Raw genomic sequence first — 56444 nt, 5'->3', positions numbered from 1 at the left:
CGACGCCGCCGGGTGCCCGGTGGTGCGCGTGCCGCTCGGCGTCGACCTGGCCACCTTCCGACCGCACCCGCGCGAGCCGGTCGCGGGACTGCGGCTGGTCCACGCCGGCCGCCTCTCGCGGGAGAAGAGCCCGCACCTCGCCGTCGCCACGGCCGTCGAGCTGCACCGGCGCGGCGTACCCCTGCGCCTGGACGTCTTCGGAGTCGGACCCCACCTCGACGAGCTGGTCGACCTCGCTGGCGACGCACCGGTCCGCTTCCGGGGGTACGTCGACTCGCGCGCCCTCCTGAGCCGCGCCCTCGCCCGGGCCGACGTGGCGCTCAGCGTCTGCCCGGGCGAGACGTTCGGCCTCGCCGTCCTCGAGGCGCTGGCCTCCGGGACGCCCGTGGTGACCGCCGACCGGGGCGGCGCACGGGAGCTCGTGGACGCCGGGTCCGGAGCCTGGGCCGAGCCGCGCGCGGAGGCCCTCGCCGACGCCGTGCTCGAGGTCGCCGGGCGTCCCGTCGCCGCCCGTCGTGCCGCGGCCCGGCGACGCGCGGAGCGCTATCCCTGGTCGACGACCGTGGCGTCGATGCTCGACGTCCACTCGCCGGTCGCCAGGCCCGCCAGGCGCTCGCGGGCCCGCCGGGTGACCAGCAGCAGCCCCGCCGCCGCGGCCACCACCAGCGAGCCGATCACGATCGCCAGGTAGGCGCCGTGCAGCGAGGAGTCCATCGGCGCCACGAGCCCCGACACGAGTGACAGCGCCACCAGCGCGACCGTCGCGCGCCGACCCAGTCGCTGCACCGCGACGAACGGCACCACCCACAGGAAGTACCAGAGGTGCACGACCGGGCTGAGGGCGACGGTCGCCGCCATGACCACTGCGAGGGCGCGCACCGACTGACGCGGATGCCCGGTGGGCAGCCGGAGCAGCACGACGGCAGCGACCCCGACGATGCCCACCTGGCCGAGCAGCCGGACCACTCCGAGGAACGTGCCGTCGGCCGTGCCGAGCCCGCCGAGCCGGGCGACCACGTCGAGCCACCCCCCGACGAGGGTGGGCAGGGACAGCGGCGTGTTGACCGTGCCCGGTACCGTCAGCGCGCCCAGCCAGCCGATGCCGAGCCCCCAGACCACGCCCGGCAGGACGAGCGCCGCGGTCGCCACGGCTGCCACGCGCAGCGTGTGACGAACCCGGGCCGCGGCCCCCGCCGCCACGGGCAGCGTCAGCAGCACCACGGCGACGCACGCCAGGCCGCCGGGCAGCTTCACGCCGGCGGCGAGTCCGCCGAGGACGGCGCCGGCCACCCAGCCGTGCTCACGTGCGGCGACCAGCGCTGCGGCCATCAGGCCGGCCATCAGGAGGTCGTTGTGGAGCCCGGCCACACCGTTGGCGACCATCAGCGGCGACGCGAGCACGAGGCACGAGGCCAGCGCCGGGTTGGCGCCGCACCAGTGGGCGAGCCGGGGCACCGACCAGGCGAGCAGCACCAGGCCGACCAGAGCGATCACCCGGTGCGCGACCACCAGCAGCCAGGGGTCGGAGGTCAGGCCCGCCGCCACGTCACCGCCGATCAGCGGGACCGGCCCGTACGGCGCGGGGGTCGCCATCCACCGGGCGTCCACGCCCTCGACGATCGGCCCGGGGACCGACCGGGGCCCGACCAGGCTCCAGGGTCCGTGCTCGTAGGGCGAGAAGCCGCGGTGCGCGAGCGTGCCCTGGGCGGCGTACGACCAGCCGTCGCGGGAGAAGAGTGGTGGCGCGAGCAGGAGCGGGAGCGCCCACGCGACCGTCGCGCCGCGGACCCTGGCGAGCAGTGCCGGCTGCTCGTCGGCGTCGGCGCGGGCGCAGGCTCCGCACAGGTGCAGCCAGGCCGAGGCGAGCAGGCCGAGGCCGGCGAGCACCACGACCAGACCGGACATCCGGCCGATGGCCGTGCTCCGCAGGATCGCCAGCACGTCCAGACCGGCCACGGGCGCGCTCGGCGGGAGGGTCGCGACGACCAGCCCGCCGAGCAGGACGAGCACGCTGCCGACGAGTCCGCGGGCCACCACGGGGGCGACGCTAGGCCGCCGTCGCGACCCCGGCGCGACGCGCGCGTGAACGACTGGCCAACCACTGCTCGTCCCTCGGCGCGAGCCCTAGGCTGTCCGCCGTGAGACAGCTCGGCCAGTACGCCGCCCCGCGGCACGCCATCGCCCACCTCTCCGACCCGCACCTCATCGGCGGCGGCCGGCTGCACTACGGGGTGATCGACAACGTCGCCCACCTGCGCGCCGCCCTCGACCGCCTCGCCGCGGTCCGTCCCGTGCCGCAGGCCCTCGTCTTCACCGGCGACCTCGCCGACCAGGCCGAGCCCGAGGCCTACGCGACGCTGCGCTCGATCGTGGAGCCGGTGGCCGCCGCGATGGGCGCGATCGTGGTGTGGACGATGGGCAATCACGACGAGCGCAGCCCCTACGCCCGCGGCCTCTTCGACTCCGACGACGACGGCTTCCAGGACCGCGTGCACGAGGTCGACGGGCTGCGCATCGTCGCCCTCGACACCAGCGTGCCGGGCTACCACCACGGCACGCTCGAGCCCGAGCAGCTGGACTGGCTCGCCGACGTGCTCGCCACCCCGGCGGAGCACGGCACCCTGCTGGCGATGCACCACCCACCGCTCCCGCTGCCGATGCTGCGCGCGGCCGAGCTGATCGAGCTGCACGACCAGCAGTCGCTGGCCGACGTGATCACCGGCACCGACGTGCGCGGCATCCTGGCCGGTCACCTGCACCTCTCGACGTGGTCGACCTTCGCCGGCGTGCCCGTCTCGGTGGCCTCGGCGAGCTGCTACACCAGCGACCCGGCACCGGTCGACCGCTTCGTCTCGGGCGTCGACGCCGGGCAGGCGTTCACCATGGTCCACACCTACGACGACCGGCTGGTGCACACCCTCGTCCCGCTCGAGCGCGGCACGGAGGTCAGCCACGTCGGCTCCGACATCGCCGGGGCCCTCGAGACCGTCCCGCTGGAGCAGGCGTTCGAGCTGGCCTCGTCGAAGACCTCGCAGTTCAACAACTAGCGCCACCGACGAGGACCCACCCATGCGACTCCTGCTGATGCGCCACGGCCAGACGCACGCCAACGTCTCGGGCGAGCTCGACACCGCCCACCCGGGGCTGGACCTGACCGACCTCGGACGCGCCCAGGCCGCGGCCGCCGCGCGCGTGCTGGCCGACGAGCCGATCGACGCCGTCTACGTCTCGAGCCGGGTGCGGACCCACCAGACCGCCAGGCCCACGGCGGACGACCGCGGCCTCGGCGTCGTACAGCTCGACGGACTCGAGGAGATCCAGGCCGGCGACTTCGAGATGCGCAACGACCACGACGCCGTCGCGGGCTACATCGGCAGCGTCGCGACCTGGCTCGAGGGCGACCTCACTCACCGCATGCCCGGCGGGGAGACCGGCGAGGAGTTCCTCGCCCGCTACGACCGCGCGGTCCGCGAGATCGTCGCGGCGGGCCACGACGCGGCCCTGGTCGTCAGCCACGGCGCCGCGCTCCGCACCTGGATCTCCACCCGGATGGTCCCCCACCCCGACGCCCCGCCGTCGACCCAGCCCCTGCACAACACCGCGCTGGTCGTGCTGGACGGCGACTTCGAGGCCGGCTGGGAGATGGTCTCGTGGCAGGGCCACCCCGTCGGCGGCGAGCTGCTCGAGGACCCGACCGCCGAGGACCCCACGGGCGACCTCGACTCCGACGGGGACGGCGAGATCGGCTGACCAGCCCGCGTGATCCCCGGCTGACCGGGGATCACTGGAGGAGGTCAGACGCCCTCGGTGCCGATGCCCGGGTGCACGAAGGGCTGCCCGGCCCTCATCTGCGCGATCGAGCCCGGGTGGACGCGCGCGAGGTGGGCGATCCCGCGGCGGCGGTAGCGCAGGATCTGCACGACGCCGAAGGTCCAGAAGAGGTACTGCACCGACAGGGCGAGCTTGAAGTCGCCGAGCGTGTAGGCGTCCATGCCGCCCGGCTCGACGAGGTCGAGCACCACCCCGATCAGCGCCATGGTCAGCAGCGAGGCGGTGAAGCCGCCGACGTTGACCAGGCCGTTCGCGCGTCCGGCCTCGTGCGGCGGGGTGAACGACCGCGCCAGGTCGAAGGCCACCATCGACGCCGGGCCGCCGCTGGCCGTGGCGAAGGTCATCACCACGACCAGCCACACCGGTGCCGGTCCGGGCCACAGCAGCACGGCGGTCCAGGGCACGACCATCGCGAGGACCACGCCGATGACGATGAACGAGCGGTAGTAGGGAAGGCGTCCGACGAGCCGAGCCAGTCCCAGCCCGCTCACCACGGCCCACGCCGTCATCGCCATCAGCAGGGTGCTGGCCGAGGCCGTGCTCCAGCCGAGTCCGCGCACGAGGAAGGGGTAGCCCCACAGCAGCGCGAACACCGTCGCGGAGAACTGGGAGGTGAAGTGGGACCACATGCCCAGACGTGTGCCGGGGTTGCCCCACACCGTCCGCACCGACTGGGCGAGCGCGCGCAGCTTGATGGCGACGACGTCGTCGCGGCGGTAGGGCGAGTCCTTGACGAGCGCGAGGACCGCGACGAGCAGCACCACGCCGACGCTCGACGTCACGGCGAAGGTGGAGGTCCAGCCGAGCTCGTGCAGGAGGTACGACAGCGGGCCGGCGGCGGCGATCGCGCCGAGCTGCCCGGACAGGCCGGTGAGCTGGGTGACCATCGGTGCCTGCCGGACCAGGAACCACGCAGTGACCAGGCGGATCACGCTGACGAAGACCATCGCGTCCCCCGCGCCTACCACCGCTCGGGCCGCGACGGCGGCCGGGAAGGACGCGGAGAAGGCGAATGCGAGCTGGCCCGCTGTCATCAGCACCAGGCCGGCGAGCAGCATGGTGCGCGAGCCGTAGCGATCGAGCAGCACGCCCACCGGCACCTGCATGCCGGCGTAGACGACGAGCTGGAGCACCGTGAAGGTGGCCAGGCTGGTCGCGTTGATGTGGAAGCGGTCGGCGGCGATGATCCCGGCGACGCCGAGCGAGCTGCGGTGGAAGACCGCGAGGACGTAGACCGCGAGCGCGACGATCCAGATCACCCACGCCCGGCGCCTGCCGATGTCGTGGATCTGCTCGGCACTCACTCGGCGGCCGCTCCGGCCTGCCGGGCCAGCGCCGCGGTGAGCTCGTCGCGGTCGGGCGGGTCCGCGCCGGGACGGGAGACGGTGACCGCGGCGCCCGCCGCCGCGGTGCGCACGGCCGTGTGCACGTCGTCGTCGGACAGCGCCTCGAGCGCCTCGGCACTCCCCGCACCGCCGACGCCGAGGCCGAGGAGGGCGTCGAGGAGCACGGCGCTGAACGTGTCGCCGGCACCGACGGTGTCCGCGACCGCCACCGGGACGCCGGCGACCTCGAGCACGCTGCCCCCACGTCGTACGGCGACCGCGCCGTCGCCGCCGCGCGTGACGACCACGAGACCCGGTCCGGCCGCCGCCCAGCGGGTGGCGGTCTCCACGGGGTCGTGGCCGGGGTGCAGCCAGAGCAGGTCCTCGTCGCTGACCTTCACCACGTGCGAGAGCGCGACGAGCTCCTCGACGCGCGCCGCCGGTGCGGCCCGGTCCGGGGTGATCGCCGGCCGGGCGTTGGGGTCGAGGGAGACGAGGGCGGAGTCGCGGTGCCGGTGCACCGTGTCGCGCACGGCGTCGGCGCCCGGCGCCAGCACGGTCGCGATGGAGCCGACGTGCAGCACCTCGCACTCCTCGTGCGGCACCTCGTGCAGCTCCCAGTCGAGGTCGAAGACGTAGCTCGCGGCACCCGACTCGTCGAGGGTGACGGCCGCGCTCGAGGTGCGTCCGCTGCCGGTGCGCTGGGCGAGCACCCGGACGTTGCTGGCCTCGAGCCACTGCCGGACCATCGCGCCCCGCTGGTCGTCCCCGAGCAGGGTCACCAGGCGTACGTCGTGCTGCAGCCGGCCGAGCGTGATCGCCACGTTGGCCGGGCTGCCCCCGGGCAGGTCACGCGGCTGCCCGTCCGGGTCGGGGACGACGTCGACGAGGGCCTCGCCGACGACGAGGACACGGGGGGCGGGTTCGGTCACGGCGCCCATCATGCTCCTGTCCCGCCGCGGGCCGACACGGCCACCGCCGTCGCAAGACTGGGTGCCAGCGGCAGGCGCGGCAGGAGGGTGGCCTGCACCGCGTGGTAGAGGTCGGGCTTGCCCGGCCACACCGATGCCTGCGGCCGGTTCGACGGGTCCAGCTCGTGGCGCCACGAGCCTCGCTCGAGGTCGCGGACGTACGCGTCGACGTAGGCCCACCACTCGGCGTACCGGTCGGCGTAGGACGTCTCACCGGTGCGCCGGTGCAGGGCAGCGGCAGCGGCGATGCCCTCGGCGACGACCCAGTGGAACCGGTCGCGCACCACCGGGGCACCGGTCCAGTCGGTGGTGTAGACGAAGCCGGGGGCGCCGTCGGCGGCCCAGCCGTCGGCGACGGCGCGGTCGAAGAGCACGCGCGAGGTCGGCAGCAGGCCGGAGGGCGCCCGGTCACCCAGGGTCGCCTCGACGTGCAGCAGCAGGCGCGACCACTCGAGGCCGTGGCCCGGGGTCGCACCGAAGGGCTTGAACGGGTCGTCGGGGCGGTCGCGGTTGAGGTCGAGGTCGACCGACCAGTCGGCTCCGAAGTGCTCGGGGAGCCGGCCGTCGTGGCCTGCGGCGAGCTCGACGGCGAAGGCGGCGAGAGCGGCCGCCCGGTCGTGCCAGACCCGCTCGCCCGTCACGTCGCCGACCGCGAGGAGCGCCTCCAGCGAGTGCATGGTGGCGTTGAGCCCGCGGTAGGGCGTCGGGGCGCTCCACGTGCGGTCCCACTCGTCGTACACCCGACCGGTCGCGTCGTCGAAGAAGCGGCGCGCGAACACGTCGGTCGCCTCCGCCAGCAGCTCACGCGCGCCGGAGAGTCCGGCGACCACCGCGGTGGACGCGGCCAGCATCACGAACGCATGGTCGTAGCAGGCCTTGCCCGTCCCCTCCACGGGTACGCCGTCGGCGTCGACGGCGTGGAACCAGCCGCCGTGCTCGTCGTCGTGCAGCGTCGTCCGCAGGCCGTCGATCGCGGCGGTGGCGACGACCTCGGAGCCCTCGACCCCGAGCAGGGTGCCGAGGCCGAAGACGTGGACGGTCCGGCTGGTGATCCACGTGTGGACGGGGCGCGACAGGTCCGGCGCCCCGTCGTCGTCCAGCCAGGCCGCACCTCCGGACGGGTGCGCGGTGCGACGGCCGAACCGGAGCAGGCGACGGCACTCCGCGTCGAGCCACTCCTCGTCCGGGCCCTGGGCGCTCAGCTCGCTCACCCGGGCAGTCAAGCAGGGCGACCCCGGACGCACGAGACCCCCGCACGTCTGCGCGGGGGTCTCGCGACTGGACTCGTCCAGTGGCAGGTAGAGGATTCGAACCTCTGTAGGCAATGCCGGCTGATTTACAGTCAGCTCCCTTTGGCCGCTCGGGCAACCTGCCGGGCCGTGCGGAACAATAGCAAGGCACGGACATCACCACGAATCGCCGGGGCGCCCATCAGGAGCCCCCACTAGGAGGCACACATGGCTGACTCGAGCTTCGACATCGTGAGCAAGCTGGACCGCCAGGAGGTCGACAACGCCCTGAGCCAGGCCGCCCGCGAGATCGCCACGCGCTTCGACTTCAAGGGCACCGGAGCCAGCATCGAGTGGAAGGGCGAGGCGGCGATCGAGATCACCGCCTCCGCCGACGACCGCGCCAGCGCGGTGCTCAGCGTCTTCCAGGACAAGCTGATCAAGCGCAACCAGAGCCTGAAGATCCTCGACACCTCGGAGCCGCGCCAGTCCGGCCAGGTCTCCAAGATCGACATCGCGCTCAAGGAGGGCATCACCTCCGAGGACGCCAAGAAGATCTCCAAGCTGATCCGCGACGAGGGCCCCAAGGGCGTCAAGGCGCAGGTCCAGGGCGACGAGCTGCGGGTGTCGTCGAAGAAGCGCGACGACCTCCAGGCCGTCCAGCAGCTGGTGAAGTCGCAGGACTACGACTTCGCCGTGCAGTTCACCAACTACCGCTGACGGCCGCGGGCGGGTCGGTCAGCTCGCCAGCACCGTGCGGAGGAAGTGCACGGCCGCCACGGGGTCGTGCGGCAGGTGGTGGGCCCGCAGCTGCTCGGCCACGCCCTGGGTCGCGCCGCGCCCGGCCACGAAGACCGGGTGCTCGACCGCCAGGCGGCTGATCGCAGCCGCCTCGGCGGTCAGCGCGGTGTCGCGGGTCGCCGCGATCACGACCGCGTCGGCGTTGGACGCGCGGGCGGCCGCGACGATCGCAGGCATGGGGGTGTCGGCGCCGAGGAACCTGGTGCGCGCGCCGTTCTCCCCGAGGAGCAGCGAGAAGCACAGCAGCACCAGGTCGTGCCGCTCCCCCGGCGGGCAGGCCAGCAGCACGACCGGACCCCCGGTGGCGTCGGCGCTGCGCGGGCGGCCGGTGTAGGCCCACAGCCAACGGCGCAGCAGGTTGCTCACGAAGTGCTCGTGCGCGACCGAGAGGCGCCCCTCCTCCCACCGGTCGCCGAGCTCGGCGAGGAACGGCAGCACGACCTGCATGATGGCTTCGCTGAGGTCGCGCTCCCAGAGCAGCCCCGCGAGGGTGTCGTCGGCGACCTCACCGTCGAAGGTCTCCACCGCGGCCCAGAGCCGTTCGGTGGAGGCCTTCACTTCCTCCGTCACCGTGATCACAGGTGAACGCTAGTGCGTTGCGACAACCTGCGGCAGCGACCTGGGGGTGGGGCCGTGATCAGCCGGCGAACCGCATCGACGGCACGACGGCCGCACCCGGCGCCGCGGTGACCCACACCGTGCTGCCCTCGCGGAGGTCGAGGGAGCGCGCCTCGGCCCGCGACAGCACCACGTGGACGTCGTCGCCGGCGACGGTGAGCACGTTGAGACGTACCTCGAAGCCCACCTTGAGCAGGCGCGAGATGGTGCCCTCGGTCGAGCCGGCGAGGATCGGGGTGGTCGAGACGTCCACGTCGTGCGGGCGGAGCGAGACGCCGGCGATCTGCGTCACGTCGCCGAGGAACGACATCACGAAGTCGTTGGCCGGCGTCTCGTAGAGCTCGTCGGGGGTGCCGACCTGCTCGACGCGGCCCTCGTTGATCACCACGATCTCGTCGGCGACCTCCATCGCCTCCTCCTGGTCGTGGGTCACGAACACCGTGGTGACCGGCACCTCGTCGTGGAGGCGGCGCAGCCAGTCGCGCAGCTCCTTGCGGACCTTCGCGTCGAGCGCGCCGAACGGCTCGTCGAGCAGCAGCACGCTGGGCTCCACCGCGAGGGCGCGGGCGAGCGCCATGCGCTGCCGCTGGCCGCCGGAGAGCTGGGCGGGGAGGCGGTGGCCGAACTGGGACAGGTGCACGAGCTTGAGCAGCTCCTCGACGCGGGCCGCCACCTGCTCCTTGGGCTTCTTGCGGATCTCGAGGCCGAAGGCGACGTTCTTGGCGACCGTCATGTGCTTGAAGACGGCGTAGTGCTGGAACACGAAGCCGACGTTGCGCTTCTGGGCCGGAAGGCCGGTGGCGTCGACGCCCTCGATCGAGACGGTTCCGGTGTCGGCGGTCTCCAGGCCGGCAATCACCCGCAGCAGGGTCGACTTGCCACCGCCGGACGGGCCGAGCAGCGCGGTGAGCTGGCCCGTGGGGAGCGAGACGGTGACGTCGTCGAGGGCCACGAAGTCGCCCCACGTCTTCGTGACGTTGTTGATCTCGATGCTCATTCGGGGCCCCCGGCGAAGCGCGAGCGAAGCGAGTGGTGTGTTGGGGTGAATCTCATGCGTGCGACTCCTTGGGTCGGAGGAGGGAGACCACGACGATGCAGATCACCGCGATGGCCGCCAGGATGAAGGCCGTGCTGTAGGCAGCGGCCTGCTCGAAGTTCTGGTACTTCTGCTCGACGACGAGCGTCGCCGTCTGGGTCTCGCCGGTGAAGTTGCCCGAGACGATCTTGACCGCCCCGAACTCACCGAGCGAGCGGGCGAGGGACAGCACGACGCCGTAGACCACGGCCCACTTGATCGAGGGCAGCGTGATCCGCCAGAAGGTCTGGCGACCCGTGGCGCCGAGGCTGCGGGCGGCCTGCTCCTGGTCGTCGCCGAGCTCGGTGAGCACCGGGACCACCTCGCGGATGACGAGCGGCAGGGCCACGAAGCAGGTGGCCATGATCATGCCGGGCGAGCTGAAGATGACCTGGAGACCGGCCGACTCCAGCGTCGGGCCGAACCAGCCGGTGCGGCCGTTGTAGACCAGCAGCAGCGCCAGGCCGACCACGACCGGGGAGACCGACATCGGTAGGTCGACGAGCGCGGAGAGCACCCGCTTCCCGGGGAACTCGTGCCGCACCAGGAGCAGCGAGATCGTGACGCCGAAGACCAGGTTGATCACCACGGCCCAGAGAGCGATCTCCGCGGTCAGCAGGAGGGCGCGCTGGACGTACTGGTCCTGCAAGGTCTCGGTGAAGGTCGTGAGGCCGTCGTCGAAGGTGTGCTCGGCGACCAGCGAGACCGGCCAGGCGACCAGGAAGAAGACGTAGCCGACGGCCACGGCCCGCAGGGCCCAGCGGACGGGGAGGGGCGGCTCAACCACGTCGGCTCACCCGCCTCTGCAGCAGGTCGAGGGCGACGATGACGACCAGGGCGACGAACAGCATGATCGACGCCAGCGCGGCCGCGGCCGCGGTGTTGCCGCCCTCGATGAACGAGAGCACGCGCACGGAGACCACCTCGGTCCTGAAGGGGAGGTTGCCCGAGAGCAGCACCAGCGAGCCGTACTCGGAGATCGCCCGGGCGAAGGAGAGTGCCGCACCGGCGGCGATCGCCGGGACCAGGCTCGGCAGGATCACCCGACGGAACGTGGTGAGGCCGGTGGCGCCCAAGGAGGCGGCCGCCTCCTCCACGTCGGTGTCGAGCTCCTCCAGGACCGGCTGGACGGTGCGGACGATGAAGGGGAGCGTGACGAACGCCAGGGCGAGCGTGACCGCCCGCTCGGTGTTGGCCCAGTGCAGGCCCAGCGGGCTGTTCGGCCCGTAGAGACTGAGCAGCACCAGGCCGGCCACGATCGTGGGCAGCGCGAACGGGATGTCGATGACGACGTCGAGCGCGCGCTTGCCGAAGAACCGGTCCCGGACCAGCACCCAGGCGATGACGGTGCCGATCACGATGTTGACCAGCGTGACGACGACCGACTGCCCGACGGTGAGCCGGATCGCGGCCCAGGCCTGCGGGCTGGTGAGGGTGCTGGCGTAGGCGTCCCAGCCGCCACCGGCTGCGGTCACGACCAGTGCCGAGAGCGGGATCAGCACGAGCAGGCTGAACCAGGTGACGGCGATCCCGAGGCTGAGCCCGGAGGTGCGGGTCAGCGTGTGGCCCGGCGACCTCCGGCGCAGCCGGCGGACGGGCGTGACCGCAGCGGTGGCGGAGCTCATCCGAGGGTGCCCGTCTCTTCCTGGAGCCGGGTGATGATGCCGTCGTTCTCGTCGAAGAACTTCGAGTTCGCCTCGCCCCAGCCACCGAAGTCGTCGTCGATGGTGAGCAGCGTGCCCGGGGTCGGGAACGGGTCGGACGGGTCGTTCGCGCCCTCGACCTCGGGCAGGGTCACGCCGTCGACGACCGGGCGGAAGCCGAAGGTGGCGTAGTCGGCCTGGGCGTCCGGCGTGAGCTGGAAGTCGAGGAAGGCCTGCGCCGTGTCGGACGAGTCGGTCGTGACCGCGGCCGGGTTCTCGATCAGCAGGGTGTCGTCGGGGACGACGTAGTCGAAGGCCTCACCGTTGGCGCGGGCCAGGATCGCCTCGTTCTCGTAGGAGATGAGCACGTCGCCGTTGCCCTCGGAGAACGCGGTGGTCGCCTCGCGGCCCGAGCTCGGGAGCGAGATCGTGTTGCCGAGGAACTTCTCGACGAACTCGGTGGCGTCCTTCTCGGAGCCGCCGGCCTGGATGGCGTGGCCCCAGGCGCCGAGGATGTTCCACTTCGCCGAGCCGGACGAGGCCGGGTTGGGCGTGATGATCTCGACGCCCGGCTTGATCAGGTCGTCCCAGCCCCGGATGTCCTTCGGGTTGCCCTCGCGGACGACGAAGGAGACCACCGAGGACGTGACGATGCCCTGCGTGTCGGTGTTGTCCTTCCAGCCCTCGTCGACCAGGCCGGCGTCGACGAGACGCTGGATGTCGGGCTCGAGGGAGAAGTGGACGACGTCGGCGTCGAGGCCTCCCTCGACCGCGCGGGACTGGTCACCCGAGGCGCCGTACGACGTCTTGAAGGTGACGTCCTTGCCTGCGTCGGTGCCCTCGAAGTCCTCGAAGACGGGCTTGTTGGCGGCTTCGAGCACCGAGTAGCCGACGACGCTCAGCGTGTTCGCGTCGGAGTCGCTCGAGCCACCGGCGGCGGAGCAGGCGGACAGGGCCAGTCCGGAGACCAGAGCGGCCGCGAGGGCGGCGCGTGAACGGTTCTGCATGAGGGGTACTCGACTTTCTTGATCGGTGAGCAATGTCGAGAAAGATACATGACTTTATTGATCACAAGGACATTGGTCCGCGTGTCGTGCCGCACACCCGCCCCCGGGCACGGCAACGGGCGGACCGCCTTCCCGAGAGGCGGCGAGTGCGGGGTGCTAGTTCTTGAGCCCGTTGTCGACGGCGGTGATCAGCTCACCGTTGGACGTGTCTCCCGACAGCTCCCAGAAGAAGGCCCCGGCCAGGCCCTGCTGCTTGGCGTAGGCCATCTTGGCCCCGATCGTCTGCGGGGTGTCGTAGCTCCACCACTGGTCGCCGCACTTCGCGTACGCCGTGCCGCCGACCGTGCCGGTGGCCGGGCAGCGCTGCTTGAGCACCTTGTAGTCCTCGATGCCCTGCTCATAGGTGCCCGGCGCCGGGCCCGTTGCGGACCCGCCCGGCGCGGACTGGCTGACCCCGGCCCAGCCGCGACCGTAGAAGCCGATGCCCAGGAGGAGCTTGGACGACGGGATGCCCAGCGACCTGAGCTTGGCGATCGCGGTGCTCGAGTCGAAGCCCTGCGTCGGGATGCCGGCGTACGACGTCAGCGGCGAGTGCGGGGCCGTCGGGCCCTGGGCCGCGAAGGCGCCGAAGTAGTCGTAGGTCATGGGCATGTACCAGTTGACGTACTGCGCGGCCTCGCCGTATCCGCCCTTCTCGATCTTGCCGCCGCTGGTCCCGTCGGCAGTGATCGCGGCGGTGACCAGGTCGTTGCCGAAGGCGGTGCGCAGCGCCTGCATCAGCCGCGGGAAGGCCTGGGTGCCGCTGGCGTCGCAGGACAGGCCACAGGCGTTGGGGTACTCCCAGTCGATGTCGATGCCGTCGAAGACGTCTGCCCAGCGCGGGTCCTCGACGAGGGCGCGGCACGACTGCGCGAACGCGGTCGGGTCCTGCGCCGCCTGGGTGAAGCCGCCGGACCAGGTCCAGCCGCCGAACGACCAGATGACCTTGAGGTGCGGGTACTTCGCCTTGAGCTTGCGGAGCTGGTTGAAGTTGCCGCGCAGGCTCTGGTCCCAGGTGTCGGCCACGCCGTCGACGCTCTGCGCGGCGGTGTAGGCCTTGTCGTGGTCGGCGTAGGAGTCACCCACCGTGCAGCGGCCGTTCTGGACGTTGCCGAAGGCATAGAGGATGTGGGTCAGCCTGGCGGCCGAGCCGTTGGTGACAAGGTCCTTGGCGTGGAAGTTGCGGGCGTACGTCGCCCAGTTGGTGAAGTAGCCGATGACCTTCTTGCCGCTCGGGTCGGGCGGCGTGGTGGTCGGGGGCGGGGTCGTCGGCGGGGTCGTCGTGGGCGGGGTGGTGGGCGGCGTGGTCGGGCCGTCACAGGCGCCGAGGTCGACCCAGACACCCCACTCCCCCGTCGTCCCGGGCACCTCGCCCTGGGTCCACCACTTCGCGCGGTAGGTGTGGCCCTGGTGGGTCACCTGGTCGCCGTTGGTGTAGATCGCGGTCCGGCTCCAGGTCGGCGCCGTGCAGGACGCCGCGGCGGCGGCCGACGTCCCGCCGGTGCCGACGAACGCGATCGGCACGAGCGCGGCCGCGGCGACGACGGCGACGACCGCTCCGACAGCCCGCCTCAACGGCCCCGTCGTAGGCCTGGACCTTGTCGTGGACTTCCCCTTGGTCTTCATCTGATCCTCCCGAGTGGATGCGGACGCAGGCGCGCCCGTGCCTCGAAACTAGGGAGCCTGTGACGTGCACCACAAGAGGTTGGTTAGATCGCCTTACTAATTACCTCGCCGTAATACGTACGGTCCCCTAACAAAAGGGCAGGTCACCCCACCGATGGGCCGGATCCCGCGTGGCTGCGCCCTCCTCGCCCGTCGTCCCGCATGCTGGGACGACGCGGCGGCAGCGATCGGGGTGGACGTTCGCATGACCCGCGTCACAGCCGCCGTGGGGAGCGCGTCCCACGGGTCAGGCAGGGCTCGTCTGCGCGTGTCCGGCGGCTATCGTTGCCGCTTGTGGTAGCACCCGAGAAACAGGTCAAGCAGCTCGACCGCGTCATCATCCGGTTCGCCGGCGACTCCGGCGACGGCATGCAGCTCACCGGCGACCGGTTCACGCAGGAGACGGCCGTCTTCGGCAACGACCTGGTGACCCTGCCGAACTTCCCCGCCGAGATCCGCGCCCCTCAGGGGACGCTGCCCGGAGTCTCGTCCTTCCAGGTGCACTTCGCCGACCACGACATCCTCACCGCGGGCGACGCCCCCGACGTGCTCGTCGCGATGAACCCCGCCGCGCTGCGCGCCAACCTCGGCGACCTGACCCCCGGCGCGACGATCATCGTGGACACCCACGACTTCACCGCGCGCAACCTCACCAAGGCCGGCTACCAGGCCAACCCGCTCGAGGACGAGAGCCTGGCCGACTTCGTGGTGCACACCGTCGACCTGACGGGCATGACGGTCGAGGCGGTCAAGGAGTTCGGCCTCTCCCGCAAGGACGCCTCGCGCGCGAAGAACATGTTCGCGCTGGGCCTCCTGTCGTGGATGTACGGCCGCCCGACCGAGACGACCGTCGACTTCGTCTCCAAGCGCTTCGCCAAGGTCCCCGCGATCCGCGACGCCAACATCACCGCCTTCAAGTCCGGCTGGTACTTCGGCGAGACCACCGAGGCGTTCGCGGTCCGCTACGAGATCAAGCCGGCCACCATGCCGTCCGGCACCTACCGCAACATCACCGGCAACCTCGCCCTGTCCTACGGCCTCATCGCCGGCGGCGTGCAGGCCGGGCTGCCAGTCTTCCTGGGGTCCTACCCGATCACCCCGGCCTCCGACATCCTCCACGAGCTCTCGAAGCACAAGGGCTTCGGCGTGACGACGTTCCAGGCCGAGGACGAGATCGCGGGCGTGGGTGCCGCCATCGGCGCATCCTTCGCCGGCCAGCTGGGCGTCACCACCACGTCCGGCCCGGGCGTCTCCCTCAAGTCGGAGGCGATCGGCCTCGCGATCATGACCGAGCTGCCGCTCGTCGTCGTCGACGTGCAGCGTGGCGGGCCGTCGACCGGCCTGCCCACCAAGACCGAGCAGGCCGACCTGCTCCAGGCGATGTTCGGCCGCAACGGCGAGGCACCGCTCCCGATCGTCGCGCCGCGCTCCCCCGGCGACTGCTTCGACGCGGCCGTCGAGGCCGTGCGCATCGCCATCACCTACCGCACGCCGGTCATGCTGCTCTCCGACGGCTACCTCGCCAACGGCTCCGAGCCGTGGCGGATCCCGTCCCTCGACGAGCTGCCGGCGATCGACCCGGCGTTCGCCACCGAGACCAACCACGGCGAGGGCGACGACGCCGAGTTCTGGCCCTACCTGCGCGACGAGGCCACCTTGGCGCGCCCGTGGGCGATCCCGGGCACCCCGGGCCTCGAGCACCGCCTCGGCGGGCTCGAGAAGGGCGACGGCCACGGCAACATCTCCTACGACCCGGCCAACCACGACTTCATGGTCCGCACCCGCCAGGCCAAGGTCGACCGCGTCGCCGACTCGCTGCCGCCGCTCGAGGTCGACGACCCCAGCGGCGAGGCCAAGGTGCTCGTCCTCGGCTGGGGCTCGACCTACGGCCCCATCGGCGCCGGCGTACGCCGGGTGCGCAAGGCCGGCTACCACGTCGCGCAGGCACACCTTCGGCACCTCAACCCGTTCCCCAAGGACCTGGGCGAGGTGCTCAAGCGCTACGACAAGGTGCTGGTGCCCGAGATGAACCTCGGCCAGCTCTCCCTGCTGCTCCGCGCCGAGTACCTCGTCGACGTCGTCGGCTACAACGAGGTGCGCGGCCTCCCGCTCAAGGCCACCCAGCTGGCCCACGTGATCGCCGACCTCGTCGGCCAGGCCGAGGACACCACCGTGGAGCTCGGCATCTGGGGCCAGCCGTCCCAGAAGGAGGATGTGTGATGACCACCCAGCCACTGACCGAGCTAGGAATCCCGTCGTTCCGCTCCGGCACGGAGAGCGTGCCCGCCACCGACGAGCCCCAGACCGGCAAGGACTTCACCTCCGACCAGGAGGTGCGCTGGTGCCCCGGCTGCGGTGACTACGCCGTGCTCAAGGCCGTGCAGTCCTTCCTGCCCGACCTCGGGCTGCGGCGCGAGAACATCGTGTTCATCTCCGGGATCGGCTGCTCCTCGCGCTTCCCCTACTACCTCGACACCTACGGCATGCACTCGATCCACGGCCGTGCGCCGACGATCGCGACCGGCATCGCCACGGCCCGCGAGGACCTCTCGGTGTGGGTGGTCACCGGTGACGGCGACGCGCTGTCGATCGGCGGCAACCACCTCATCCACGCGCTGCGCCGCAACGTCAACATGACGATCCTGCTGTTCAACAACCGGATCTACGGCCTCACCAAGGGCCAGTACTCCCCGACCTCGGAGACGGGCAAGGTCACCAAGTCCACCCCGATGGGCTCGCTGGACCACCCGTTCAACCCGGTGTCGCTGGCCCTGGGCGCGGAGGGCACCTTCGTGGCGCGCACCATCGACTCCGACCGCAAGCACCTCACCTCGGTGCTGGCGGCGGCCGCCGCCCACCGCGGCACGTCCCTGGTGGAGATCTACCAGAACTGCCCGATCTTCAACGACGGGGCGTTCGACGCGATCAAGTCGCCTGAGACCAAGGCCGACGCGATCATCCCGCTCGTCCAGGGCGAGCCGATCACCTTCGGTGTGGACGGCGCCAAGGCGCTGGTGCACGACGAGGCGACGGGCGGCGTGAAGGTGGTCGAGACGGCCGACGTGGACGCGGCTGACATCTTGGTCCACGACGCGCACAACCCCGAGCCGACGACGGCGTTCGCGATCTCGCGGCTCACCGACTCCGGCTACCTCAACACCTCGCCGATCGGCATCTTCCGGCAGGTCGAGCGCACGACGTACGACGACGCGGCTCGCCAGCAGGTGGCGGTGGCCACCGGTGACGCCTCCGGAAATGACGACACCGCCGACCGCGCTGCCCGACTGGCTGCGCTGATCAGCGGTGGCGACACCTGGACCGTCGGCTGACGACCGGCTGACCTCGGGGTCAGCGGTCGCCCTGCGGGCTCAGTCGAAGTACAGGGTCCAGACGGTGCCCTTGGTGTTGCCGTAGCCGTTGGAGTGGTCGACCTTGGAGCGCCACTTCCAGCGGCCCTTCTCGGGGGCGAAGATGCGGGTCTTGAAGACGCCGTTGTCGTTGGTCTTGACCTTCTTCACGGTCTTCCACTTGCAGGAGCCGCACGCCTTCTTGAGGATCTTCACCTTCTGGTTGGCGTAGGGAAGGACGGTGCCGTCGACCTGGGGCTCGGTGACGACGCCCTTGAGCTTGAAGGCGTTGTAGCTGACCTGGTGGTCGCGGGGCGGCTCCTCGTCGATGATGCGCTTGACCGACGACCCGGCGCTGGCGCTGACGCTCAGCGCGCCGGTGACGAGCAGAGCAGTGACGAGTGCTGCCAGGACGGCGCGGAACATCCGCATGTGGAACTCCCCCTCGAGATTCATCGATCAGTTCTGACCGTGGTCCCGGCGTCGGGACCAGGCCCATCGTAGGCGACGACCCACCCCTAGACTTCGCGAGTGCCAGATAGCCGTCGTGGACTGATCCTGGGCGCCCTGGCCTACGTCCTCTGGGGCACCTTCCCGCTCTACTGGCGACTGCTCGAGCCGGCCGGAGCCGTCGAGATCCTCGCCCACCGCATCGTCTGGTCCCTCGTGACCATGGTGCTGGTGCTCGTGCTGTGGCGCCGCGTGGGCCAGCTGCAGGCACTGCTGCGCAACCGCCGCCGGCTCCTGCTCATCAGCGCCGCAGCCGTGGTCATCACCTTCAACTGGGGTGGCTACATCTGGGGCGTCAACAACGGTCGCGTGGTCGAGACCTCGCTCGGCTACTTCATCAACCCGCTCGTCACCGTCCTCATGGGCGTGCTCGTCCTCGGCGAGCGGCTGCGCCGACTGCAGTGGGTGGCGATGGGCATCGCCCTCGTCGCCGTGGTGGTGCTCACCGCCGACTACGGACGGCCCCCCTGGATCGCGCTCCTGCTGGCCTTCTCCTTCGGCACCTACGGCCTGCTCAAGAAGCAGGCGGGGGTCGGCGCGGTGGAGAGCATCACGTTCGAGACCATGCTGCTGGCGCCGGTCGCCGGGGCCTACGTCCTGTGGCTGGTCGCGACCGGCGAGTCCACGTTCGGCACCGAGGGCGTCGGGCACGCGCTGCTCTTCACGACCACCGGCATCGTCACCGCCGTCCCCCTGATGCTCTTCGGCGCGGCCGCGATCCGGGTCTCGATGGTCTCCCTCGGCCTGCTCCAGTACCTCGCGCCGACGATCCAGTTCGCCCTCGGCATCGCCGTCTTCCACGAGGACATGCCCGCGAGCCGCTGGATCGGCTTCGGCCTCGTCTGGGTCGCCCTTGCCCTCTTCACGGTCGAGGCGCTCAACCACCGCCGCCGCCAGCTGCGCCTCGTGGCCCACGCCAGCGCCGCCTGACCCCGCCCTCCCGGGTAGTCCCCTACGTTCTGAACGCCGACGCCGGGTAGTCCCCTACGTTCTGGACGTCAGGCCGCGTCGCCCGTGCGGTGCGCCAGGAGTCGCGCGCGCTGCTGGGTGGAGAGTGCGCGGCGGTCGGCCACCGTCTCGGTCGGAACCCACCACGACGGCTGGTCGAGGGTCCACGGTCGGACGGAAGGCCCGACGCGACGCGCCTCTTCGCGGGCGTCGTACAGCATCTCGGCCAGGGCGCCGCGGTCCTGCATGTTGGCCTCGACGACCGTGATCATGGTGATGCCGTGCGCCTCGAGCAACGTGGTGCGCTGCCGGTCCAGGTCGGCACGGGGCCGCCCGTCATGGACATGGCCGTTGTACTCGATGGCGAGCCCCGTCTCCACGTCCAGGAGGTCACAGGTCGCCAGGTGCTGCCCGAACCTGTCGAAGATCGCCGCGTTGCACAAGGGCCGGTCGAGGCCGGCGTCCAGCACCCACACCAGCCGCAATGCGGTCTCCTGCCACGACCACGAGTTCTCGTCCATGTGCTCGACCGCGGCGCGCACCTTGTCGACACCCGTCTGCGGCAGCATCGCAGCCGCCCACCGCTCGAGCTCGGCGCGCGACACCAGGTCGGAGTACGCCGCCATGTCGGCGATCGCCACGGCCCGGCGTGCGTCGGAGGCGTGGCGCAGCTCCCAGGCGAGCGCCCAGAGGAGCGACGTGACCGCGAGGCCGTCGACGACCTCGAGGTCGCCCATGCCGAGCGTCTCCGACGTGACCTGGATCCCGCTCTGTGGGCGGATGCGCGAGCTCCCGATCGCCAGAGGAACGGGCACCGGGGTGCCGTCCGGACCGCGACCGTGGAACCACGTCCCGCCGGACCACGCCAGCGCGGCCCAGCCGGTCACGCCGCCGTACGCCGGGAGCACCGCGCCGGCTTCCACGATGCGCTGGTCCACGGTCGGCTCGACATGGGCGGGGACGTACAACCCCCGGCTCGTACGACGCCACGAACCGTCGCGCGTCTGCCGCCCTTTCGGACCGCGGCGACCTGTCGGGTCGCGGCGTACGGGCCAGACCAGCCCCGGGCGGGTGGGGAGCGCATGCGTCCGGTCTCTGTCCATCCACGCAGGCTGGACTCAGAGAGCGCGTCGTGCCGCCCGCTCTCCACATACGTGGCGTCCACGGGCGCGGAAGCGCCGCTGTGGACGCTCTCTGGTCCGTCCAGAACGTAGGGGACTACCCCGCGTCTCGGTGCAGAACGTAGGGGACTACCCCGCGTCTCGGTGCAGAACGTAGGGGACTACCCCGCGTCTCGGTGCAGAACGTAGGGGACTACCGCCAGGGGTCAGGCGGAGCGGGTGGCGACGATGTCGGCGAAGGACTCCAGGGCCGTGCGGACCGGGCCGGGATCGAGGACCTCGAGGAGCTTCTTGGCCTGGGTGGCCTGGCCGAGGACGTAGTCGCGGGCCCGGTCCATGGCCGGGTGGCGCCGCAACAGCTCGAGGGCCTCGGCGTGGAGGTCGTCGTCGGTGAGCGGGCGGCCGAGGAGCTCGAGCAGGCGGGCGTCGGCCGGGTCGGTCGAGGCCTGAGCCATCAGGACCGGGAGCGTGGGCACGCCCTCGCGCAGGTCGGTGCCCGGGGTCTTGCCCGAGGTGTCGGACTCCGAGGCGATGTCGAGGATGTCGTCGGAGAGCTGGAAGGCCGAGCCGACGATCTCGCCGTAGGCGCGCAGCGCCTCCACGACCTCGGGCCGCGCGCCACCGAACATCGCGCCGTAGCGGGCCGAGGTGGCGATCAGCGAGCCGGTCTTGCCGGCGACGACCTCGAGGTAGTGCTGGAGCGGGTCGTCCCCCGCCTCCGGCGTCACGGTCTCGAGGATCTGGCCCTCGACGAGGCGCGTGAAGGTCTGCGCCTGGATCTTGACCGCCTCGGGCCCGAGGTCGGCGGTCAGCTCGGAGGAGCGGCCGAACAGGAAGTCGCCGGTGAGGATCGCGACGTGGTTGTCCCAGCGGGCGTTGGCCGTGTCGGCCCCGCGCCGCAGCGCGGCCTCGTCCATGACGTCGTCGTGGTAGAGCGAGGCCACGTGGGTGAGCTCCACGACGCAGGCCGCGGTGTGCACCTCCTCGGCCTCCGGGTGGGTGCCGGTCTCCGCCGCCAGCAGCACCAGCAGCGGGCGGAACCGCTTGCCACCGGCTGCCATGAGGTGCGCCGCGGCGCGCGAGACGTAGGGCGTACGTCCCTGGCAGTGGCCGACCAGCAGCTCCTCCACGCGCGCCAACCGCTCGACGAGCCGAGCCTCGAGCTCGGGGTCGACGACAGGCAGGGCCAGGGACGAAGCGTCGCTCACCTGATGAATTCTCCAGCAACCGCCGCCAGGTCGAGCACCGGGCCCGGCAGCACGCCGAGGACCAGCGTCACGGCCGCGCCGACGGCGATCGTCGTGGCCGTCAGGACGGACGGGTACGCGACGCTCGGGCCGTCGCCGACCGGCTCGTCGAAGTACATGACCTTGATGACCCGGACGTAGAGGTAGGCAGCGATGATGCTCGCCAGGACCGCGGCCACCACGACCGGCCAGGCGCCCGCCGCGAGCGCGACCGAGAAGACCGCCAGCTTGCCGACGAAGCCGGACGTGAGCGGGATGCCCGCCATCGCCAGGAGGAAGAAGGCGAACACGGCCGCCACCACGGGCGACTCCTTGCCGAGCCCGGCCCAGCGGTCGATGGCGGTGGTCTCGCCACCGCTGTCGCGCACCAGGCTGACCACGGCGAAGGCGCCGATCGTGGCGAAGCCGTAGGTGGTGAGGTAGAAGAGCACCGCCTGCAGCGAGGAGATCTCGCCGACCGCGAGGTCGTTGGACGCCTGCAGGCCGAGGACGCCGGTGAGGATGAAGCCGGTGTGGGCGACCGAGGAGTACGCCAGCAGGCGCTTGATGTCGGTCTGGGTGATCGCCAGCGCTGCCCCGACGAACATCGAGAGGACGGCGATGATCCACAACATCGGCTGCCAGGACCAGCGGTCGGCGCCGAGGGCGACGTAGAACAGGCGCATGATCGCGCCGAACGCGGCGACCTTGGTGCCGGCGGCCATGAACGCGGTGACCGGAGTGGGCGCGCCCTGGTAGACGTCGGGGGTCCAGGCCTGGAAGGGCACCGCGCCGACCTTGAACAGCAGGCCCACCGAGAGCAGGCCGGTGCCGATCAGCAGCATGGTGGAGCTGCCGACGTCGTTGCGCACGGCCTCGTTGATCGCGGCGAAGTCCATCGAGCCGGCGAAGCCGTAGAGCAGCGCCGCGCCGTAGAGGAAGAAGCCGGACGAGAACGCGCCGAGCAGGAAGTACTTCAGCGCCGCCTCCTGGCTCAGCAGGCGGCGACGGCGCGCGAGCCCGCTCAGCAGGTAGAGCGGGAGCGAGAGGACCTCGAGGCCGACGAACATGGTCAGCAGGTCGTTGGCGGCCGGGAAGAGCATCATGCCGAAGACCGCGAACATCATCAGCGGGTAGACCTCGGTGTGCTCGCGGTTGGCCGCGATGGACGCGGTCTCCGCGTCGGTCCCGGGCACCGCGGCGGCCTGCCCGGCGAACGCCGAGACGCCGCCGTCGAGGTGGCGCTCCGCGAAGAGCAGCACGCCGGCGATGGCCAGCGCGAGCACGAGGCCCCAGATGAACAGGCTGGGCCCGTCGACGGCGATCGTGCCGCCGACCGCCAGGATGCCGCGCGCGGCCCCGTCGTCGTACGACTTCACGTCCTGGGCGACCAGGACCACACCGACCAGGGCGGCCACGAGGCCACCGAGGGCCAGCACCACCTGGGCGGTGTAGCGCACCGCCCGGGGGGCGAACGCCTCGACGACGACGCCGAGGCAGGCCACGCCGAAGACGGCGAGGAGCGGCCAGAGCTCGAAGTACTCGACGCTGGGCTTCACGAACTCGGTCACTGGTGACCAGCCTCCTTGGCCTCCTGGCCGATGCCCACACCCACGAGGGTGTCGTGGACGACGGGATTGATGACGTCGAGCAGCGGCGACGGGAAGAAGCCGAACAGCACGAGTGCGAGCGCCAGCGGCGCGATGATGCCGACCTCACGACGGTCGAGGTCGGCCACCGGGACCACACCCGTCCGGTCGGGGCCGGTCATGGTGCGCTGGTACATCCAGAGCGCGTAGAACGCGGCCAGGACGATGGCCAGGACCGCGACCGAGCCGACCAGCCAGTGGTGGTCGAACGCGGCGACGATGACCATCAGCTCGGAGACGAACGGCGACAGGCCGGGCAGGCCGCAGGCCGCCAGTCCGGCGACGAGGAAGAAGCCCGCCAGGACCGGCGCGGTCTTCTCGACACCGCCCATCGCGCGGATCGACGCCGTCCCGGTGCGGTTGATGAGGAACCCGGCGACCAGGAACATCAGCGCGGTCGCGATGCCGTGGTTGACCATGTAGAGGATCGCCCCGGTGCCACCGGTGGGGCTGAACACGAAGATGCCCAGCACGATGAAGCCGAAGTGGGACAGCGAGGTCAGACCGATCAGGCGCAGCACGTCGTCCTGGCCGATCGCGACGAGCGCGCCGTAGATGATCGAGATCAGCGCGAGCACCACCACGACCGGCGTCGCCCACTGCGAGGCGTCGGGCAGCAGGCCGAGGCAGAACCGCAGCATGCCGAAGGTGCCGATCTTGTCGAGGATGCAGACCAGCAGCACGGACGTGCCGGTGGTCGCCTTCTCGGTCGTGTCGGCCAGCCAGGTGTGCACCGGGAACATCGGCGCCTTGATCGCGAAGGCGATGAAGAAGCCGAGGAACAGCCAGCGCTGGGTGATCGGGTCGATGTCGATCGCGGCCAGGTCGCTGAGCAGGAAGCTCGGCGTGCCGGCGTCGGCGGAGACGACGTAGAGGCCGATCACCGACGCGAGCATCACCAGTCCACCGGCGAGCTGGTAGATCAGGAACTTGGTGGCCGCGCGCCCTCGACCGGCGCGACCGAAGCCACCGATGAGGAAGTACGCAGGGATGAGCGTGGCCTCGAACACGACGTAGAACAGCAGCACGTCGGTCGCGGTGAAGACCGCCAGCGACATCGCCTCGAGCGCCAGCGTCCAGGCGAAGAACGCACGGGCTCCGCCGTTGCCCACGGCCTCGGACTCACGCCAGCCGGCCAGCAGCACGATCGGCACGAGCACGACCGTGAGCAGCACCATCAGCAGGCCCAGCCCGTCGACGCCGAGGGCGTAGTGGACGCCCAGGGACTCGATCCAGGTGTGGGTCTCGGTGAGCTGCATGCCGTCGCCGGCGTCGTACTGCGTCGCGGCGACCACGCCGGCGACCAGGGTCGCCCCGGAGAAGCCGAGGCCGACGGTGCGGGCGAGGCCGCCGGGCACGAAGGCCGTGACGAGCGCGCCGACCAGCGGCAGCAGGATCAGGACAGACAAGATCATCCGAGGTTCACCGCCAGGAGAGCGAGGACGACCAGCAGGGCGCCACCGAGGAGGGACAGGGCGTAGGAGCGGACGAAGCCGTTCTGGAGGCGGCGCATCACGTTGGACAACCCGCCGACAGCGGCGGAGCCGCCCTCGACGACCCCGTCGACGCCGACGCGGTCGAAGGTGGTCAGGCCGCCGACGAGCGAGGCGCCGGGACGCACCACGACGGCGTCGTTGATGGCGTCGCCGTAGAGGTCGGCGCGGGCCGCCCGCGTCGCGAACGACACGTCACGCGGGGCTTCGCGCGGGACGTCGCGCTTGCCGACCAGGAACCAGGCAGCCGCGATGCCGATGGCGACGACGCCGACGATGAGCAGGGTGATCACGAGCGCCGGCAGCGGCGGCTCGTGGTGCTCGGCGTGACCGGTGACCGGCTCCAGCCAGTTCACGATCCAGTCACCGAGCAGCAGCACGCCACCGAGGACCGACAGCGCGGCGAGGACGACGAGCGGGACGGTCATCACCTTGGGCGACTCGTGCGGGTGCACGTCGGCCTCCCAGCGCTTCTCGGTGAAGAACGTCATCAGCATCAGGCGCGTCATGTAGAACGCGGTGATGCCGGCGCCGAGCATGGCCAGCAGGCCGACGAGGAGGTTGTCGGCGAGCGCGGTCTCGATGATGCGGTCCTTGGACCAGAAGCCGGAGAAGCCGGGGAACCCGATGATCGCGAGGTAGCCCATCGCGAAGGTCAGGAAGGTGACCGGCATGGCCTTGTTGAGCGCGCCGTAGTGGCGCATGTCGACGTCGTCGTCCATGCCGTGCATGACCGAGCCGGCGCCCAGGAACATGTTGGCCTTGAAGAAGCCGTGCGTGAGCAGGTGGAAGATCGCGAACGGGTAGCCGACCGGGCCGAGGCCGGCAGCGAGCATCATGTAGCCGATCTGGCTCATCGTGGAACCGGCCAGCGCCTTCTTGATGTCGTCCTTGGCGCAGCCGAGGATCGCGCCCCACAGCAGCGTGACCGTGGCGACGACCACGACGGCGGTCTGCGCGATCGGCGCGAGCTCGAAGATGAAGTTCGCGCGCACGACGAGGTAGACGCCGGCGGTGACCATGGTGGCCGCGTGGATGAGGGCCGAGACCGGGGTCGGGCCCTCCATCGCGTCGAGCAGCCACGCCTGGAGCGGGACCTGGGCGGACTTGCCGCAGGCACCGAGCAGCAGCAGCAGGCCGAGCGCGGTGAGCGTGTCCTGCGAGGCGTCGCCGGCGTGCTCGCTGACACCGGCGAAGTCCGTGGTGCCGAAGGTCGCGAACATCAGGGCGATCGCCAGCGAGAGGCCGATGTCGCCGACGCGGTTGATGACGAACGCCTTCTTGGCCGCGGCGGCCGCGGACGGCTTGTGCTGCCAGAAGCCGATCAGCAGGTACGACGCCAGGCCGACGCCCTCCCAGCCGAGGAACAGGCCCACGAAGTTGGCCGAGAGGATCAGCGTGAGCATCGCGGCGACGAAGAGGTTGAGGTAGCCGAAGAACCGGCGGCGCCGGGGGTCGTGCTCCATGTAGCCGATGGCGTAGACGTGGATCAGGGAGCCGACACCGGTGATCAGCAGCAGGAACAGCGCGGCGAGCTGGTCGTAGAGCAGGTCCATGCCGACGCTCAGCGACCCGGTCTCGAACCAGGTGTAGAGGTGCTGGCCGACCTGGCGCTCCTCCTCACCCCGCCCGAGCAGGGCGAGGAACAGGACCAGGCTCAGCACGAACGACGCGACCGCCGCGGCGGTGCCGACGAGGTGGCCGCGCCGGTCGAAGGTCTCCCGGACGGAGGCCGGCAGGAACGGCGCCACGGCGAGGAGCAGGACCGCGCCGAGCAGCGGCAGGCCGATGACCAGCCACAGCAGGTCGAAGACCCCGCCGGCAGCGGTGTCGGGCGCGACCACGGGCGCGTGGGCACCGCCCTCCGCCGTGGGGAGTCCCGCGAGGAGGACTGAGTGGGACAACAGGTTCACGAGCTCTCCCTCAGTACTTCAGCAGGCTGGCGTCGTCGACCGAGGCCGAGCGTCGGGTGCGGAAGATGGTCATGATGATCGCGAGTCCGATGACGACCTCGGCCGCAGCCACCACCATCACGAAGAAGGCGGTGATCTGGCCGTCGAGGTTGCCGTGCTGGCGCGCGAACGCGACGAACGCGAGGTTGCAGGCGTTGAGCATCAGCTCGACGCACATGAACACCACGATGGCGTTGCGGCGGGTGAGCACACCCACGCAGCCGATCGTGAACAGGATCGCCGAGAGGACGACGTACTGGGTCACTTCTCGTCCTCCTCGGTGGACGCAGGCGTGCCGGCCTTGCCGGACGTCTCGGGCATGGTGGCGGGGTCGCTGTGCCCGTCGAGGCCGCCGAGCTGACGACGTACGTCGTCGATGTCGTCGGCCATCGCAGGGGCGGAGCGCACGGTGCCACGGGCGGCGAGCACCCGCGAGACCGACGACTCGGCGGCGGTGCCGTCGGGCAGCAGTGCCGGGGTGTCGACCGCGTTGTGGCGGGCGTAGACGCCCGGCGACGGCAGCGGGCCGAGGTGCTTGCCGTGGTCGGCGTAGTCGCGCAGGCGCTGGGCGGCGAGGTCGGCCTGGGTCGCCTTCGGCGTGAGCCGCTCGCGGTGGGCGAGCACCATCGCGCCGAGCGCCGCGGTGATCAGCAGCGCGCTGGTGGCCTCGAAGGCGAAGACGTACTTGCTGAACAGGATGTTGGCGATGGCCGGGACGTTGCCGCCCTCGTTGGCCGCGTCGAGACCGACGACGGTGCCGAGGGTGACCTGACCGAGGCCGACCACCAGGACCGCGCCGAACACCAGGCCGAGCACGACCGCCATGGCCCGCTGGCCGCGGATCGTCTCCACGACCGAGTCGGAGGCATCGACTCCGATCAACATCATCACGAAGAGGAACAGCATCAAGATGGCGCCGGTGTAGACGATGATCTGCACGGCGAAGAGGAACGGCGCGTCCAGCACGGCGTAGAGGAACGCCAGGCTGATCATCACCACCGCGAGCAGCAGGGCGGCGTGCACTGCCTTGCGCACGAACAGGATGCCGAGCGCGGCGGCCACCATGATCGGGGCGAGGAGCCAGAACGTCATCGAGTCGTCCCCCTGTAGTAGTCGCCCTCGTCGTCGCCGAGCCGCATCGGGTGCGGCGGCTGCTCCATGCCGGGCAGCAGCGGCGCGAGGAGGTCGGACTTCTCGTAGATCAGGTCGGCACGGTTGTTGTCGGCCAGCTCGTACTCGTTGGTCATCGTCAGCGCGCGCGTCGGGCAGGCCTCGATGCAGAGCCCGCACAGGATGCAGCGCAGGTAGTTGATCTGGTAGACGCGGCCGTAGCGCTCGCCGGGGCTGAAGCGCTGGCTGTTGCCCTCGGCGTCCGGGGCGTCACTGTTCGACGCACCCTCGACGTAGATCGCGTCGGCCGGGCAGGCCCATGCGCACAGCTCGCAGCCGATGCACTTCTCCAGACCGTCGGGCCAGCGGTTGAGCTGGTGCCGGCCGTGGAAGCGGGGCGCCGTCGGGAGCTTCTCGAAGGGGTACTGCTCGGTGACGACCTTCTTGAACATCGTCCGGAAGGTGACCCCGAACCCGGCGATGGGGTCCCAGAGGCTCTCCTTGATGCCCCTCGAGTCCTTGGCGGAATCCTTCTGGGACTCACTCATGGTGCTGGTTCTCCTCCGCTGCAGCGGTGACGGTGGTGCGGCCCCCCGGCGAGTGGGCGAACGACAGTGGCGCTGCGCCACCGCGTACGGCGCCGCCGGCAGGCATCGGCGGGACGGGGAAGCCGCCCGCGAACGCGTCGTGCGGCTCGTCGGTCGCCCCGGCCCCGGTGTCGTCGCCCTTGCCCTTGGTGTCGCCGACGAACATGAGCGCGACGGTGAGCACCAGCAGGACCGCGATGGCAGCGACGAGGTAGGTGCGGTTGATGTCGCCCTCGAGCGAGATCACCCGGATGGTGGCGACGGCCACGATCCAGGCCAGCGAGACCGGGATCAGGACCTTCCAGCCGAGCGCCATGAACTGGTCGTAGCGCATGCGCGGAAGCGAGCCTCGCAGCCAGACGAACAGGAAGACGAAGATGAAGACCTTGCCGAAGAACCACAGGAGCGGCCAGTAGCCGCTGTTGGCGCCGTCCCAGACGTTCTCGATGCCCCACGGGGCGGCCCAGCCGCCGAGGAAGAGCGTGGTCGCGATCGCGGACACGGTGGCCAGGTTGATGTACTCGGCGAGGAAGAACAGGGCGAACTTCAGGCTGGAGTACTCGGTGTGGAAGCCGCCGACCAGCTCACCCTCGGCCTCCGGGAGGTCGAACGGGGCGCGGTTGGTCTCGCCGACCATCGAGATCACGTAGATCACGAAGGACGGCATCAGGATCAGGCCGAACCACAGCTTGTCCTGGGCCGCGACGATCTCCGACGTCGACATCGAGCCGGCGTAGAGGAAGACCGCCACCAGCGCGAGACCCATCGCGACCTCGTAGGAGATCATCTGGGCGCTCGAGCGCAGGCCGCCGAGCAGGGAGTACGTCGACCCCGAGGACCAGCCGCCGAGCACGATGCCGTAGATGCCGATCGAGGCGATCGCCATCACGAAGAGCACGGCGACCGGCATGTCGGTGAGCTGCAGCGGGGTGCGGTGGCCGAAGAAGTTGACCTCGGGACCGAACGGGATCACCGCCCAGGTGATGAACGCGGGCACGGTCGCGATGACCGGCGCGATCAGGAAGACGACCTTGTCGGCGGCCTTCGGGACGATGTCCTCCTTCAGCGCCAGCTTCACACCGTCGGCCAGCGACTGCAGCAGGCCGAACGGTCCGTGGACGTTGGGGCCGACGCGGTGCTGCATGCGGGCCACGACGCGACGCTCGAACCAGATGTTGAAGAGCGTGAGCAGCACGAGGACGACGAAGATGAACAGCGCCTTGAGCGCGATGACCCACCACGGGTCCTGACCGAACTGGGTCAGGCTCGCGTCGGGCAGGTCGGCGGCGAGGATGCGCATCAGTTGGCTCCCTTCACGGACACCGGGCTGCCGGGTGAGGCGAGCTCGGCCAGGACGCCCCGACCGAAGGACCGGGCCGGGACCCAGACCACGTCGTCGGGCAGGTCGGCGACCTCGACGGGCAGCGTCACGCTGCCCCGGTCGCCGGTGAGGGTCGCGGTGACGAGCCCGTCGGCGCCCCCGTCGATCATGCCGAACAGCGCGTCGTAGGACGCCTGGCTCATGCGGGCGACCGGACGGCGGGCGGTGGCACGCAGGTGCTCCTCGCCGTCCTGCATCGCGCCGAGGTCGATCAGCTGCTTCCAGGTCGCGAGCGCCATGCTCGTGCCCTTGGCGCCGGACCGGGCCTTCGGCGCACGCGGCGCCTTGCCGGCGTCGAGCGAGGGACGGGCGCCGTCCCACGGGCCCAGCGCCTCCATCTCGGCGCGCACCTCGGCGACCGTGCGGAAGCCGAGCGGGCGGCCCAGCTCCTCGGCGATGCCGGCCAGGACGCGCAGGTCGGGCAGCGACGAGGGGTTGGTGAAGACCGCCTCGAAGGAGCGCGCCCGACCGTCCCAGGTCACGAACGTGCCGGCCTTGTCGGCGACCGGGGCGACCGGCAGCACGACATCGGCCACGCGGGTCACGTCCGTCTCGCGCAGCTCGAGGCTGACCACGAAGCCGGCGGCGGCGAGCGCGGCGCGGAACGCTGCTGGATCGCTGGTGTCGTCGGGGTCGACGCCACCGACGACGAGTCCGCCCAGGTCCCCCTTGGCGAGCGCGGCGACCACTGCGTCGCCGTCACGGCCGGCCTTCGCAGGCAGGGAGTCAACACCCCAGGCGACGCCCACGTCGACGCGCGCGGTGGTGTCGGCCACCGGACGCCCACCGGGCAGCAGGTTGGGCAGCGCGCCGGCCTCGACGGCACCTCGGTCGCCGGCCCGGCGCGGCACCCAGGCCAGCCGGGCACCGGTGGTCGCCGCCAGGTCGGCAGCGGCCGCGAGGGCACCGTGCGTGCCGGCGAGCCGCTCACCCACGAGGATGACGGCGTCCTTGGTCACGCCGTGCTCGGCGTCCTTGAGGGACCCGATGACCTCGACCTCGTCGCCGGGAGCGGCGGGGATGAGGCGTCCGTTCATCTTGCGCAGGCCGCGCGAGGTGTAGGGCGCCACGGACACGACCTGCGTACGGCCACGGCGGGCCGCCTTGCGCAGGCGCAGGAAGATCGTGGCCGCCTCGTCCTCGGGCTCGAGCCCGAGGAGGACCACCACCGGGGCGGCCTCGAGGTCGGCATAGGTCACGTCACCGGACAGCGCGACGTGCGAGGCCAGGAAGCTGGCCTCCTCGGCGGTGTGCGGCCGGGCCCGGAAGTCGACGTCGTTGGTGCCGAGGGCGACCCGGGCGAACTTGGCGTAGGCGTAGGCGTCCTCGGCGGTCAGTCGGCCACCGGTGAGCACCGCGGCGGCCCCGGCCGCGCGGAGCCCGCGGGCCGCGACGGCGAACGCCTCGGGCCACGAGGCCGGGCGGAGCTCGCCCCGTTCGCCGTTGGGCAGAGCCTCGCGGACCTGGGGGTAGGTGATGCGGTCGTCGACCTGCGCGTAGCGGAACGCGAAGCGGTCCTTGTCGCTGATCCACTCCTCGTTGACCTCGGGGTCGTTGCCGGCGAGGCGACGCATCACCTTGCCGCGACGGTGGTCGATGCGGATCGCGGCGCCGCAGGCGTCGTGCTCGGCCACGCCGGGCGTGGAGACCAGGTCGAAGGGACGCGAGCGGAAGCGGTAGTCGGCCGAGGTCAGCGCGCCGACCGGGCAGATCTGGATGGTGTTGCCGGAGAAGTAGCTCTCGAAGGGCTCACGCTCGTAGATGGCGACCTGCTGGAGCGCGCCGCGCTCGGCGAGGGCGATGAACGGGTCACCGGCGACCTGCTCGGAGAAGCGGGTGCAGCGCGCGCACAGCACGCAGCGCTCGCGGTCGAGCAGCACCTGCGCCGAGATGTTGATCGGCTTGGGGAAGGTGCGCTTGATGCCACCGTTGCTGGAGAAGCGGCTCTCGCCGCGACCGTTGCTCATCGCCTGGTTCTGCAGCGGGCACTCGCCACCCTTGTCGCAGACCGGGCAGTCGAGCGGGTGGTTGATCAGCAGGAACTCCATGATGCCCTGCTGGGCCTTGTCGGCCACCTCGCTGGTCGCCTGGGTGTTGACGACCATGCCCTCGGCGACCGGCAGCGTGCAGGAGGCCTGCGGCTTGGGGAAGCCGCGGCCGTTGCCGGCGTCGGGGATGTCGACCAGGCACTGGCGGCACGCGCCGACCGGGTCGAGCAGCGGGTGGTCGCAGAAGCGCGGGATCTGTACGCCGACCTGCTCGGCGGCGCGGATCACCAGGGTGTCCTTCGGGACACTGACCTGGACGCCGTCGATGGTCAGGGTGACCAGGTCGGTGTCGCGCTTCTCCGGCGCCTTGTCGGTGGCCGTCATGCTTCAGCTCCCACGGGTGCGAAGGCGGTCGAGGCGGCGGGGTCGAACGGGCAGCCGCCGTGCGTCAGGTGGGCGAGGTACTCGTCACGGAAGTGCTGGATCGAGCTCGAGATCGGGCTGGTGGCGCCGTCTCCCAGCGCACAGAACGCCCGGCCCAGGATGTTGTCGCACTGGTCGAGCAGCAGCTCGAGGTCGTCCTCGCTCCCCTGCCCCTTCTCCAGCCGCGCCATGGTCTGGGTGAGCCACCACGTGCCCTCACGGCACGGGGTGCACTTGCCACACGACTCGTGCTTGTAGAACTCCGTCCAGCGCAGCACCGCGCGCACGACGCAGGTGGTCTCGTCGAAGATCTGCAGCGCGCGGGTGCCGAGCATCGAGCCGGCCGCTCCGACGGACTCGAAGTCGAGCGGGACGTCGAGGTGCTCGGGGGTCAGCAGCGGCGTGCTCGAGCCACCAGGGGTCCAGAACTTCAGCTCGTGGCCCTCGCGGATGCCGCCCGCGAGGTCGAGCAGCTGGCGCAGCGTGATGCCCAGCGGGGCTTCGTACTGGCCGGGGTTCTGCACGTGCCCGGAGAGGCTGAAGATGCCGTAGCCCTTCGACTTCTCGGTGCCCATCGAGGCGAACCAGGTCGCGCCGTGGTTGATGATGCTCGGGACCGAGGCGATCGACTCGACGTTGTTGATCACGGTCGGGCTGGCGTAGAGGCCGGCGACCGCGGGGAACGGCGGGCGCAGGCGCGGCTGGCCGCGGCGACCCTCGAGGCCCTCGAGGAGGGCGGTCTCCTCGCCGCAGATGTAGGCGCCGGCACCGGCGTGCACGACCAGGTCCAGGTCGTAGCCCGAGCCGTGGATGTTCTTGCCGAGGTGGCCGGCGAGGTAGGCCTCCTGCACCGCGCGCTGCAGGCGGCGGATCACGTGGAGGACCTCACCGCGGACGTAGATGAACGCGGTGTTGGCGCGGATGGCGTAGGACGACACGATGACGCCCTCGACCAGCGTGTGCGGGCTGGCCATCATCAGCGGGATGTCCTTGCAGGTGCCCGGCTCGGACTCGTCCGCGTTGACGACGAGGTACTTGGGCCGGGGGTTGTCCTGGGGGATGAAGCCCCACTTCATGCCCGTCGGGAAGCCGGCGCCGCCGCGGCCGCGCAGGCCGGACTCCTTGACGGCGTTGATCACGTCGTCGGGTGCCATCGCGAAGGCCTTGTCGAGGGCGGAGTAGCCACCGCGCTCCTCGTACGACGCCAGGGTCCAGGCGCGCTCGGCGTCCCAGTTGTCCGTGAGGACCGGGGTCAGTGTGTCTGTCACTTCTCTCCCTCCGGAGCCGTCCAGCCCTTCTCACGCGCGATCTTCAGCCCGACCAGCGAGGCCGGTCCGGCCGCCGGTCCCTCGTCGGCGCGGTCGTCGGGGAAGCCGGCGAGCACGCGCTCGGCCTCGCGCCAGGTGCACAGCCGCGGGCCGCGGGTGGAGTGGACCTCCTTGCCCGCGCGCAGGTCGTCGACGACCTGGACGGCGGACTCGGGGGTCTGGTTGTCCATGAACTCCCAGTTGACCATCATCACCGGGGCGTAGTCGCAGGCCGCGTTGCACTCGACGTGCTCGAGGGTGATCGTGCCGTCCTCGGTCGTCTCGTCGTTGCCGACGTCGAGGTGCTCCTTGAGCCGCTCGAAGATCAGGTCGCCGCCCATCACCGCGCAGAGCGTGTTGGTGCAGACGCCGACGTGGTAGTCGCCGACCGGCCTGCGCTTGTACATCGTGTAGAACGTCGCCACGCCGTTGACGTCGGCGGCGCTGATCCCGAGGATCTCCGCGCACGCCTCGATGCCCTCGGGGGTGATCCGGCCCTCCACCGACTGCACGAGGTGCAGCATCGGGAGCAGGCCGGAGCGCGCCTCGGGGTAGCGGGCCGCGATCTCGCGCAGCTCGCCCCAGGTCTTCTCGTCGAGACTCATCGGTCGACTCCTCCCATCACGGGGTCGATGGAGGCGATGGCGACGATGACGTCGGCGACCATGCCGCCCTCGCTCATCACGCTCGTCGCCTGCAGGTTGGTGAACGACGGGTCGCGGAAGTGCGCACGGAACGGACGCGTGCCACCGTCGGAGACGACGTGGGCGCCCAGCTCGCCGCGGGGCGACTCGATGGGGACGTAGGCCTGTCCGGCCGGGACCCGGAAGCCCTCGGTGACCAGCTTGAAGTGGTGGATCAGCGCCTCCATCGACTCCCCCATGATGTGGCGGATGTGGTCGAGGCTGTTGCCCATGCCGTCGCTGCCGATGGCGAGCTGGCTGGGCCAGGCGATCTTCTTGTCGCCCACCATGACCGGGGCACCCTCGAGGCCGGCCAGGCGGTCGGCGCACTGCTCGACGATCTTCAGCGACTCCCACATCTCGTTGAGGCGGATGCGGAAGCGGCCGTAGGAGTCCGCGGTGTCCCAGGTCTGGACCTCGAAGTCGTAGTCCTCGTAGCCGCAGTAGGGCTGGGTCTTGCGCAGGTCCCAGGCGTAGCCGGTGGAGCGGAGCACCGGGCCGGTGAGGCCGAGGGCCATGCAGCCGGCGAGGTCGAGGTGGCCGACGCCCTCGAGACGACCCTTGAAGATCGGGTTGGCGTTGCAGAGCGCGGCGTACTCGGGCAGTCGCTTCTTCATCAGGGCGATGAAGTCGCGGATCTCGTCGAGGGCGCCGGGCGGCAGGTCCTGTGCGACACCACCGGGGCGGATGAACGCGTGGTTCATGCGCAGGCCGGTGATCAGCTCGAACAGGTCGAGGACCAGCTCGCGCTCGCGGAAGCCGATGGTCATCACGGTCAGGGCGCCGATCTCCATGCCGCCCGTGGCGATCGCCACGAGGTGCGAGGACATCCGGTTGAGCTCCATCAGGAGCACGCGCATGACCTGCGCCTTCTCCGGGATGTCGTCCTCGATGTCGAGGAGGCGCTCGACGCCGAGGACGTAGGTCGCCTCGTTGTAGAACGGCGAGAGGTAGTCCATCCGCGTGCAGAACGTGACGCCCTGCACCCAGGAGCGGTACTCCATGTTCTTCTCGATGCCGGTGTGGAGGTAGCCGATGCCGCAGCGGGCCTCGGTGACCGTCTCACCCTCCAGCTCGAGGATCAGGCGCAGCACACCGTGGGTCGAGGGGTGCTGCGGCCCCATGTTGACCACGACACGTTCCTCGGCGGACTCGCCGATGCTCTGGGTGACCGAGTCCCAGTCCTGGCCGGTGACGGTGAAGACGCGGCCCTGGCTCGTGTCGCCGGGAGCGGCGTAGAAGTCCTGTTCAGTGGTCATCAGTTGTACGACCTTCGCTGATCGGGCGGCGGGATGCTCCCGCCCTTGTACTCCACGGGGATGCCCCCGAGGGGGTAGTCCTTGCGCTGCGGGTGGCCCGGCCAGTCGTCCGGCATCAGGACCCGGGTCAGAGCGGGGTGACCGTCGAAGATCAGCCCGAACATGTCGTAGGTCTCCCGCTCGTGCCAGTCGAGCGTCGGGTAGATGCTCACCAGGCTGGGGACGTGCGGGTCGCTGTCCGGCACGGACACCTCGACGCGGATCCGCCGGTTGTGGGTCATCGACGTCAGGTGGTAGACGGCGTGGAGCTCGCGGCCGGTGTCCTCGGGGTAGTGCACCCCGCTGACGCCCGCGCAGAACTCGAAGCGCAGCGCCTCGTCGTCGCGCAGCATCTGCGCGACGAACGGCAGGTCCTCGCGGCGCACGTGGAAGGTGATCTCGCCGCGGTGGACCACGACGCTCTCGATGGCCGAGGTCAGCTCGGTCGCCTCGAGGCGCGCCTCCAGGGCGTCGGAGACCTCGTCGAACCAGCCGCCGTAGGGGCGGGCCGACGGGGTGGGGAACATCGTGGCGCTGACGAGGCCGCCGTAGCCGGAGGTGTCACCGGTGCCCGTGACGCCGAACATGCCGCGTCGCTCGCCGACGGCGCGCACCTCGCCGGTGGGCGCGGGCACGTTGACCGGCGACTGCTCGGGCGCGGGCTGCTCGACGCCGGTGCCCGTGCCGGTCTCGTCCTTCGCGGTCTCGAGGTTGCGCTCCTCGGCAGGACGGGCCGACTCGTTCTTGTCGCTCTTGTCGTCGCTCACCGCAGCAGGCCCTTCATCTCCGAGGTCGGCAGGGCACGCAGCGCGGAGGTCTCGAGCTCGGCGATCTCGTTGCGGCGGTTGGCGCCGAGCTTGGTGTGCTGGACCTGGTCGTGGAGCTTGAGGATCGCGTCGATGAGCATCTCCGGGCGCGGCGGGCAGCCGGGGAGGTACATGTCGACGGGGACGACGTGGTCGACGCCCTGGACGATGGCGTAGTTGTTGAACATGCCGCCCGACGAGGCGCACACGCCCATCGCCAGCACCCACTTGGGCTCCGGCATCTGGTCGTAGATCTGGCGCAGGACCGGGGCCATCTTCTGGCTCACGCGGCCGGCCACGATCATCAGGTCGGCCTGGCGCGGGCTGGCCCGGAAGACCTCCATGCCGAACCGGCCGAGGTCGTACTTGGGACCGCCGGTGGTCATCATCTCGATGGCGCAGCAGGCCAGCCCGAAGGTCGCGGGCCAGAACGACGCCTTGCGCATGTAGCCGGCGACACCCTCGACCGTGGTGAGCAGGACGCCCGAAGGCAGCTTCTCCTCGAGTCCCATGTCAGATCTCCTTCTGAGGGTCGTGAGGTGCATGCAGTGCCAAGGCGGAGGAGGGAAGGCGACCTTCAGCGGAGCGCAGCGGAGCGGTCGTCGACCGACGACAACGCGGGCAATGTGCGTGCATCACGGGCCTCAGTCCCAGTCCAGTCCGCCGCGGCGCCAGACGTAGGCGTAGGCCACGAACACAGTTGCGATGAAGAGGACCATCTCGACGAGGCCGAACAGGCGCATCGCGTCGAAGTGGACGGCCCACGGGTAGAGGAAGATGATCTCGATGTCGAAGACGATGAAGAGCATCGCGGTGATGAAGTACTTCACCGGGAACCGCCCGCCGCCGACCGGCTGCGGCGTCGGCTCGATGCCGCACTCGTAGGAGTCGAGCTTCGCCCGGTTGTAGCGCTTCGGGCCGATGAAGGCACTCATGATCACGGAGAAGACCGCGAAACCGGTCGCGATCAGTGCCAGCGCGAGGATCGGCGTGTAGAGCTCCATCGCTTCCCTTCCGGTGGACCTGCGCCCGAGTCGGGTGGAGACATGTGACTTTGTGAATGTCTTCACGAGTGGCGCGGGCCACAGTCTAGGACTCCCGTGCGCGATGCGTCACCTCGGGGTGCGGACCGTCGTTTGCGGCCCTGACCTGCGCATTTAAGCCATGGGGGCGTGCGCTAATTCGTCGCCGCGCGGTGCCGCAGCGTCCGCGACGAGGGACGCGCTCAGGCGGTCGCGCGGTGCAGCGCGACGATGCCGCCGGTGAGGTTGCGCCACTCGGGGCGCTGCCAGCCGGCCTCCGCGATCATCGAAGCGAGACCCTGCTGGTCCGGCCAGGCGCGGATCGACTCGGCGAGGTAGACGTAGGCGTCGCTGGCGCTGGCGGTGACCGAGGCGATCCTCGGCAGGGTCCGCATGAAGCCGTCGAGGTAGACGGTGCGGAACGCGGCGTTGGTGGGGCGGCTGAACTCGCACACCACCAGGCGCCCACCGGGACGCGTCACGCGCAGCATCTCCTTCAGCCCCGCGACCGGGTCGACGAAGTTGCGCAGGCCGTAGGAGATCGTCACCGCGTCAAAGGTGTCGTCGAGGAACGGCAGCCGCGTGCCGTCGCCGGCCACGAAGGGCAGCGAGGGACGGTCCTTCTTGCCCTGCCGGAGCATCCCGACGGAGAAGTCGCACGGCACCGCCGTGGCGCCGTGGGTGAGGAACGGCTCGCTCGAGCAGCCGGTGCCGGCCGCGAGGTCGAGCACGAGGTCGCCGCGCTGCGGGTCGACCGCGGCGACCATCGACCGGCGCCAGCTGCGCTGGATGCCAGCCGTCATCAGGTCGTTGGTCAGGTCGTAGCGCTTGGCCACGGTGTCGAACATGCGACGTACGTCGGTCGGTTGCTTGTCCAGGTCAGCGCGGGCCACGCGGCGAGCGTAGGCGTCCACTGCACGGGTCGCGCAACCCAGGGGTGTCCCCGTGCGTCCCTATGATCACCAGCAGATGGCAGTCCCCGGGGGAGGATCCACATGTCACGCCACCGCACGCTCACGCTCGTCCTCGCACTCCTGTGCGCCCTGACCGGCGTCACCGGCCTCACCGGTCCCGCCGGCGCGGCCTCGGGACCGTCGGCCCAGGCGGCCTCCCGGGTCGCCTTCGCGCCGATGCGGCTCGGCGACACCGGCTGGCGGGTCCGCCAGCTGCAGAGCCGGCTGCACCAGCTCGACCTCCACTCCGAGGTCGTCACCAGCCGCTTCGACGCCGAGACCCGCTCCGGCGTGGCGACCTTCCAGCGCCGCCGCGGGTGGCGCGCCGACGGCGTCGTCGACCGGCGCACGTGGGAGAAGATCGTCGCCCGCACGACCGAGCCCACGTCCGAGGCGCTGCACAACGTCTACACGCCCGGTCCGGCGCTGCTCCAGCGCGGCGACGCGGGCATGTGGGTGCGGCAGGTGCAGGCCCGCCTCAAGCAGGTCCGCTGGTACGACGGCCGGGTGACCGGTCGCTACGGCGCATCGACGGTGAAGGCCGTGAAGGGCTTCCAGGCCAAGCGCAGGATCCCGGTGACCGGCCAGGTCGACCGTCGTACGCTCTCGCGGCTCACGGGGATGACGCGGCAGCCGACGAAGGCCGAGCTGTTCAACGTCGTGCCGACCGGCCCGGCCCTCGACCCGCGCTGCGCGACCGGGCGCGCGATGTGCGTCGACAAGACGTCCCGCTCGTTGCGCTGGGTGGTGGACGGGGTGGTCCTCAGGACCGTCGAGGTCCGCTTCGGGTCCGACGAGCTGCCGACCCGCGAGGGCGCCTTCGCGGTCTTCAGGAAGTCGCGCGACCACGTCTCGAGCCTCTACGGCACCTCGATGCCGTTCGCGATGTTCTTCTCCGGCGGGCAGGCGGTGCACTACTCCCCCGACTTCGCCGCCAACGGCTACGCCGGGGCCTCGCACGGCTGCGTCAACGTGCGCGACCGGGTCGCCGTGGAGTGGCTCTTCGACCAGGTCAGGCTCGGAGACAAGGTGATCGTCTACCGCTCCTGACCGCGGCGCCTACGACCCGGACAGGGTGAAGGCCGAGTCGAGGCCGGTGCGACCGCCGCGACGCGGCAGCGCGGCGTCCGGGGCCTCGAGGGCGGGAGCGGCCGGGGCGGCCACGACCGTGTGCTCGCGGGCCAGGTCGAGCTTGACCGCGGGGTGGTGCGCGATGCGTCCGATCCGGAAGCCCAGCGTGGTGGCCAGGCCGCTGACGGTGCGGTTGACACGGGTGTCGAGGACGAGCACGCGCAACCGTCCGCCCCACCAGGGCACCAGGGCGGAGACGTCGGCCGCGAGCTTCTTCGTGCGGGAGCTCAGCCTCGCCTCGGCGACCCGGGCGGACGTGGCCTCCAGGACCTCCTGGGGGGTCTCGTGCCACGGCTCGCCGTCGATCCGTCCCGCGACCATGAGGTCCTCGAGGAGCCGCGCCGTGAGGTGGTCGAGGAGCACGTGGGTCGGGGAGTACGCCGCCAGCGCGGCCTCGAGCTCCTCGGGGTGCTCCACCCAGACCAGCAGGCAGCCGGCGGTGAGGTGGGCGTCGCGCACGACCGTGGTGAACCGGTCGGTGGCCTCGCCGGTGAGGAGCACGACGTCGTCGGCGACCAGGTCGGTGAGCGTGCCCGAGGACTCGGGGCGGAAGAGCCAGGCCTGGCTCTTCTCCCGCGGGAGGCCCAGCACGGCGCTCGACGGCACGTCGGCGCGCGCTGCGTCGACCCAGCGGAGCAGGTCGGGCTGGCGCTTGCGACGGTCGAGCCCCATGCCGCGCAGCCGCTCCCACGAGCGGTCGTCGCACTCGAAGAGCTGGGCGTCCATCAGCCCGGCGCGACGCAGCAGGACCAGCCGGCTCTCGTGGTCGACGATGACGAGGCGGACCTCGATCTCGTCGAGGAGGCGGCCCACCTCGTGGGGGTCCAGGTGCTCGGGCAGCAGGAGCGGCACGGCACCGGCGACCCGGGTGGCGAGCTCGAGCTCGATCTGGCGGATGCCGGCCGGCACCCGGATGACCACGACCTGCCCCGGGTTGACCCCGGCCTCGATCATGCCGGCGGCGCCGTCGATGACCCGGCGGTAGAGCTCGTTCCAGGTCAGCGAGGCCCACGAGCCGCCGCGCTGCTCAGCGACCGCGACCTCCAGCGCACGGCTGCGCGCGTGACGCTCCAAGCGCGTGAGCGGCGATTCGTGAACAGGCACTTGCGGGCTCCTCCGTGCGTCGTGTACCGCCGCAACGTAGGTGATGCACGTCGCTCCTGTTCGCGGTTTGCCGATCTCCGTTCACGGAGGCCGCGATCCCCGGCGTAGGCTCCCCCCTCGTGACGACCCCCGCGTCCGCCTCCGCCCAGGGAGCGACCCCGCCGCTCATCGTGCGCACCGTCCCGGTCGACCTGGCGGACGTCCCCCTCCTCGACCTCCTGCCCGAGCAGGCGCCGGTCAGCTGGCTGCGCCGCGGCGAGGGCCTGGTCGGCTGGGGCGTCGCGGCGCGGCTCGAGACCGCAGGCCCCGCGCGGTTCAGCGACGCGGTGAAGTGGTGGTCGGAGACCGTGGCCCGCGCCGAGGTCGACGACCGCGTCGGCGAGCCCGGCACCGGGCTGGTGTGCTTCGGCGCCTTCGCCTTCGCCGATGAGCCCGGCGACTCCGTGCTGGTCATCCCCCAGGTCGTGGTCGGCCGCCGCGGCGACCGGACCTGGCTCACCACCGTCTCGGTGGAGGCACCCGCGCTGGCGCCCACGTCGGCACCGCGGCCGCCCGTGGGCCTCACCTTCTCCGACGGGGCCCGCAACGGAGAGGAGTGGATGTCCGTCGTCGCCGACGCGGTCTCCCGGATCGCGGCGGGCGACCTCGAGAAGGTCGTGCTCGCGCGTGACCTCTACGCCGCGACCGACGAGCCGCTCGACGTCCGCTGGCCGCTGCGCCGCCTCGCCGAGCAGTACGAGATGTGCTGGACCTTCCACGTCGACGGCATCTTCGGCGCGACGCCCGAGATGCTGGTGCGCCGCGAGCGGGGGCTGGTCACCTCCCGCGTGCTGGCCGGCACCATCCGGCGCACGGGTGACGACGAGCGCGACCTGGCCCTGGCCGCCACGCTCGCCCGCTCGTCGAAGGACCTCGAGGAGCACGAGTACGCCGTCCGCTCCGTCGCCGACGCGCTCGAGCCCCACTGCTCGTCGATGAACGTCCCCGAGGCGCCGTTCGTGCTGCACCTCCCCAACGTGATGCACCTGGCGACCGACGTGAACGGCGTCGTCCACGACGTCGCGACCTCGCTCCAGCTCGCGGAGTCGCTGCACCCCTCGGCCGCCGTGGGTGGCACGCCGACCCCCGCCGCGACCCGGCTGATCGCCGAGATCGAGGGCATGCCCCGCGACCGCTACGCCGGCCCGGTCGGCTGGATGGACGCCTCGGGCGACGGCGAGTGGGGCATCGCGCTGCGCTCGGCCATGGTCACCGAGGGCGGCGTACGCCTCTTCGCCGGCTGCGGCATCGTCGCCAGCTCCGACCCGGAGGCCGAGCTGGCCGAGTCGCAGGCGAAGTTCGTCCCGGTGCGCGACGCGCTCGAGGCCGGCTGAGCCGAGCGACCTCCTACAGGTCCTGGCCCGGCTCGCGCCGCTCGAAGGCCAGGCCCTCGGGGAGCAGGTTGCCCATGTGGGTGGCCACCATGTCGAGCCCGATGTCGCTGTAGACCCGGTCGTGGATCGCCAGAGACGTCGGTGCCGCGACCTCGCGGACGAAGTCGACGGCCTCGGACAGCTTGAGCCACGGCGCGCTGACCGGTGCGAGGAGCACGTCGACCGCCCGCGGCGGCGGCGTGAGCGCGTCACCGGGGTGGTAGAGCCCACGCCCACCGGCCTCGAGGAGGTAGCCGGAGTTGTCGAAGCGGTCGTAGTCGGGGTGGATCACCGCGTGCTTCTCGCCGACGACCTCCACCGAGACGCCGGAAACCTCGAGCCGGTCGCCCGGGCGCACCACCGTGACGCGCTCGGCCACCTCGGGCGCCTCCTCGCGCAGCCGGCGCTCGACCGCGGCGATGGTCCAGATCGGCGCATCGCTGCCGCGGAGGTGGTCGGGATGGACGTGGTCGGCGTGCTCGTGGGTGATCAGCACGGCGTCGGCGCCGTCGAGGGCAGCGGCGTCGGTGAACACCCCGGGATCGAGGACGAGGGTGCGCCCGTCGTGCTCGACCCGCACACAGGCATGCCCGAACTTGGTGATGCGCATGCACCCCAGACTATGCCTCCGGATCCCAGGACGAGTTCGCCTGTCGAATGCGTGACGGGTGGGGTGCGAGGTTAGGGTGGTGCAGCCTCCGACTGGGTGGAGTGCCCTGGGGGAAACACCAATCGCACCCGAGACGAAGAGAGTTCACATGTCTGCACGCCGCGTGCTAGCAGGCAGCGTTGCCGCGCTGCTCCTGCCCGCGTCAATGCTGTTGTCGACCGAGTCTGGCTCCGCCACCGATTCCGCGGCGCAGTCCGCGTCGACGTCGGTGCGCCAGAAGGCCGGCCAGAAGATCTCGCTGGAGGTGCTTCCCCAGATCGTCCAGCAGGGCAAGCGCACCGCCAGCGCCAACAGCGCCAAGGCCGCCGTCACCGCCACCATCAAGCCTGTGAAGGTCGGCCGCAAGGTCGTCCTCGAGCAGCTCAACGGCTCGTCGTGGAAGAAGGTCAGCACGGCCAAGCAGGAGAAGTCCGGCCGCGCCAGCTTCGCCGCCGCCGTCTCCAAGGGCGGCCAGCCGCTCACCTACCGCGTCACCGCCCAGAAGTACAAGGGCCTCAAGAAGGTCACCAGCACCAGCGCCGACACGGCGCAGTGGCTGACCCCGACCTTCTCCGACGAGTTCTCGGGCAGCACCCTCAACCCTGTGTGGAGCATGCGCGGTCAGGACTACGAGCCGACGAGCAAGCGCTACTGCTCCAAGGGCGACCCGTCGGCCGTCAAGGTCACCGGTGGCGCCCTGCGCCTCAGCGTCCTCAAGGACAAGTCGCGCTCGGGCAAGTGCCTCGCGAAGTCCCGCAAGCTGAAGAAGAAGATCTCCTACCGCGTCAACGGCCACATCGGCTCGCGCGACGGCTTCACCTTCAAGTACGGCGTCGCCGCCGCACGCGTCAAGATGCAGAAGGCGCAGGGCCAGCACGCCAGCTTCTGGCTGCAGCCCGTCGGGGAGAACCACCCCGGCAGCGACGGTCACGAGATCGACGTGATCGAGTACTTCGGCGACAAGCACCCGCAGGGTGGCCTGACGAGCTTCATCCACTGGTACAAGGGCAAGCGCCTGATCAAGACCGGCTCGTGGATCAAGGACTCGAAGTCGTTCCTGAAGAACAAGAAGGACGGCTGGTCGAAGAACTACCACGTGTTCTCGGTCCAGTGGACCCCGAAGTCGATCATCTTCCGCATCGACGGCAAGGAGACCTGGCGCACGTCGGCCCGCGTGTCCAAGACCGAGCAGTACCTCATCCTCAGCCTCCTCGCCTCGGACTACGAGGCGCTGGAGATGAAGGACTCCAAGCTGCCGCAGCACATGTACGTCGACTGGGTGCGCGTGTGGGAGACCCCCGCCTCCTGACGCACAGCAGCTGAACGCACCACCAGGTCCGCGCGCTGGTCCGCTCCCCTGATCTCAGGGAAGGGCCAGCGCGCGGATTCTTTTGTCCAGGTCGCCGCGGTTGTCGCGGCGCACGCGGGCCTCGACGACCTCGATGCCGCCGTTGGGCGAGGTCAGCGCGTGCTGCAGCTCGGGCAGGCTGGTGACCCGCAGGTGCGGGACGCGCGCGGCGGCGCAGAGGCTGGCGAGGTCCACGCCGTGCGGGGTGCCGAAGAGCGTGTCGAAGCGGTCGGCGTACGCCGGCGCGCCCTGCTCGAGCGTGGCGAAGATCGAGCCGCCGTCGTCGTTGACCACGACGATCGTCAGGTCCGGGCGCTCCTCGCGCGGCCCGAGGAAGAGCCCCGTCGTGTCGTGCAGGAAGGTCACGTCGCCCATCAGCGCGAGCGCGCGCGACGACCGCGGACGTCCGAGCGCGGCTCCGATCGCGGAGCTGATCGTGCCGTCGATGCCCGCGAGCCCCCGGTTGGCGACGACCTTGCGCCGGCCACCGACGTCGTAGGGGGCGACGGTCAGGTCGAGGTCGCGGACCGGGTTGCTGGCGCCGACGAACAGCAGGCCACCGGGCGGCAGCGCCGCACTGACGGCACCCGCCACCTCGTACGGCGTCAGGTCGGCCTCGGCGGCCAGCAGCGCGTCGAGGTCGCGCGAGACGCGGCGGTCGGCCTCGTGCCACGCGGCGGACCACGCAGGGTCGTCCGGGCCGCTCACGTCGACCCGGTCGACCTCGCGCACGACGGGGAACGGCCGCTCGGACCAGGCGCCGCGGTGGCGTGCCGAGACCACCTCGACGTCGGCGCGGGCGAGGAGCCGCGAGATGGGTCGGGAGAGCGTCGGGTGGCCGAAGACCACGGCTCGCTCGACCTGCGCGCCCAGCTCACCCCCGAGCAACAGCCGATAGGTCCGGATGACGCTGTCGCCCGTCCGGCAGCCGCTCGACGGCTCGGCCAGCAGCGGCCACCCCGCCTTCTCGGCGAGGACACGGGCCGGCGGGCCGGCGTCGTCCCCCGCGACCACGACGGTGCGGGGACCGGGGTCGAGGACGACCCGCTCCGGGGCTGCGCCGACCGCCGGGGCGGGCCAGTCCGGCGCCTCTCCCCCGTCCCAGCCGCCATTGTCCGGGAGCAGCGGCTCGTCGAGCTGGAGGTTGAGGTGCACCGGCCGACGGTGGTCGTGGCTGCGCACGAAGGCGAGCAGCTCGTCGAGGTCTGCCGCGGCGACGTCGAGGGTGGGGGCGAAGGTCCCGAAGATGCCGTCCTGGTGGGTGGTCTGGTTGGCGCCGGTGCCCCGCATCCGGGCCGGCCGGTCGGCGGTGACGACGACGAGCGGCACCCCGGCGTGCGCCGCCTCGACCACGGCGGGCAGCAGGTTGGCCACGGCCGTGCCGGACGTGCACGTGACGGCCGCCGGACGCCCACCCACCTTCGCCAGGCCGAGGGCCAGGAAGCCGGCCGTGCGCTCGTCGATCCGGGTGTGCAACCGCAGGCCCCCGGCCTGCGCGGCGTCGTAGAGCGCGAACGACAGGGGCGCGTTGCGTGACCCGGGCGCGACGACGACCTCGCGCACGGCCGAGCCGCGGAGTGCCGTGACCGCCGCGCGGGCGAGCTCGGTGGAGGGGTTGCTCACGAGTCCCGATCCTGCCGTACGCCGTCGAGCCGACGGCGCCAGTGGTCGACCCGGTCCGGAGCGGCAGCGAGCCGGGCGAGCGCGGCCTCGTCGACGACGGGACGGCCGACAGGCAGCATGCCGTCGACCGGGAGCAGCGGGTCCACCACCACGTCGTCGGTGAGCAGCTGCACCGTGGCCAGTCCGCACGCGTGGTGGAGCTCGGGCAGCGCGGCCGCGAGCGCCACGCCCGCAGCGATCCCGACGCTGGACTCCACCGCGCTGGACACCACCACCGGCATGCCGATGTCCTCCGCGATCCGCAGGCACGCGCGCACGCCGCCGAGCGGCTGCACCTTGAGCACCGCGATGTCGGCGGCCTCGAGGTCGCGCACGCGGTAGGGGTCCTCGGCGCGGCGGATCGACTCGTCGGCCGCGACCGGGACCGCGACCCGGCGGCGTACGACGGCGAGGTCCTCGACGCTCGCGACCGGCTGCTCGACGTACTCGAGCCCGCCGGCGGCGCGGTCGAGGGCGGCGATGGCGGTGACCGCCTCGTCGACGTCCCAGCCGCCGTTGGCGTCCACCCGGACCAGCCCGTCGGGACCGATCGCGTCGCGGACCGCCTCCAGCCGCGCGAGGTCGTCGGCCAGTGCCTGGCCGCGCTCGGCGACCTTGACCTTGGCGGTCCGGCAGCCGCCGGCGCGCACGATGTCGTGGGCCCGCTGGGGGTCGGTCGCCGGGACGGTGACGTTGACCGGGACCCGGTCGCGCAACGGCTCCGGCCACCCGACGTCGGCGGCCTCGCGGGCGCAGGCGAGCCACGGTCGCGCGACGTCGTCGTCGTACTCGAGGAAGGGCGACCACTCACCCCAGCCGGCGTCGCCGCGCAGCAGCACGCCCTCGCGCACGGTGATGCCGCGGAACCGGATCCGCAGCGGGATCGAGAAGACGTGCATCACAGCGCCGCCCTGAGGGCCTGCTGGTCGACCTTGCCGTTGCCCAGGCGCGGGAGCGCCTCGACCCGGACGAACTGCCGCGGTGCCCACGACCGGGGGTGGACCAGGCCGACCCAGTCGCGGAGGTCGGGGTCGGCCACGGTGCCCACCACGACGGCGACGACGCGCTGCCCCCACTCCGGGTCCGGCACGCCGAGGACCTCGGCGTCCACGACGAGCGGGTGCTCGCGCAGCCGCTCCGCCACCGCCGGGACGGCGACCTTCACGCCCCCGCTGATCACCACGTCGTCGATGCGGCCGGTGACCTGCAGCCGGCCGGTCTCGTCGAGGCGGCCGGTGTCGGAGGTCAGGAACCACCCGTCGACGAGGCACTGCGCGGTGAGCTGCGGGTCGCCGTCGTAGTGGCTGAAGAGCGTCGGCCCGCCGATCCGCACCCGGTCGGTGTCGTCGACGGTCACCTCGACCCCGTCGAGCGGCCGGCCGTCGTAGACGCACCCGCCGGCGGTCTCGGAGGAGCCGTAGGTGACGACGACGCGGACGCCGGTGTCCTCGGCCCGCCGGCGCAGCCGGGCGTCGAGCCCGCCACCGCCGACCAGGACCGTGTGCAGGCGGGTGAGCGCCGGAAGCTGGTCGGGGTCGCCGAGGAGGCGGTGCAGCTGCGTGGGGACGAGGGAGAGGAAGAGCGGGGTGTCGGTGCGGTGGTCCGCGGCTGCGCGCGCGATGCCGAGGCCGTCGACGACGAGCGGATCGTGGCCGGCCAGGAGGGACCGGACGATGACCTGCACCCCGGCGACGTACGACGACGGCAGGGCGAGGAGCCACCGGCCGGAGGCCTGCAGCCGCCGGGCGGACGACTCGGCACTGGCGACCACGGCGTCGCGGCTCAGCACCACGCCCTTCGGCCGACCGGTCGAGCCCGAGGTCTCGATGAGCAGTGGGGCCGGATCGTCGGCGTCCAGCCACCGCGCCAGCTGCCGGATCGCGACCGAGGGCTCGTCGGAGGGCCGCAGGAAACTCACGCGACCCACGCTATCCGTTCTGCCACGATGGGCCGCGATGGAGGAGACCGACGAGCAGGCAGGGCCACGCGCCGACATGGGCAGGGGGAGCTGGCTCCAGCGCCAGCTGCCGCCGAGCCCGCTCGCCCGCTCGCTGTCGGTGCAGTCGATCCTGTTCGCGATCGGCGAGGGCACGTTCATCACCGGGTCGGCGGTCTTCTTCACCCAGATCGTCGGCCTGTCGGCCGCCCAGGTCGGCGTCGGCCTGACCGTCGCGGGCGTCGCGTCGTTCTTCTTCGCCGTGCCGGCGGGCAAGCTCGCCGACCGGGTCGGCACCAAGCGGATCTGGGCGATCGGCGCGGGACTGACCGCGCTGCTCTACCTGGTCTGGCCGTTCATCCACGGCTTCGCCGCCTACCTGGTGATGATGGTCGCGCTGGAGGTGGTCAGCCAGGCCGGCTGGAGCGGCCGCGGCGCCTACACGATCGACATCTTCACCCGCGAGGAGCGCGTCCAGTCCCAGGCCTTCATGCGGGCCGCGCTCAACATCGGCTTCACGGTCGGGGCGCTGATCGGCGGCCTGGCGCTGGCGACCGACAGCGACGCCGTGGTGCGCGCGGTGCCGATCCTCACGGGCCTGATCCTGCTGCTGAACGCCTGGTGGATCACCCGCCTCCCGGACCCGCCGGCCAAGGAGCCCGTCGCCGCGGAGGAGGCGGTCATCAAGCCGGCCGCGCTGAAGAACCGCGCCTTCCTCGCCCTGATGACCGGCGACGGCGTGCTCGGCACCAACCAGGTCCTGCTCAACATCGTCATCCCGCTGTGGCTGGTCGAGGAGACCGACGCCCCGCGGGTGCTGCTGGCCTGGCTGTTCGGCACCAACACCGTGATGGCGGTGCTCCTCCAGGTGGCGGCGGCGCGGGGCGTGGACTCGGTCGCACGGTCGCTGCGGGCGTCGTACATCTCGGCGGGGTTCTTCGTGCTCTCCTGCGCCATCGTGCTGGTCACCCACGACACCATCGGCTGGCTGACGATCTTCCTGGTCTGGCTCGGCCACGTGACCGTCACGGGCGCCGAGCTGTTCCAGTCCGCCGGTCACTGGGGGTTCATGTCCGAGCTCACCGACGCCGACCAGCGTGCGGAGTACCAGGGCGCCGCCCACATCGGCGGCACGCTCGGCTCGGTGTGGGCACCGGCCCTGTTCACCTGGCTCGCCATGGAGCACGGCTCGCTCGGCTGGGTCACGATCGCCGCGATCTGCATCGTGGGGACGCTGACGATGGGCCCGTCCGCGCGCGCCGCGGAACGCTATCTCGCGCGCCACGGCTCCGCGGCCTGAGCCGGCGCGGGGTCGTAGGGTCGGTCGCATGAGCGCGTACTGGATCACCACCTACAAGGCCGTGCACGACCAGGAGAAGGTGGCGGCGTACGCCGTCCTCGCCGCCCCTGCCCTGGCCGCCGCGGGCGGCCGATTCCTGGTGCGGGGAGTCCCCGAGGCGACCTTCGAGAAGGGCGAGACGACCCGCACGGTCGTCATCGAGTTCCCGTCCGTCGAGGCAGCGGTCGCGGCCCACGACAGCGAGGCCTACCAGGAGGCCCTGCGCGCCCTCGACGGCGGCGCCGACCGCGACATGCGCGTCGTCCCGAGCGCCTAGGTCACGCGATGGGCACCGACTGGCGGGCACGGCTCGTCGAGGAGATCCGCTCCCTGATCGCGGAGGCAGAGCCCGACGTCGTCGAGGAGACCAAGTGGCGCAAGGCCTCGAACCCCGACGGCGTGCCGACCTTCTCGGCCGACGGACTGGTCTGCACCGTCGAGACCTACAAGGACAAGGTGAAGGTCACCTTCGCCCAGGGTGCCTCGCTCGCGGACCCGACCGGGGTCCTCAACGCCAGCCTCGACGCCGGCACCCGGCGCGCGGTCGACGTCCACGAGGGTGACGAGCTCGACCGGGACGCCTTCGTCGCGCTCGTGCGCGAGGCCGTCGAGCTCAACCGCAGCTGAGCTCCCCGCCGCCCGGCACGGTGGCATGGTGGAGTGATGGACGCCTTCCGGCTCGTGCTCACCGTCGTCGTGATGGTGGGGGTGGTCGTCGCCATCCTGCTGTTCGAGCGCCGTCGGGCACGAGCGATCGAGCGCGACACCCGTGACATGGCGCAGGGGCGCGAGACCAGCGACGGCGAGGAGGACGCGCGGTAGCCAGGCACCGCACGTCGGACTCGGCCGGCGGCTCCGGAGACCGCGAGAAAGTAAAGGACTCTCCGGAAATCGGAGGACGGATGTCGTACCCGCGACCCACAATGTCCCCGATGAGCATCGTGTCGACCTTCAAGCAGCAGGCCACTCCCCCCTCACCCCTGGCGGGGCGCCTGGCGACACAGTCGCTCCTCTTCGCGCTCGGCGAGGGCACGTTCATGGCCGGGTCGGCGGTGTTCTTCACCCAGGTCGTCGGCCTCTCGGTCGTGCAGGTCGGCCTCGGCCTGACCATCGCGGGCATCGCGTCGTTCATCGCCGCCTACCCGATGGGGCGCGTCGTCGACCGCCTCGGTGCGAAGCGGTGCTGGGCGATGAGCTCGGCCGGCCAGGGCGCGATGTTCGCCGTATGGCCGTTCATCGACACCTTCCAGGGCTACGTCGCGATGGCGGTCACGATGGAGGTGATCGGCGCGCTCGGGGGCGTCGCGCACGGGGCGTACACGATCGACGTGCTGCCACCGCAGGAACGAGTGCAGTCGCGCGCCTACATGTACTCCGCGCTCAACGTCGGGTTCACCCTCGGCTCGCTGCTCGGGATCATCGCGCTCGGCCCGGAGTCGCTGACGCTCCTCATGGTGATGCCGCTGTTCACCTCGGTCGTCTTCCTGTTCAACGCCTTCAACATCACCCGGTTGCCCCACGCCGCCCACGACATGCGCACCGCCGAGGAGCGCCAGGCGGTGATCCCTGGGCCCGGCCCGATGAAGAACGTCGGCTGGCTGGTCTCCAGCTTCTTCCAGGGCATGCTGTGGACCAACCAGGTCATCCTCAACATCGTCATCCCGCTGTGGCTCGTCGACAAGACCGACGCCCCCTGGGTGATCCTGTCGCTGCTCTTCGGCACCAACACGGTGATGTGCATCGTGCTGCCGATGGCGGCTGCCCGCGGCATCAAGGACGTCACCACCGCGCTGAGGGCCATCCGGCTCTCGACGCTGTTCTTCGTCATCTCGTGCGTCATCACGCTGTCGACGCACCACACGGTGGGTCTGTGGACGATCCTGCTCTTCTTCCTCGGCCACGTGACGCTGACCGGCGCCGAGCTCTACCTCTCGGCCGCGAGCTGGACGTTCGAGGCAGAGCTGATGGACCCGCGCCGCCGCGGCGAGTACCAGGGCGCCGCCGAGCTCGCCGGCACCCTCGGCCGGGTCTGGGCGCCCGCCGCCTTCACCTTCCTGGCGATGAACTGGGGATCGGTCGGCTGGCTCGTCATCGCCGGCCTGATCGTGGTGGCAGCGGCCGGGCTGCACCCGTCGACCGCGATGGCCCGACGGTTCCTCGAGGAGCACGTCCCGGCCGACGTGCTCGCCGACGCAGCCGCCCACGAGGTCGAGGACGCGCCGGTCGGCCCGCCGATCGTCGAGCAGCCGGCCGAGCCCGGCGGAGCGTCCCCGTTCGACGGGCTGCCAGAATCCAGCGGTGACCTCACCCGCTGACTGGATCGCCGGCGCCCGTCCGCGCACCCTCCCCGCCGCCGTCGCGCCCGTCCTCGCCGGCACCGGCGTCGCCGCCCACGTCGACGCGGCCGTCTGGTGGAAGGCCGCGCTCGCGCTCCTGGTCAGCCTGGCGTTGCAGGTGGGCGTCAACTACGCCAACGACTACTCCGACGGCATCCGCGGCACCGACGCCGACCGCGTCGGTCCGATGCGCCTCGTCGGCTCCGGCGCGGCGACGCCACGTGCGGTGAAGCACGCCGCCTTCGCCGCGTTCGGCGTCGCCGCGGTGGCCGGCCTGGTGCTCGCGGCCACCACCGCCTGGTGGCTGGTCGCGGTGGGAGCCGTCTGCGTCGTGGCCGCCTGGTTCTACACCGGCGGCGAGAAGCCCTACGGCTACCTCGGCCTGGGCGAGGTCATGGTCTTCGTCTTCTTCGGCCTCGTCGCCGTGATCGGCACGACCTACGTCCAGACGACGGCCTGGGAGTGGCCCGCGCTCTACGCCGGCGTCGGCATCGGTGCCCTCGCCTGCGCGATCCTGGTGGCCAACAACCTGCGCGACATCCCCACCGACACCGTGGCCGGCAAGCACACGCTGGCGGTCCGTCTCGGTGACGAGCGCACGCGCTACCTCTACGCCTTCCTGGTCCTCGTCGCGGCCGCTGCCGTCGTCGCCGTCGCCGCCGCGACGACGTGGTGGGCGCTCGTCGGCCTCGGCTTCCTGGCGCGGGCCGCGGCACCGACCCGAGCGGTGCTGACCGGAGCCGCTGGCCCCGCACTCATCCCGGTCCTCGCCGGCACCGGGGCAGCGGAGCTGATCTGGTCGGTCCTCGTCGCACTGCCGCTGTTCGTGGCCTGAGATTCTCGCGTTCGGCGGCCGCTCCCCAGCGGGCATGGGATCCTCGTGGCATGTCCCAGCAGCAGCCCGAGGAGAGCGCACGCCTCGACGCGTTCGTGCAGCGGCAGGTCGCCGATGCCGTACGACGCAAGCGCGCGCGCGAGGACGCCGACGCCCAGCTGCGCGCCAGCACCCTGGCCTCGGACACCGATCGCGACCTGACGGCCACGGTGCTCAACGAGGCCTACGCGCAGGGCCGGCTGACCCCGGAGGAGCACGCGGAGCGCACCACCCGGGCGTTCACCGCCCGCACCCACGGCGACCTCGACGAGGTCCTCGTCGGGCTCCAGGTCCCCGCAGCGCCGGAGGTCGATCGCCCGGCGCGCAAGGTGCTCTTCTGGATGGTCACCGTGATCACGGCACCGTTCCTCCTGATGGGCCTCGGCCTGCTGCTGGCCGGCCAGGACATGGGTGACCGGGTCTTCGGCATCGTCTTCCTGGTGCTCTTCGGGCCTGGCCTCTTCGCTCTCCAGCGCTGGGCGTGGCCGCCGCGCGAGCGCCACCGCTGGTCGCGCCTGCGCTGACCCCCGTAATTGCGTGGCCCGGCACGGCGGTCGTCACTAGCGTGAGCGGGTGGACTACGACTTCGCGATCCTCGACTTCGACGACGAGTCCGAGCAGGCCGTCGCCCGGCGACGCGGCTGGATCGGCGCCGTCCAGCGCGGCTTCCGCGAGGACCGTCCCGAGGACACGCTGATCGACGTCTGGGTCCGCCACTACCGCTCCGACGGGGTCACCGTCCGCGGTGCCTGGTTGCCGGAGGGCGAGTTCGGCGCCGGCCCGATGCCGGTCGCGACCTACGCCAGCCTCGACAAGACGCTCAACGCGGGTCGTGAGCTGCTGCCGCTGCGGATGATCACCGACGTGACCACCAGCGCCACCCACCGCCGCCAGGGGCTGCTGCGCCGGATGATCGAGGCCGACCTCGCCGACGCCGCCGCGCAGGGCGTGCCCATGGCCGCCCTCACCGCTTCGGAGGCGACCATCTACGGCCGCTGGGGGTTCGGTGCGGCCACGCTCCGCAAGGGCGTCGAGCTCGACACGTCCCCCGGCTTCGGGTTCCGCTCCTTCACCGACCCCGGCCGCGTCGAGCTGATCGAGCCGGCAGACGCCTGGCCGCACGTGAAGGCCGTCTTCGACACCTTCCACGCCCGTCAGCGCGGCTCGGTGGAGTGGCCCTCGCCCTACGAGGACATGCACAGCGCCGCCTTCGACTTCGACAGCGGCGGCCCCAACCGCAAGCTCCGCGGGGCCGTGCACCTCGACGCCGACGGCGAGGTCGACGGCTTCGTGCTCTTCAAGCACGGCGAGAAGTACTCGGTGAAGGTCGACGAGATGGTCGCCCTCACGCCCGAGGCCCAGCTGGCCTTCTGGTCGTTCCTCGGCCACATGGACCGGGTCGCGAAGGTGACGTTCAACCTCTTCCACCCCGACGACCCGCTGGTGTGGGCGCTCACCGACATGAACCGGGTGAGGACGACCGAGGTCGAGGAGTTCCTGTGGCTGCGGCTCCTCGACGTGCCGCGGTGCCTCGCCGCCCGACCGTGGGCCGCGGACGGCACCGTCGTCCTCGAGGTCGACGACGCACTGGGCCACGCCGCCGGTCGCTTCGAGATCACCACCTCCGACGGCGTGGCGGCCACGTCACGCACCGACCGGCCCGGCGACGTACGCCTCTCTGCCGAGACGCTGGCCTCGCTCTACCTCGGCGAGGTCGAGGTCCGGCGGATGCACCACGCCGGTCGCCTCGAGGGCCCGGAGGAGGCCGTGGCGCGCCTCGCCGCCATGGCGGACCTCAGCGAGCCGCCGTACAGCCTGACGGGGTTCTGAGGGTCAGTCCTGGTCCTCGCGCGCCTTGCGCTCGTCGAAGGCGGCGGCGGCCTTGGCCGCCCGCGACTCGACGCGCCGGGCGAAGGCCTCGCGCTGCCGCTCGAGGATGAAGTACGACGCGATGCCCGAGACCAGGAACGCCAGGACGACGGCCCAGAACAGGTGGAACCGGCCGTCGAAGAGCAGCGCCATCACGCCGATGACCACGCCCAGCGAGGCGAGGAACAGCACGATCCGCAGCAGGGTGTAGACCACGAACTCCTTCACGGGGCCAGCCTAGGCGGGGCGGTCTACATTGGAGGAATGCTGAAGGTCCTGCTGGTCGTCGCGCTGATCGCGGTCGTCGTGTGGGTGCTCGTGAAGATCATCCTCGGACGGATCGGCGACGGCGGTGACTCTCCGGCGTCACGCCCGCGCGTGATCGGCCCGGACGACGACCCGGACTTCCTGCGCGACATCGACCGGCGCCGTCGCGACCCGGAGGACGACTGAGCGCTCCTGCGCGGCACCCTTGGCGTAGGAGTGCTGGCTGGTGGTGCTGAAGAAGTTGATCCCGATGAAGTTGAACCACAGCGTCGCGACACCGACCAGCGCCAGCAGCGCGGCGTTGCGCCCGCGCCAGCCGGCGGTCGCGCGGGCGTGGAGGTAGGCGGCGTAGACGACCCAGGTGATGAACGCCCACACCTCCTTGGGGTCCCAGTTCCAGTACGACGACCACGCCTGGTGCGCCCAGATCGGTCCGGAGATCAGCACGCCGAAGGTCCACACCGGGAAGCCGAAGGCGTGCATCCGGTAGGCGATGCGGTCCAGCGCCGGCAGCTCGGGGAGGCGGGCGAGGTAGCCGGTCTCCTTGGTCGAGCGCGCCTTGAGGAGGTAGAGCATCGAGGTGATGCCGCCGAGGGTGAAGGCGCCGGTGGCGATGACGGCGGCGACCACGTGGATCACCAGCCAGTAGGACTCGAGCGCCTCCGTGAGGGGTGCGACCGGCTCGTAGAGCCACAGCACGTCGGCGAGCAGCACGCAGAGCACGAAGCCGACGACGATCGGTCCGAGCCACGACAGCCGCCAGCGGCTGGTCGTGGCGAGGAACAGCGCCACCACGACGAAGGTGCCGCTGAGGGTGAACTCGTACATGTTGCCCCACGGCACCCGGTTGGGGTCCGCGGCGATGCCGCGGCCGAGCAGGGCGATGGCGTGGGCGAGGGCGCCGATCCCGGTGAGCAGCAGGCCGAGACGGCCCGACATCGCGGCCCGGTCTCCCGTGCCCTCGTCGGCGACCTCGACGTCCACGACCGGGGCGCCACCACCCGCGGCGACGGCCTGCCGGACCGGGACGTCGCGCAGCGCCGCCCACTGGACGGCGTACGCCAGCAGCGCGAGGAAGTAGACCACGCCTGCCGCGGCCACGCCCTGGTTGCTGAGGGTCTCCCACTGAACGTCGGTCATGGTGTTGCCTCTCGGTCCTGTCTGAGTGCTGCCACGATCGCAGCCAGCTCGCTGCGGCCGGTCTCCGGGTCTCCCCCGGAGGAGCGGTCGAGGCGTGCCACCTCGACCAGGGTGGTGCCGTCGTCGCGGCGGCGGGCGCGCACCCAGAGCCGGCGGGGGCGCACGAAGAGCGACCCCAGCAGGCCGAGCAGGGCGGCGACGACGCCCGTCAGGGCGACCAGCTTGCCCGGGGTGCGGCTGATCTGGATCTTGTTCCAGCGCTCGAGGCCCTCGAACGTCACCGACCCCATCCCGTCGGGCAGCTCCACGCTCTCGCCGGGGCGCAGGTCCATCCGGAACGGCTGTCCGTTGGGCTTGGTCACCTGCTCGGCCTTGGACTTGTCGAGGACGTAGACCGACGCGCTGGTGCCGTTGTCGAGGCCCACATCGCCGGTGTAGACGTTGAGCGAGACCAGCGGGTCGAGGGCGTCGCCCCAGGCCGAGGCGGGCATGGTCAGCTTGCCGTCGGCGTCCTTGCCCATGGTGAAGGTCGGGTAGAAGGTGCCCTCGAGGCCGATCTGGGTCGGCTGGGCGTCGGGTGCCTTCACGACGCCGAACGACTCGAAGGTCCGGGCGTTGGTCGGCAGGAAGACCGTCGGCCCCGACTGGGCGATGTTGCCGTCGCCGTCGCGGATCGTGATCACCGGTGCGTAGCCGTGACCGATGAGGAAGACCTCTGTGCCACCGATGGCGAGCGGGTGGTTGACCTTGAGGTCGTACTGCCGCGTCTCGGCGCCCGGCTCGGTCGTGTAGTCGAGGTGCGCGACGAACTTGCGCGCCATCCCGGCCCGGGGGCCGTCGGTGATCCAGTCGACGTCGAAGTCGGTGATGCTGAAGGAGAACGGCTCCATCACCGCCGGGTCGAAGAGGCTGCCGGGGGCGAAGTCGTCGTACTGGGTGAGGTTGTTGGAGAACCCGTAGTCGGCGCCGTTGTACATGATGACGCCGCCCTTGTAGCCGAAGAGGCTGCCGACGGCGACGCCGACCAGGACCACGATGACGGCGAGGTGGAAGACCAGGTTGCCGGCCTCGCGCAGGTGCCCGCGCTCGGCGTCGACGGAGTCGGCACCCTCGTCGAGGGCGACCCTGTAGCGCCGTCGCCGCAGCGCCTGCGCAGCGCGTGCGAGCACGACCTCGGGGTCCTCGTCGGTCTCGTACGCCGTGTGCTCGGGCAGGCGCGAGAGGTTGCGGGGCGCCCTCGGCGGGCGGGCCCGCAGCGCGCGGGCGTAGACGAACAGGCGCGGGATGATGCACCCGACGAGCGAGATCATCAGCAGGATGTAGATCGCGGAGAACCACACCGAGCCGTAGACCGAGAACAGGTCGAGAC

53 protein-coding genes, 1 tRNA gene and 2 pseudogenes (2 of these 56 running past the window's edge) are annotated in these 56444 nt (G+C 71.3%); 19 read left to right on the top strand and 37 right to left on the bottom strand.

What is annotated here, in order from left to right:
* Positions 1–734: pseudogene (locus ASC64_RS21635) on the top strand (glycosyltransferase) (its annotated part extends 491 nt beyond the left edge of the window); the annotation flags it as partial.
* On the opposite strand, the pseudogene mptB reads toward ASC64_RS21635, so the two are convergent.
* Positions 694–2010, bottom strand: a pseudogene (mptB, locus tag ASC64_RS22725) (polyprenol phosphomannose-dependent alpha 1,6 mannosyltransferase MptB); the annotation flags it as partial. The pseudogenes ASC64_RS21635 and mptB sit on opposite strands and share 41 nt — an antisense overlap.
* Positions 2011–2138: 128 nt before the next feature.
* Here mptB and ASC64_RS08620 point away from each other — a divergent pair.
* Entirely contained in the window at positions 2139–3047 is a 909-nt protein-coding gene (locus ASC64_RS08620; protein WP_056907113.1) for a metallophosphoesterase, read from the top strand.
* Positions 3048–3069: 22 nt separating this feature from the next.
* Positions 3070–3750: a histidine phosphatase family protein gene (locus ASC64_RS08615; RefSeq protein WP_056907112.1), complete on the top strand. Its 681-nt coding sequence runs from the start codon at positions 3070–3072 to the stop codon at positions 3748–3750.
* A gap of 44 nt (positions 3751–3794) precedes the next feature.
* On the opposite strand, the gene ASC64_RS08610 is transcribed toward ASC64_RS08615, so the two are convergent.
* The 4 genes from ASC64_RS08610 to ASC64_RS08595 all read right to left on the bottom strand — a co-directional run bounded on the left by ASC64_RS08610 (position 3795) and on the right by ASC64_RS08595 (position 7501).
* Positions 3795–5135: an MFS transporter gene (locus tag ASC64_RS08610; RefSeq protein WP_056907111.1), complete on the bottom strand. Its 1341-nt coding sequence runs from the start codon at positions 5133–5135 to the stop codon at positions 3795–3797.
* Complete coding sequence (locus tag ASC64_RS08605; protein ID WP_200937542.1) at positions 5132–6088, bottom strand: carbohydrate kinase family protein; 957 nt, start codon at positions 6086–6088, stop codon at positions 5132–5134. The genes ASC64_RS08610 and ASC64_RS08605 overlap by 4 nt, the downstream gene beginning before the upstream one ends.
* An 8-nt stretch (positions 6089–6096) precedes the next feature.
* Positions 6097–7338: an AGE family epimerase/isomerase gene (locus ASC64_RS08600; RefSeq protein ID WP_082550306.1), complete on the bottom strand. Its 1242-nt coding sequence runs from the start codon at positions 7336–7338 to the stop codon at positions 6097–6099.
* Positions 7339–7419: 81 nt separating this feature from the next.
* A tRNA-Tyr gene (locus ASC64_RS08595) sits at positions 7420–7501 on the bottom strand.
* Between the two features lie 83 nt (positions 7502–7584).
* Between ASC64_RS08595 and ASC64_RS08590 the strand changes: the two genes are divergently transcribed.
* On the top strand, positions 7585–8076 hold the full coding sequence (locus ASC64_RS08590) for a YajQ family cyclic di-GMP-binding protein (protein ID WP_056907109.1): 492 nt from the start codon (positions 7585–7587) through the stop codon (positions 8074–8076).
* 18 nt (positions 8077–8094) lie between these two features.
* On the opposite strand, the gene ASC64_RS08585 is transcribed toward ASC64_RS08590, so the two are convergent.
* The 6 genes from ASC64_RS08585 to ASC64_RS08560 all read right to left on the bottom strand — a co-directional run bounded on the left by ASC64_RS08585 (position 8095) and on the right by ASC64_RS08560 (position 14114).
* Complete coding sequence (locus tag ASC64_RS08585) at positions 8095–8736, bottom strand: cobalamin B12-binding domain-containing protein (RefSeq protein WP_056907108.1); 642 nt, start codon at positions 8734–8736, stop codon at positions 8095–8097.
* A gap of 58 nt (positions 8737–8794) precedes the next feature.
* The gene (locus ASC64_RS08580) at positions 8795–9772 is read right to left on the bottom strand and encodes a sulfate/molybdate ABC transporter ATP-binding protein (RefSeq protein WP_056907107.1); all 978 of its coding nucleotides are present in this window, start codon (positions 9770–9772) and stop codon (positions 8795–8797) included.
* Between the two features lie 52 nt (positions 9773–9824).
* Positions 9825–10637 carry a sulfate ABC transporter permease gene (locus tag ASC64_RS08575; RefSeq protein ID WP_056907106.1) on the bottom strand — a complete coding sequence of 271 codons (813 nt, stop codon included), beginning with the start codon at positions 10635–10637 and terminating at the stop codon, positions 9825–9827.
* Positions 10630–11475, bottom strand: coding sequence for a sulfate ABC transporter permease subunit CysT (gene cysT, locus ASC64_RS08570; protein ID WP_056907105.1), 846 nt, complete (start codon positions 11473–11475; stop codon positions 10630–10632). Before cysT ends, ASC64_RS08575 begins: the two co-directional genes overlap by 8 nt.
* Positions 11472–12500, bottom strand: a complete 1029-nt coding sequence (locus ASC64_RS08565; protein ID WP_056907104.1) for a sulfate ABC transporter substrate-binding protein — start codon at positions 12498–12500, stop codon at positions 11472–11474. The genes cysT and ASC64_RS08565 overlap by 4 nt, the downstream gene beginning before the upstream one ends.
* Before the next feature lie 156 nt (positions 12501–12656).
* Positions 12657–14114 (bottom strand): glycosyl hydrolase family 18 protein, encoded by a 1458-nt coding sequence (locus ASC64_RS08560; protein ID WP_283099986.1) that lies wholly within the window; start codon positions 14112–14114, stop codon positions 12657–12659.
* Between the two features lie 375 nt (positions 14115–14489).
* Between ASC64_RS08560 and ASC64_RS08555 the strand changes: the two genes are divergently transcribed.
* Positions 14490–16424 (top strand): 2-oxoacid:acceptor oxidoreductase subunit alpha, encoded by a 1935-nt coding sequence (locus tag ASC64_RS08555; RefSeq protein ID WP_283099987.1) that lies wholly within the window; start codon positions 14490–14492, stop codon positions 16422–16424.
* Between the two features lie 14 nt (positions 16425–16438).
* Positions 16439–17533: a 2-oxoacid:ferredoxin oxidoreductase subunit beta gene (locus ASC64_RS08550; RefSeq protein ID WP_439956807.1), complete on the top strand. Its 1095-nt coding sequence runs from the start codon at positions 16439–16441 to the stop codon at positions 17531–17533.
* A 39-nt stretch (positions 17534–17572) separates the two neighbouring features.
* Here the strand turns inward: ASC64_RS08550 and ASC64_RS08545 are convergent, their stop codons facing one another.
* The gene (locus ASC64_RS08545) at positions 17573–18007 is read right to left on the bottom strand and encodes a hypothetical protein (protein ID WP_156385096.1); all 435 of its coding nucleotides are present in this window, start codon (positions 18005–18007) and stop codon (positions 17573–17575) included.
* A gap of 75 nt (positions 18008–18082) precedes the next feature.
* Here ASC64_RS08545 and rarD point away from each other — a divergent pair, with 75 nt between their 5' ends.
* Positions 18083–18991, top strand: a complete 909-nt coding sequence (gene rarD / locus ASC64_RS08540; protein ID WP_056907099.1) for an EamA family transporter RarD — start codon at positions 18083–18085, stop codon at positions 18989–18991.
* Positions 18992–19059: 68 nt separating this feature from the next.
* Here rarD and ASC64_RS08535 read toward each other — a convergent pair whose 3' ends face one another.
* The 17 genes from ASC64_RS08535 to ASC64_RS08455 all read right to left on the bottom strand — a co-directional run bounded on the left by ASC64_RS08535 (position 19060) and on the right by ASC64_RS08455 (position 37948).
* Entirely contained in the window at positions 19060–19947 is an 888-nt protein-coding gene (locus ASC64_RS08535; RefSeq protein ID WP_056907098.1) for a hypothetical protein, read from the bottom strand.
* 389 nt (positions 19948–20336) lie between these two features.
* Entirely contained in the window at positions 20337–21338 is a 1002-nt protein-coding gene (locus ASC64_RS08530; RefSeq protein ID WP_200937535.1) for a polyprenyl synthetase family protein, read from the bottom strand.
* Positions 21335–22927 (bottom strand): NADH-quinone oxidoreductase subunit NuoN, encoded by a 1593-nt coding sequence (nuoN, locus tag ASC64_RS08525; protein WP_056907097.1) that lies wholly within the window; start codon positions 22925–22927, stop codon positions 21335–21337. Before nuoN ends, ASC64_RS08530 begins: the two co-directional genes overlap by 4 nt.
* On the bottom strand, positions 22924–24420 hold the full coding sequence (locus tag ASC64_RS08520) for an NADH-quinone oxidoreductase subunit M (RefSeq protein WP_056907096.1): 1497 nt from the start codon (positions 24418–24420) through the stop codon (positions 22924–22926). The genes nuoN and ASC64_RS08520 overlap by 4 nt, the downstream gene beginning before the upstream one ends.
* Positions 24417–26342, bottom strand: coding sequence for an NADH-quinone oxidoreductase subunit L (gene nuoL / locus ASC64_RS08515; protein WP_056907242.1), 1926 nt, complete (start codon positions 26340–26342; stop codon positions 24417–24419). Before nuoL ends, ASC64_RS08520 begins: the two co-directional genes overlap by 4 nt.
* Before the next feature lie 79 nt (positions 26343–26421).
* Entirely contained in the window at positions 26422–26715 is a 294-nt protein-coding gene (gene nuoK, locus ASC64_RS08510) for an NADH-quinone oxidoreductase subunit NuoK (protein WP_056907095.1), read from the bottom strand.
* Complete coding sequence (locus ASC64_RS08505) at positions 26712–27542, bottom strand: NADH-quinone oxidoreductase subunit J (protein WP_056907094.1); 831 nt, start codon at positions 27540–27542, stop codon at positions 26712–26714. Before ASC64_RS08505 ends, nuoK begins: the two co-directional genes overlap by 4 nt.
* Positions 27539–28108 carry an NADH-quinone oxidoreductase subunit NuoI gene (nuoI, locus tag ASC64_RS08500; protein ID WP_056907093.1) on the bottom strand — a complete coding sequence of 190 codons (570 nt, stop codon included), beginning with the start codon at positions 28106–28108 and terminating at the stop codon, positions 27539–27541. Before nuoI ends, ASC64_RS08505 begins: the two co-directional genes overlap by 4 nt.
* The gene (nuoH, locus tag ASC64_RS08495) at positions 28101–29447 is read right to left on the bottom strand and encodes an NADH-quinone oxidoreductase subunit NuoH (RefSeq protein ID WP_056907092.1); all 1347 of its coding nucleotides are present in this window, start codon (positions 29445–29447) and stop codon (positions 28101–28103) included. Before nuoH ends, nuoI begins: the two co-directional genes overlap by 8 nt.
* Positions 29447–31900, bottom strand: coding sequence for an NADH-quinone oxidoreductase subunit G (locus ASC64_RS08490; RefSeq protein ID WP_056907091.1), 2454 nt, complete (start codon positions 31898–31900; stop codon positions 29447–29449). Before ASC64_RS08490 ends, nuoH begins: the two co-directional genes overlap by 1 nt.
* Entirely contained in the window at positions 31897–33207 is a 1311-nt protein-coding gene (gene nuoF / locus ASC64_RS08485; protein WP_056907090.1) for an NADH-quinone oxidoreductase subunit NuoF, read from the bottom strand. Before nuoF ends, ASC64_RS08490 begins: the two co-directional genes overlap by 4 nt.
* Positions 33204–33851 (bottom strand): NADH-quinone oxidoreductase subunit NuoE, encoded by a 648-nt coding sequence (gene nuoE / locus ASC64_RS08480; protein ID WP_056907089.1) that lies wholly within the window; start codon positions 33849–33851, stop codon positions 33204–33206. Before nuoE ends, nuoF begins: the two co-directional genes overlap by 4 nt.
* Complete coding sequence (locus ASC64_RS08475; protein WP_056907088.1) at positions 33848–35188, bottom strand: NADH-quinone oxidoreductase subunit D; 1341 nt, start codon at positions 35186–35188, stop codon at positions 33848–33850. Before ASC64_RS08475 ends, nuoE begins: the two co-directional genes overlap by 4 nt.
* Complete coding sequence (locus tag ASC64_RS08470) at positions 35188–35862, bottom strand: NADH-quinone oxidoreductase subunit C (RefSeq protein ID WP_056907241.1); 675 nt, start codon at positions 35860–35862, stop codon at positions 35188–35190. Before ASC64_RS08470 ends, ASC64_RS08475 begins: the two co-directional genes overlap by 1 nt.
* Positions 35863–35990: 128 nt before the next feature.
* A complete protein-coding gene (locus ASC64_RS08465) occupies positions 35991–36545 on the bottom strand; it encodes a NuoB/complex I 20 kDa subunit family protein (protein WP_056907087.1) in 555 nt (184 codons plus the stop codon).
* A 132-nt stretch (positions 36546–36677) separates the two neighbouring features.
* Positions 36678–37037 (bottom strand): NADH-quinone oxidoreductase subunit A, encoded by a 360-nt coding sequence (locus tag ASC64_RS08460; RefSeq protein ID WP_056907086.1) that lies wholly within the window; start codon positions 37035–37037, stop codon positions 36678–36680.
* A 221-nt stretch (positions 37038–37258) separates the two neighbouring features.
* On the bottom strand, positions 37259–37948 hold the full coding sequence (locus ASC64_RS08455) for a demethylmenaquinone methyltransferase (protein ID WP_056907240.1): 690 nt from the start codon (positions 37946–37948) through the stop codon (positions 37259–37261).
* Between the two features lie 102 nt (positions 37949–38050).
* Between ASC64_RS08455 and ASC64_RS08445 the strand changes: the two genes are divergently transcribed.
* Positions 38051–39058 carry a L,D-transpeptidase family protein gene (locus ASC64_RS08445; protein ID WP_156385095.1) on the top strand — a complete coding sequence of 336 codons (1008 nt, stop codon included), beginning with the start codon at positions 38051–38053 and terminating at the stop codon, positions 39056–39058.
* 9 nt (positions 39059–39067) lie between these two features.
* On the opposite strand, the gene ASC64_RS08440 is transcribed toward ASC64_RS08445, so the two are convergent.
* The gene (locus tag ASC64_RS08440; RefSeq protein WP_162245780.1) at positions 39068–40243 is read right to left on the bottom strand and encodes an AMP-binding protein; all 1176 of its coding nucleotides are present in this window, start codon (positions 40241–40243) and stop codon (positions 39068–39070) included.
* A gap of 119 nt (positions 40244–40362) precedes the next feature.
* On the opposite strand from ASC64_RS08440, the gene ASC64_RS08435 reads away from it, so the two are divergent.
* Positions 40363–41616, top strand: a complete 1254-nt coding sequence (locus tag ASC64_RS08435) for an isochorismate synthase (protein WP_056907083.1) — start codon at positions 40363–40365, stop codon at positions 41614–41616.
* A 13-nt stretch (positions 41617–41629) separates the two neighbouring features.
* Here ASC64_RS08435 and ASC64_RS08430 read toward each other — a convergent pair whose 3' ends face one another.
* Positions 41630–42265 carry an MBL fold metallo-hydrolase gene (locus tag ASC64_RS08430; protein WP_056907082.1) on the bottom strand — a complete coding sequence of 212 codons (636 nt, stop codon included), beginning with the start codon at positions 42263–42265 and terminating at the stop codon, positions 41630–41632.
* 148 nt (positions 42266–42413) lie between these two features.
* Between ASC64_RS08430 and ASC64_RS08425 the strand changes: the two genes are divergently transcribed.
* The gene (locus ASC64_RS08425) at positions 42414–43613 is read left to right on the top strand and encodes a glycoside hydrolase family 16 protein (RefSeq protein WP_082550302.1); all 1200 of its coding nucleotides are present in this window, start codon (positions 42414–42416) and stop codon (positions 43611–43613) included.
* 54 nt (positions 43614–43667) lie between these two features.
* Here the strand turns inward: ASC64_RS08425 and menD are convergent, their stop codons facing one another.
* Genes menD through ASC64_RS08410 form a run of 3 tightly spaced genes read right to left on the bottom strand, consistent with a single transcriptional unit; the run spans position 43668 to position 47232 of the window.
* Complete coding sequence (menD, locus tag ASC64_RS08420) at positions 43668–45275, bottom strand: 2-succinyl-5-enolpyruvyl-6-hydroxy-3-cyclohexene-1-carboxylic-acid synthase (protein ID WP_056907080.1); 1608 nt, start codon at positions 45273–45275, stop codon at positions 43668–43670.
* On the bottom strand, positions 45272–46213 hold the full coding sequence (locus ASC64_RS08415) for an o-succinylbenzoate synthase (RefSeq protein WP_056907079.1): 942 nt from the start codon (positions 46211–46213) through the stop codon (positions 45272–45274). Before ASC64_RS08415 ends, menD begins: the two co-directional genes overlap by 4 nt.
* Entirely contained in the window at positions 46213–47232 is a 1020-nt protein-coding gene (locus ASC64_RS08410; RefSeq protein WP_235563601.1) for an AMP-binding protein, read from the bottom strand. Before ASC64_RS08410 ends, ASC64_RS08415 begins: the two co-directional genes overlap by 1 nt.
* 37 nt (positions 47233–47269) lie before the next feature.
* Here ASC64_RS08410 and ASC64_RS08405 point away from each other — a divergent pair, with 37 nt between their 5' ends.
* The 8 genes from ASC64_RS08405 to ASC64_RS08375 all read left to right on the top strand — a co-directional run bounded on the left by ASC64_RS08405 (position 47270) and on the right by ASC64_RS08375 (position 53629).
* The gene (locus tag ASC64_RS08405; RefSeq protein WP_235563599.1) at positions 47270–48550 is read left to right on the top strand and encodes an MFS transporter; all 1281 of its coding nucleotides are present in this window, start codon (positions 47270–47272) and stop codon (positions 48548–48550) included.
* Between the two features lie 28 nt (positions 48551–48578).
* Positions 48579–48866, top strand: a complete 288-nt coding sequence (locus tag ASC64_RS08400) for a DUF1330 domain-containing protein (protein WP_056907078.1) — start codon at positions 48579–48581, stop codon at positions 48864–48866.
* Between the two features lie 8 nt (positions 48867–48874).
* Entirely contained in the window at positions 48875–49216 is a 342-nt protein-coding gene (locus ASC64_RS08395) for a DUF1801 domain-containing protein (RefSeq protein ID WP_056907077.1), read from the top strand.
* A gap of 36 nt (positions 49217–49252) precedes the next feature.
* The gene (locus ASC64_RS21980; RefSeq protein WP_156385094.1) at positions 49253–49411 is read left to right on the top strand and encodes a hypothetical protein; all 159 of its coding nucleotides are present in this window, start codon (positions 49253–49255) and stop codon (positions 49409–49411) included.
* A gap of 110 nt (positions 49412–49521) precedes the next feature.
* Positions 49522–50904, top strand: a complete 1383-nt coding sequence (locus tag ASC64_RS08390; RefSeq protein WP_200937533.1) for an MFS transporter — start codon at positions 49522–49524, stop codon at positions 50902–50904.
* A complete protein-coding gene (locus tag ASC64_RS08385; RefSeq protein WP_056907076.1) occupies positions 50888–51760 on the top strand; it encodes a 1,4-dihydroxy-2-naphthoate polyprenyltransferase in 873 nt (290 codons plus the stop codon). Before ASC64_RS08390 ends, ASC64_RS08385 begins: the two co-directional genes overlap by 17 nt.
* A 50-nt stretch (positions 51761–51810) precedes the next feature.
* Positions 51811–52323 carry a DUF1707 SHOCT-like domain-containing protein gene (locus ASC64_RS21975; RefSeq protein ID WP_056907075.1) on the top strand — a complete coding sequence of 171 codons (513 nt, stop codon included), beginning with the start codon at positions 51811–51813 and terminating at the stop codon, positions 52321–52323.
* A gap of 49 nt (positions 52324–52372) precedes the next feature.
* Complete coding sequence (locus ASC64_RS08375) at positions 52373–53629, top strand: GNAT family N-acetyltransferase (protein ID WP_056907074.1); 1257 nt, start codon at positions 52373–52375, stop codon at positions 53627–53629.
* A 3-nt stretch (positions 53630–53632) separates the two neighbouring features.
* Here the strand turns inward: ASC64_RS08375 and ASC64_RS08370 are convergent, their stop codons facing one another.
* Positions 53633–53896, bottom strand: a complete 264-nt coding sequence (locus tag ASC64_RS08370; RefSeq protein WP_056907073.1) for a DUF4229 domain-containing protein — start codon at positions 53894–53896, stop codon at positions 53633–53635.
* Between the two features lie 36 nt (positions 53897–53932).
* On the opposite strand from ASC64_RS08370, the gene ASC64_RS08365 reads away from it, so the two are divergent.
* Positions 53933–54121: a hypothetical protein gene (locus ASC64_RS08365; RefSeq protein ID WP_056907072.1), complete on the top strand. Its 189-nt coding sequence runs from the start codon at positions 53933–53935 to the stop codon at positions 54119–54121.
* Here the strand turns inward: ASC64_RS08365 and ccsB are convergent.
* On the bottom strand, positions 54035–55075 hold the full coding sequence (gene ccsB, locus ASC64_RS08360; protein ID WP_082550299.1) for a c-type cytochrome biogenesis protein CcsB: 1041 nt from the start codon (positions 55073–55075) through the stop codon (positions 54035–54037). The two genes, ASC64_RS08365 and ccsB, sit on opposite strands and share 87 nt — an antisense overlap.
* Positions 55072–56444 carry the 3' portion of a cytochrome c biogenesis protein ResB gene (gene resB / locus ASC64_RS08355; RefSeq protein ID WP_056907071.1) on the bottom strand. The gene runs 247 nt beyond the window's last position, so 1373 of the gene's 1620 nt are visible here — the last part of the coding sequence; the start codon falls outside the window, past its right edge; the stop codon is at positions 55072–55074. Before resB ends, ccsB begins: the two co-directional genes overlap by 4 nt.

Origin of the sequence: Nocardioides sp. Root122 (genome assembly GCF_001425025.1) — a bacterium.
Lineage (GTDB): Bacteria > Actinomycetota > Actinomycetes > Propionibacteriales > Nocardioidaceae > Nocardioides.
Note: the sequence above shows the minus strand (reverse complement) of the source record. Positions and strands in the feature narration are given on the sequence as shown.

What these genes read in the sequence shown, in the direction of transcription:
- ASC64_RS08615 (WP_056907112.1), top strand. Translation starts at nt 3,070, where the DNA reads ATGCGACTCCTGCTGATGCGCCACGGCCAGACGCACGCCAACGTCTCG.
- ASC64_RS08590 (WP_056907109.1), top strand. Translation starts at nt 7,585, where the DNA reads ATGGCTGACTCGAGCTTCGACATCGTGAGCAAGCTGGACCGCCAGGAG.
- ASC64_RS08580 (WP_056907107.1), bottom strand. Translation starts at nt 9,772, where the DNA reads ATGAGCATCGAGATCAACAACGTCACGAAGACGTGGGGCGACTTCGTG.
- cysT (WP_056907105.1), bottom strand. Translation starts at nt 11,475, where the DNA reads ATGAGCTCCGCCACCGCTGCGGTCACGCCCGTCCGCCGGCTGCGCCGG.
- ASC64_RS08565 (WP_056907104.1), bottom strand. Translation starts at nt 12,500, where the DNA reads ATGCAGAACCGTTCACGCGCCGCCCTCGCGGCCGCTCTGGTCTCCGGA.
- ASC64_RS08545 (WP_156385096.1), bottom strand. Translation starts at nt 18,007, where the DNA reads ATGAATCTCGAGGGGGAGTTCCACATGCGGATGTTCCGCGCCGTCCTG.
- ASC64_RS08520 (WP_056907096.1), bottom strand. Translation starts at nt 24,420, where the DNA reads ATGATCTTGTCTGTCCTGATCCTGCTGCCGCTGGTCGGCGCGCTCGTC.
- ASC64_RS08505 (WP_056907094.1), bottom strand. Translation starts at nt 27,542, where the DNA reads ATGACGTTCTGGCTCCTCGCCCCGATCATGGTGGCCGCCGCGCTCGGC.
- nuoI (WP_056907093.1), bottom strand. Translation starts at nt 28,108, where the DNA reads ATGAGTGAGTCCCAGAAGGATTCCGCCAAGGACTCGAGGGGCATCAAG.
- nuoH (WP_056907092.1), bottom strand. Translation starts at nt 29,447, where the DNA reads ATGCGCATCCTCGCCGCCGACCTGCCCGACGCGAGCCTGACCCAGTTC.
- ASC64_RS08490 (WP_056907091.1), bottom strand. Translation starts at nt 31,900, where the DNA reads ATGACGGCCACCGACAAGGCGCCGGAGAAGCGCGACACCGACCTGGTC.
- nuoE (WP_056907089.1), bottom strand. Translation starts at nt 33,851, where the DNA reads ATGAGTCTCGACGAGAAGACCTGGGGCGAGCTGCGCGAGATCGCGGCC.
- ASC64_RS08475 (WP_056907088.1), bottom strand. Translation starts at nt 35,188, where the DNA reads ATGACCACTGAACAGGACTTCTACGCCGCTCCCGGCGACACGAGCCAG.
- ASC64_RS08465 (WP_056907087.1), bottom strand. Translation starts at nt 36,545, where the DNA reads ATGGGACTCGAGGAGAAGCTGCCTTCGGGCGTCCTGCTCACCACGGTC.
- ASC64_RS08460 (WP_056907086.1), bottom strand. Translation starts at nt 37,037, where the DNA reads ATGGAGCTCTACACGCCGATCCTCGCGCTGGCACTGATCGCGACCGGT.
- ASC64_RS08445 (WP_156385095.1), top strand. Translation starts at nt 38,051, where the DNA reads ATGTCACGCCACCGCACGCTCACGCTCGTCCTCGCACTCCTGTGCGCC.
- ASC64_RS08430 (WP_056907082.1), bottom strand. Translation starts at nt 42,265, where the DNA reads ATGCGCATCACCAAGTTCGGGCATGCCTGTGTGCGGGTCGAGCACGAC.
- ASC64_RS08425 (WP_082550302.1), top strand. Translation starts at nt 42,414, where the DNA reads ATGTCTGCACGCCGCGTGCTAGCAGGCAGCGTTGCCGCGCTGCTCCTG.
- ASC64_RS08415 (WP_056907079.1), bottom strand. Translation starts at nt 46,213, where the DNA reads ATGCACGTCTTCTCGATCCCGCTGCGGATCCGGTTCCGCGGCATCACC.
- ASC64_RS08405 (WP_235563599.1), top strand. Translation starts at nt 47,270, where the DNA reads ATGGAGGAGACCGACGAGCAGGCAGGGCCACGCGCCGACATGGGCAGG.
- ASC64_RS08400 (WP_056907078.1), top strand. Translation starts at nt 48,579, where the DNA reads ATGAGCGCGTACTGGATCACCACCTACAAGGCCGTGCACGACCAGGAG.
- ASC64_RS08395 (WP_056907077.1), top strand. Translation starts at nt 48,875, where the DNA reads ATGGGCACCGACTGGCGGGCACGGCTCGTCGAGGAGATCCGCTCCCTG.
- ASC64_RS21980 (WP_156385094.1), top strand. Translation starts at nt 49,253, where the DNA reads ATGGACGCCTTCCGGCTCGTGCTCACCGTCGTCGTGATGGTGGGGGTG.
- ASC64_RS08390 (WP_200937533.1), top strand. Translation starts at nt 49,522, where the DNA reads ATGAGCATCGTGTCGACCTTCAAGCAGCAGGCCACTCCCCCCTCACCC.
- ASC64_RS21975 (WP_056907075.1), top strand. Translation starts at nt 51,811, where the DNA reads ATGTCCCAGCAGCAGCCCGAGGAGAGCGCACGCCTCGACGCGTTCGTG.
- ASC64_RS08365 (WP_056907072.1), top strand. Translation starts at nt 53,933, where the DNA reads ATGCTGAAGGTCCTGCTGGTCGTCGCGCTGATCGCGGTCGTCGTGTGG.
- ccsB (WP_082550299.1), bottom strand. Translation starts at nt 55,075, where the DNA reads ATGACCGACGTTCAGTGGGAGACCCTCAGCAACCAGGGCGTGGCCGCG.